The sequence below is a fragment of the Aquitalea sp. ASV15 genome (genome assembly GCF_016429115.1).
In the GTDB taxonomy this organism is placed as follows: domain Bacteria; phylum Pseudomonadota; class Gammaproteobacteria; order Burkholderiales; family Chromobacteriaceae; genus Aquitalea; species Aquitalea magnusonii.
The window spans coordinates 53,950-97,722 of sequence record NZ_JAELTZ010000014.1 but is presented as its reverse complement, the minus strand read 5'-3'; the positions used below and the strand labels follow the sequence as shown (position 1 = coordinate 97,722).

Genomic DNA, 43,773 nt, shown 5'->3' with positions numbered 1-43,773 from the left:
CCATGGCAGCGTTCCACTTGCATGGGGATGCCCAGGCACATCAGCCTTCTCCTTGCAGTACGCGGTCGTCGCCAATGCGGCAGGCGGCTTCGGCGGACGGGCGCTCGTTTTCATAGCGCTGCATGTCGAGGCTGGCATGGTTCAGCCGCTCGCCATCCAGCCGCGGCGCCAGCGGCACCCCCCATTCCTGCAATTGCGCCACCGCCAGCGCAATGGCCGGCTCCAGCCGGGCACGTACCGGCTCGGTCAGGCTGCCGCCATAGTCTTCCAGCTGCACCGGCTGCACGCCGATCAGCACGATGCTGGCCGGCAGATTGCCCTTGAGATCGGCCAGCGCCAGCACCTCGGAAAAACCGGTCTGGTGCAGGCTCATTTTCTTGGCGGTGAGGTAGGCCGGCACCGCGTCGTCGCGATACACCTTGAGCGTGCCCGGTTCCAGCCCGAAATCGATGGCGTCGAACAGGATCAGCCGGTCGGCGGCTTCGACATAGGGCAGCAGCAGCAGCCCCTGGGTGCCGCCGTCCACGACCTCGACCTTGGCCGGCAACTGATAGCGGGCATACAGCTGCTCGGCTGCACGGACGCCAAAGCCTTCGTCGGCCCAGAGCAGATTGCCCAGCCCCATGATGATGATGTTGTCGGTATGCATGCTGTGATGGCCTGTAACGGAGTGGGTTACAGATCAAGTTTCGTGCCAGTGCCGGACTTGCCGGGAATATGTGCCGGATCAGGGGTTTGCCGCTTATTCCATACGCAATACAAGGACATTGCCCTGGCAAATGGAAAGTAAAAGTGCAAACCATCTAACCGGTTGTGGTCAGGCAGGTGTGATGGATGGGTGTATTCCCGGAAATGGGCCTGGCTGATTCGGGAAGTGGCTGATGGTGTCATGCTGTACGACTTTTGACAATGAGTACCCAATGACAAAAAACTGATGCCGCGTGTCCCATTTGCCTTCTTGTTACCGCTTGCTTGCGCTGTGCCTGTGCCAGATGACCAGGGCATGGGCCAGCTCTCCGCTGGATACCGCTTCTTTGCCAAGCGCTGTGGATGGTAAAGCGTCTGTCGAACAGCACGCTGCAGCAACCCTGCCAAGTCATGAAGAACCGTGCTTTCTGATCAGCCACATCAAGCTTGTGGGCGAACAGTCCGCGCATTTCCAGTGGCTGCTAGATGCTGCCGCCTTGCCAGACAGTGCCAGTGGTCGCTGTCTGGGCAGCCAGGGTATCAGCCTGCTGCAACGGCGCATGCAGAATGCGCTGCTGACTGCCGGTTTTGTGACCAGTCGGGTGTTGGTAAGCCCGCAAAACCTGAGTGGCGGCCAGCTGCAATTCACCCTGCTACCGGGTTTCATTCATCAGATAAAACCCACCGCTGACAGTACGCCGGGGCTGCGGCTATGGAATGCCCTGCCAAGTCGACCGGGGGATGTGCTCAATCTGCGCGATATCGAACAAGGCCTGGAAAACCTGCAACGCCTGCCATCGGTGCAGGCTGATTTCCAGATTGCCCCGACCAGCACGGCCGATGCGCCGCCCAATAGCAGCGACGTACTGCTGAAATGGCAGCAACACCGGCCATACCGGCTGTTATTGCAGCTGGATGATGGTGGCAACCAGGCTACCGGGGTGCTGCAAGGCAGCGCCACGCTGGCGGTGGACCATCTGTTGACCCTCAATGACCTGCTCAATCTGTCCCGTAGCCAGGCGCTGGGCGGTGGCCAAGGGGGCGAGCGGGGGTCAGAGAACAATACCGTCGGCTACAGCCTGCCACTGGGCTATTGGCTGCTCGGTTTGACACTGAATGATGGCCGGTATCGCCAGTCGGTGGCCGGAGCCTACGAAAACTACCTCTATCACGGCAAGAACGAAAACGCCGCCCTGACGCTATCGCGCCTGCTGCTGCGCAATGCCGACAGCAAAACCGGTTTCAGCCTGCAACTGTGGCAGCGCAAGGCCAGCAGCTTCATCAATGATGCCGAAATCGACGTGCAACGCCGCCGCATGGCGGGCTGGGAGCTGGGCGTTTCCCACGAAACCCGTTTGGGAGAGGGGGCTTTGAGCGCCAGCCTGAATTACCGGCGGGGTACTGGTGCCCGCCGTGCTCAAGCGGCGCCGGAAGAGGCCTTCAACGAGGGCAGCGCCCGCTTGCAGCTATGGCGTGCCGAGGCACAGCTGGTGTTGCCCTTGCGCGCCCTGGGCCAAGCCTGGCAGTTCAGCTCGGTCTGGCGTGGCCAATACAACCAGACCCCCTTGATTCCGCTGGATCGTTTTGCCATTGGCAGCCGCAGCACCGTGCGCGGCTTTAATGGCGACAACCAGCTTAGTGCCGATCGTGGCTGGCTGGTACGCAATGAACTCGGCTGGCAGCACCAGGGCCGCGAAATCTACCTGGCTTACGACCATGGCGAAGTCGGCGGGCAGTCGGCGGTGATGCTACCGGGACGTCGCCTTGCTGGTGCCACCCTGGGCAGCCGCGGCCAGCTGTTTGGCTTCGACTACGAAGTGTTTATCAGCAAGCCCATGCAATACCCCACCCATTTTCGTACCCCCAGTAGCACCGGCGGTTTTTCGCTGGCCTATCGTTTTTGACTCCCGTCACCGGAGCGTAAAGCATGAACCGTCATTGTTACCGTCTGGTCTTCAACCCGCTGCGTAATCTATTGATGCCGGTGGCAGAACTGGCTTGTACGCATCAGCGCTCAGCCAGTGGCCCGCCAGCTGCTGGCCAGTCACTGCTGTATTGTGTCTGGCGGCCATTGCCGCTGGCTGTCATGCTGTCAAGCCTGTCCGCTGCGGCAGTGGCGCAAATTCTGGCCGATCCTGCCGCGCCTGCCGGGCAGCGTCCCACCATCCTCAATACCGCCAGCGGTGCGGTACAAATCAATATCCAGACCCCGACAGCTGGTGGGGTGTCGATGAACCAGTACCGCCAGTTTGACACCACCACACCCGTTACCATCTTCAATAACGGCCGTACTGCCAGCCAAACCCAAAGCGCCGGCTGGGTGGCAGGCAATCCGTGGCTGGCAGGCGGCAGCGCCAAAGTCATCGTCAACCAGATCAACAGCGCCAACCCCTCGCGCCTGAGCGGCACCATGGAAATTGCCGGTGCCCGTGCTGACCTGATCATTGCCAACCCCTCCGGTCTGCGCATTGCTGGCGTCACCGTGCTCAATGCCAACCGCAGCACTTTTGCCACGGCCACGCCGCAGCTTGTTCGCGGGGTAGTGCAAGGCTTTCAGACCGGCAACGGCCAGTTGCAGATAGAAGGCGCAGGGCTGAACGATAGTGGCAGCGACTACACCACCATCCTGGCGCGCGCCGTACAACTGAATGCCGGGCTGTGGGCACAGCAACTGCAACTGACTGCCGGGCAGAACCAGCTGGATGCCAGTGGCAAGGTGGTGGCCACTACCGCGCCCGTACCCGGCAGTGCCACGCCCGCTTACAGCCTGGATGTGGCCGCCGTGGGCGGCATGTACGCTGGCAAAATCACCCTGCTGGCTACCGAACACGGCCTGGGCGCGCGCAATGCGGGCGAGTTGATCGCCAGCCAGGGCGATTTGCAGCTGCAGCTGGACGGTCGCCTGGAAAACACCGGACGCATGCTGGCGCAGCAGGGGGGCAGCCTGCAACTGCAAAGCCAGCAGCTGGACAATGACGGTACCCTGTCTGCCAGCCAGAACCTGCACATTGCCAGCGGGCCAGTCAGCAATAGCGGGCTGATCAATGCCGGGCGCGAATTGGTGCTGAACGCCAGCGACATCCGCAACAGCGCCAGCGGTAACATCAGCGGCCAGCGCTTGCAGATCGATGCCGCCAGCCTGGATAACGCGGGCCAACTCAGCCAGACCGGCCAGCAAGGCTTAAGGGTGCAGGCCGATAACTTGCATAGCAGCGGGGTGGTAGGCCTGCCGCCCAAAGCCAGTACATCACCTGAATCACCAGCTACCCCGGTTGAGCCGGATGATGGCAGTGGCAGCCCCCCGGTGGCAGACAGCACGCCAGCACCAGGCGGGGATGCCCCGGTTTACAGCCAGCCCGCGCCAGCGCAGACATTGCCCGACGGCACCCTTCACGTGGCAGGCCTGCTGGATAACAGCGGCAGCCTGCTGGCCAATGGCGGTATCGACCTGAGCCTGCAACAAGGCTTGCAGAACCAAGGCAGCATGCAGCTGCGTACGCTGCAATTGTTCGGCCCCTTGCTGGATAACCGTCAAGGCCAGTTGTATGTCGATCAGGCACTCATCGACACCGGGGTCATCCACAATCAGGGCGGCACCCTGGTGGCCAAGCACGACCTGACCCTGCACACCGCCACCCTGAATAACCAGCAGGGCAAGCTCGCCGCCGGAGGCCAACTCAGCCTGATGGCCGGGCAGCTGGACAACCGCACCGGCTGGCTGGAAGCCGCCGGGCTGCTGTTCAATGGCGGCGACATTGACAATCGCCAGGGCGGTATCTTTGCCCGCGACATCCGCGCCAACAGTGGCATGGTGAACAATACGGGTGGCCTGCTGGCTGCCAGCCAAAGCCTGCAACTGGATACCGGCGGGCAAGCGCTGTGGAATGGCAACAGCGGCGACGCACGGGGCGTGCTCTCCAGTGGCAAGCTGGCCCTGAACAGCGGCGACCTGTTCAACCTGCAAGACGGGCGCATTCAGGCGTCCATGCTGGACATCAACAGCAGCACCCTGCGCAATCAAGGCGGCTTGATTGTGGGCGATACCCTTACCCTGCACAGCAATACGCTGGACAACCAAGCCGGGCTGATGGCCACCAAATCCAGCCTGACCCTGGCCATTACGCAATCCCTGCGCAACCAGGGCGAATTGCTCAGTCTGGGCGATGCCGCACTGCACGCGGACACGCTGCAACAACAGGGCGGACAAACCAGCGCCAACGGCAATCTGGCCATCCAGGCCAGGCAGCTGGACAGTACAGGCCAGTTTGTTGCCGGACAGGACCTTACGCTCAATAGCCAGCAAGACCTCACCGTACAAGCCGCCATCCAGGCCGGGAGAAACCTCGCGCTCAGCACTGCTGGCAAGCTGGATAACCAGTCCAGCCTGCGCGCCGGTGGCAGCGCCAGCATACAAGCGGACAGCATCAGCAATACCAGCCAGGCCGACATCACCGCCAGCACGCTTAACCTGCAAGCCACTACCACCCTGGACAACCAGGGCCTGATCGACGCCGGAGATGCCAGCCTGCAAGCCGGTGAAATCATCAGCAATCGCGGCAACGGGCGCATCTATGCCGACCGCCTGTTGCTGGCCGCCCCGCAGCTGGACAACGCCCCGCTGGCAGGGCAAGCACCGGTCATCGCCGCCCGGCAACAGCTGGGCATCGCCACCGACCAACTGCGCAATGGCGAAAACGCCCAGCTGATCAGCCTGGGTGACATGGTGATAGGTGGCGGCTTTGACCGCAGCGGCCATATCAGCCGCCCGGCCAGCCTGGTGGACAACCAGTCTGCCAGCATCGACGCTGCGGGCAATATGCAGATCAGCGCCGACACGGTACGCAACCAGCGCCTGCGGGTGGGCATTACCCAGCAAAGCAGCATTGACGAAACCGTTACCATGAACCTGGCCAGCTGGCAGGGGAATGGCCACAACGGCGGCAACCTGCGTAACTCCGCCAATTACCGCGCCTCGCAAATCTACTTTGTCGACCCGGCTGACATCATCAGCAACGAGCAGATCATCACCCCGGATGGCAAGGTGCTGGGTCGTGCGGTGGTCAAACTCAGCCCGCAAACCAGTACCTTCTTCTTTGCCAATGGCCGTGGCTGGGGCATGACAGGCGAGCGCTGGCGCATCTCCATCGATCAGCCGCAAACCCAAACCATTTACTACACTTACCGCCAGGATAGAGTGATCAATCCGGATCAAAGCCCGGACGGCTTCGACCCCTTCGCGCTACTGCACGGGCCGGGCGGGACCGGTGGTGCGCCGTATTTCTCCTACCAGACCGACGCAGTCCATTACGACGCGCAATACGGCAGTTGCAGCAGCAACTGTGTGCTATTGATTACCCCCTACCAGTTGACTGACCCTGTTCACACCATCGTCAATCGCAGCCAACACCCGGTTTCAGAGTCAGGCAATGAACGCTCCCGCACCGCACACCACACCGCGATGGACGATGTACTGACTGCAGATACGGGCGCCGCCCCCACCATACGTGCTGGCGGCAATATGCTGTTGCAGCCGGGCCAGCTGCTGGACAACCAGTATGGCCAGATCAGTGCCGCAGACCAGCTTCAAATCGACGGTGGAACAGGCAGTCAGGTCATCAATATCGCCGCCACCCTGTACCGCAATCACCATTTTGATGTCACCAGCCACACTTATGCGGGCGGTAGTTTTGCTAACCCCCAACCCGACATCCGCGAAACCATCGGCAGCGTCGATGCCAGCATCCAGGGCAAGACCAGCCTGATCATCAATGCCGACACCGTCGCCAATCTGGACCAGGGCCGACCGGGCCCCAGTCCCATTGCCCCGCCGGTTCCCGGTAGCGAAGTCGCCCGGCTCAGCCAAACCAGCAATGGCACGGTACAACTGCAACCCGGCAGCAATGGCATTCCCGGCAGCGTGCTCACCCGCCCGCCCAGCGTGCAATTGCCGCGCAGCAGCCTGTATCGCATTCAGCCGGATGGGCCGGCACCGTTGCTGGAAACCGACCCCAGCCTCACCAACCGGCAGGCCTGGCTGGGCAGCGACTACCTGCTGGCCGGACTGTCACCCGACCCCAACACCACCCTCAAGCGCCTGGGCGATGGCTACGTCGAGCAGCAGCTCATCCAGCAACAAATCAACCAGCTCACCGGCCAGAGCCGACTGGCGGGCTACGCCGACGACACCGCCCAGTTCCGCGCGCTGATGGACAAGGGTAAAACCTTTGCCGCCAGCCAGCAGCTGGTGCCCGGCGTGGCGCTCACCGCTGCGCAAATGGCCCAGCTCACCAGCGACATCGTCTGGCTGGTCAGCCAAACCGTTACCCTGCCGGATGGCCGCAGCCAGCAAGTACTGGTGCCGCAGGTCTACGTCAAGCTACAGCAAGGCGACCTGGCCCCTGGCGGTGCCATCCTGGCGGCAGACCGGCTGCAACTGCAACTGAATGGCGACCTCAGCAACCAGGGCAGTGTGGCCGGGCGACAACTGCTTACCATCAATGCTGACACCATCAACAACCTGGCCGGTCGCCTGCAGGGCGGCAGTGTGGCCGCCCACGCCAACACCGACCTCAACAATCAGGGTGGCAGCATCCAGGCCGACAACAGCCTCAGCCTGAGCGCCGGGCGCGACCTGAGCAGCACCAGCACCACCTATAGCCAGCAACAGGGCAGCGGTGGCAACACCCTGCAACAAACCGCACTCGACCGCATGGCCGGGCTGTACCTGGGGCAGGGCACCGGCCCCATGCTGCTGGCGGCAGGCCGCAATCTCACCCTCAGCGGCAGCCAGCTCATCAACCAATCCAGCGGCGGCACCGTGCTGCAAGCCGGGCAAGACCTCACGCTCGGCACCGTCGACACCGCCCAGCAACGCCGCATGACCTTCAACCAGAACAACTGGTCCGCCCAAGGCAGTACCGACCAAACCGGCAGCCGCCTTAACACCCAGGGCGACCTAGCCTTGCTGGCAGGCCGTAACCTTGCCGCCAGCGCCGCCACCATCGACAGCGCCCAAGGCCAGGTCCAGCTACAAGCCGGACAAGACCTCACCCTGGCCAGCGGCCAGCAAACCCAGCAACTGCAATGGCAAAGCCACAGCAGCAAAAAAGGCCTGCTCAGCAGCCGCAGCAGCGACGACAGCTACCAGGGCGAACAGACCTGGGCCAAGGGCAGCAGCGTCAGCGGCCACACCGTCAGCGCCATCGCTGGTGGCGACCTCAGCCTGATTGGCAGTCAAGTGGTCAGCGACCAGGGTAGCCAACTGCAAGCCGGTGGCAACCTCAGCCTGCAAGCCGCCAACAACACCGACCGCTATGCCAGCCAGCACACTGAAAAAAAATCCGGCCTGATGGGCAGCGGCGGCTTTGGCATCACCATCGGCAGCCGCGCCCAAGGCCAGGACGACAGCACCCGCACCACCCAGGCCGTTGGTAGCACCGTCGGCGCACTCAGCGGCAATGTCACCCTCAGCGCCGGGCAGCACTACACCCAAACCGGCAGCAATGTACTGGCCACCGGCGTGAATGGCGGCGGCGACATCACCATCCAGGCCAAAGACATCGCCATCACCGAAGCACGCGAAACCACACACAACGTCAGCTACAGCTGGTTCAAGCAAAGCGGCCTCACCCTGGCCCTCTCCAGCCCCGTCCTCAACGCCATCCAGACCGCCGACCAAATGGCCAAGGCCGCCAGCAAGACCAGCGATTCCTGGATGAAGGCGCTGGCCGCCGCCAGCAGCGGCCTGTCCGGCTACGCCGCCTACACCGCCATCCAGGACGGCCAGGGCAGCACCAGCAACGGCAAGGACAATCAAATCCTCACCCGCGAGATCGGCCCCGACGGCAAACCCGTCACCCGCGACGCCAACGCCGCCGACAAAGCCGGTGGCATCAACGTCAGCCTCTCGGTGGGCAGTAGCAGCAATAAATCACACAGAGAATCATCGTCCGACACCAGTGCCGCCAGCCGCGTCCAAGCCGCCGGCAACCTCAGCCTGGACGCCAGCGGCGCAGGCCAGGACAGCAACATCCTGATTCAAGGCAGCGACCTGGCCGCCGCCAAGGCCATCACCCTCAACACCGACAACCGCATCCAGCTGCAAGCCAGCCAGGACAGCGACCAACAACACAGCAGCAACAGCGGCCGCAGCGGCAGCCTGGGTATCAGCTTCGGCAGCGACGGGCTGCTATTCAGCGCCAGCGCCAGCAAAAACCGCGGCCATGCCGACGGCGACAGCACCCGCTACAACAATACCCACCTCAACGCCGGCGACAACATCAGCCTCAGCAGCGGCGGCGACACCACCCTCAAAGGCGCCGTGGTGGCCGCCCCCAGCGTACAAGCCAATATCGGCGGCAAGCTCGCCATCGAAAGCCTGCAAGACCAAGACCACTACGACAGCAAACAACACAGCCTGGGCGGCAGCCTCACCTTCGGTGCAGGCATGATGGGCGGCAGCCTCAGCGCCAGCCAAAGCAAAATCAACAGCGACTACCTGAGCGTAGGCGAACAAAGCGGCATTCTGGCCGGCGATGGCGGCTTCCAGGTCAAGGTTGGCGGCGACACCACCCTCACCGGCGGCGTCATCAGCAGCACCGAAACCGCCGTCCAGCAACAAAACAACCAGTTTGAAACGGGCGGCCAGCTCGCCATGACCGACCTGCACAACCAAGCCGACTACAACGCCAGCAGTAGCAGCCTCAACATGGGCACCGCCCAAAACCTGCAAGGCATGTGGAGCCGGTCCGGCTCCGGCATCGGCTTTGGCAATGACAGCGGCAGCGCATCCAGCGACACCCGCAGCGGCATCAGCGGCATCGCCGGCAACAGCGCCGCCCGCACCGGCGACCCACAAAGCGGCATCCAGCGCATCTTCGACGCCGACAAAGTGCAAGGAGAAATCGACGCACAAACGCTGATTACCCAAACCTTTGGGCAGCAGGCGAGCAGTGCAGTGGGGAAATACGCCGAAACCCAGATCAAACAAGCCAATGCACTGATCGAACAAGCCAAACAAGCCCACGCCGACGGCCAGGAGCAACAGGCCCAGCAACTGCTCGCCCAAGCCGAGCAAATCAATCAGGACTGGGGCGAACAAGGCAAACTGCGCATTGGCCTGCACACCGTCATCGGCGGCCTCACCGGCGGCGCGGCCGGTGCCGCAGGCAGCTTGACCGGCAGCCTGAGCGCAGTCGAAGCCAGCCGCCTGCTCAACGAAAACGGCATCACCCAGGAAAACAACCCGGCGCTCTACAACACCCTGGTTACGTTGGCCAGTACTGCTGCTGGTGGCGTCGTGGGAGGTACGGCAGGTGCTGGGACTGCATTTAATGAGGTGACGAATAATTGGCTATTCACCGAAAAGGAGAATGAAAAGTATAAAAAAGCCAAAGCCGAGTGTGGGCCAGCCAATAAAGCTGCATGCGATACCAAGAAAGCACTGGAAGATCTCAGCTTTAAACGGTTGGCTGCGTCAGAGCCGTTGAAAGAGTTTAATCCTGAAGCTGTATTATTTTTGCCGGCAGGGGGCGGTTTAACTGTTGCTGCGGAAGCTACGGCAGTAGGAAAGTCTATAAGTGCAATACTCGGTGCAGGTGTAAATTATAGTTATCAGGTTTTCAATTCGCAACCGGGACAGAGTATAGATTGGTCCAGCGTTGCATTGAGTGGTGCCGCTGGTTGGTGGACTACAGGAGCTACACTTAGCGGTACCGTTGGGTTTAATACACTTACCTCTTATGTTGGTTCTTCTATAAAAGGTGAAGCTCCAATGTCAGGTATGTTAGGTGCTGCTTTAGGTAGTACTATCGGTTACGCTGGAGGTAGTGTTATTACTAAGAATGGAAATGCTATTCTTAATCCGTGGTACAGGCCGGATTGGGTGACGGTCGGTCCATATGGCATCATGGGATGGAATCCAAAGAATCCAGCACCGGAAATTTTTGGGACAGGAATTGGCGGTATGTTACAGGAATACTCTGGTGATTGGGGTCAGTCGAAAATAAATGGAGGAAGATAAATGTTTAAGAAGTTTATTCTCTATGCATCTTCTTTTTATTTGTTGAGCAATATTGGTCTTATAGTTGCGTGGTTGTTAGGTCCGGTATTTTATTGGTTAGGTTCTGGCGTATTTTTGCCACAATGGAACTTTCCTGATTTGCTGCCGATGATTTGGCGAGAGATAGGGTTAATGGTGACTGCTGTGATTATTGGTATCGTTTTGTCTTGGAATGATGTAAAGAAATTTATGTGATAGAAAGATTGAGAGATCAGTATTCAGTAATCGGCAGTGGGTATGGCGTAAGTATGTATCGGTTAGCGTGGGTTCTAATGGATTTATCGTTAGAGCTAATCCTGTAAGTGAGTGGAAGTCATTAAAATGAAGACAATTCGGTTTGGTGTGACTTATGGTGCGTCGCCAGTTTTTTATCCCGATGTCGATCATGTAGGATATGTTGAGATTGAGGATCTTGGTTTGTCTTTTGAATTGAAAAAAGAGATTAATGAATGGAATGAAGTTTGTCAGGATGCTTTTTGTGAAGAATATCCGCCAGATTCCGGGTTTAAAAATATAGCCGATGCTATATTGCATAATAAAAGAGGAGAAACTCTTGCAAGCAAGATTGAAGAAGAGTCTGGTGGTAGATTAAGAGTTCAGTTTCTTGCTATTTAAAAAACAAGTACTAATAATATTTTCCCAAAAAAGCTAATCCCTGATCGACTTCCGCCAACTGACCACTGCCCAGAAAAGCGTAGTCGGCGACTTGCTGGGCAGCCAGAAAGTGCAGCAGCTGATTCCCGGCGCGCAAGAAATAGGCCGCAGTCCCGGCATCGGACAAAGCGGCATTGACGGGCTGTACAAGGTGAACAAGCCGGGCGTGGATTATGTGGTGATCGAATATAAGTTTGGTGCGTCCAAACAAGGCATGACGCTGGGCGGCTTGCAAGGCAGTGATAGCTGGCTGAGTGGGGCGAATACCAATTACAACCGGATATTGGAGTCGGTGGGGAATAATGAGCGAATGGCCGATAGTGTGTTGAAATCGATAGAGTCAAATCGTATTGAGAAGTGGTTGGTACATACGGATCCGTTTGGTCGAGTGACGGTAGGTGTGATGGGTAAGGATGGCAAGTTGGTTCCAAATCCTGAAGCAACTTCCAAACTGTTGGGAGTTAAAAAATGATTAGGGATAATAAGGGAAGTCTCGCTTATTGGAATGAATGGGTCCTGTACGGTACAGAGGCTATTTCAGAATTTGAAAAGATATGTGCCGCTCCATCTGGCAACCCTGATTATCGTCCTCAGTTTATATTTGAGATTGTAAAAAAGAATTGGCATCAAATTCTTCGTCGCTACTCCCGTGGCGATGACATCAAGGAACTGGCGCAATACTTCCCGCCCTTGCTGGATGCCTGGGAAGAGTCCGAGCGCTTGGGCAAAGACGTGTTTACCCCGCAACAGCAATACACCCGGCACGCCTGGAAGGTGAATCTGGACCATTACATCGTCTGCTTCTGGCTGGTGGGGCTGGCTTTGACTTTGGACCTGCCAGAGCAGCAATGGCAACGGCTGCTGGTATTGATCGGCAACGAAGGCGAAGACCACTTGCTGGACCGCATCATTGCCAGCCGCCAGATAGGGCGCAAGATTGGCGACACGCTGTGCCACCCCAAACCCTATCAGCGACTGCTCAAGGCCATTGACGCCCCAACGGCACAGCAAGCCCGGCTGCTGGCCGACTTTGTGCGCCACTGGTATCGCGAACTGGACCGCCCGGCCAAACCCGGCAATGCGCCGGCTACCGCCATGTATGAACGACCGTATTGGTACACCTATGGCGATGTCAATTTTGAAGGAGGGGCCTACTTTGGCCGCTGGTGCGTAGAGGCCGTAGCGGCGGTCAAAGCCTTCGGCCTTGATGACAGTCAGTGCCTGGGACTGGAACACTACCCCGGCGACCTGCTGCGGCCCAATGGCCCCAGCACCCACCCCGCCCGTCCGGATGACAGCGACGAACAAGCGCCGACTACCCCCAGCCCACCGGCCAAAAGCTGGTGGCAGCGTTTATTGGGGCGCTAACAGCCCGGCCATTCACAATGCCGGGCTGCTTCCACATGGTAGGACTACGCGGTTTTAAGCCAGCAATTGCTGCTGTTGCTGCTGCAAACCCAGCAAGCCCTGCATCAGGTGATTGCGATAGGCATCAGACGGGTGCAAGGCCAGCAAGGCCAGTACTGCCTCCAGCGTTTGGGCCTGCTCCCGCAATGCGGATTCCAGCTGATCAAAACTGCGTGCCAACTCCTGCACCGGGCTGCGCAGCGCGGCAAAGCTGTCCTGCTGAAGCATGGCTTGCAGCAGCACGATGTGTTGGCGCATCAGGGGGAGGACGGGTGTGGTGGTTTGGTGTGTCATGGGTGTTGCTCCTGAGATGGTATATAGAGCAACGACGGGGTCGTGGAAGACCTGCCTAAGGCGGTAAACAGTGCAATATAGGATAGGAAGATACGCATCAGAAGGCTCCAGAAAGCTGCTGGAATCTGCTCCCTACGACGCCAATCGCGGGTGGCAGGCGCATGGCGGGATTGGCGTTACCGGCTTCCTTCCCGGCGCCTCGTGAGAGGCTCCCACCATGGCCCGCCATAAAAAAGGCAAAGCAATGGTGTGCGGACTGGTACGCAAGCGCGTAGCAGTCCGGGAAGCTCGGGACGCCAATCCCGGTGCCGCTATTGAACAGCACGGAGGGGATTATCTAGTGCAGCGCCTGGGAAGGCAAGGAACATGGGGGTAAGGCGGGCGGTGGCAAGGCGGGTCATGGTGTACGGAGCGCGGGTCGTGGATGGCAACGCAGTACAAGGTTGCTCCAGCTGGTGAAGCAAGGCTTAAATGCGACGTGCTTGCCGCAGCTGGCGGCGGGCCTGGGCCAGGTCCCAGGCGGTTTGCAGTGCCATCCAGAATTGCGCATCCTGCCCGAACAAGCAGGCCAGCCGGATGGCAGTATCCGGACTGATGCCGCGCTTGCCGGCAATCAGCTCGTTCAGCCGCCGCCGCGAAATGCCCAGCCGGCGTGCTGCTTCGGTCTGGCTCAGTCCGGCCGGGGCCAGAAAGCGGCTGTCCAGAAAACGGCCGGGATGCAGCGGGGTGCGGGCACTGACGAGCGGGATGGTCATGGCGGTGGGCTGGGATGGCGTGTTGGGCTGCGCTGGTTTGCCGGCAGTATGTGCTGGCGGCAGTTCGACAAATCTCACGATCCTGTCAGGGCAATGAAAACGTCCGGGACAAGCTGATGTAACACCATCCCGGACGTTTTCCCTCTGCTTAATCCTTGAACATGCGGAAACCGCTGATCATGGTGGATACCATGCTCTGCTTGGACATGATGTCCTCGCGGATGGCGGCATACACGTGGATCATCACGAACAGGATGATGGACCACATGCCCAGCCGGTGCCAGTTGTGCACGGTGAGGCTATTGCCGCCAAAGGCGGAAATCACCCAGCCAAAAGCCTGGTAGGCCCAGCTCTTGGTGCCCAGGCCCTCGCCGTACAGGGCAAAGCCGGAGAAGCACATGAATACCGCCACCCACAGGAAGGTGGCCATGGCGATCTGGCCTACCGGGTTGTGGCCGATGTATTTCTTCGGGTAGCGCTCGATAAACAGATACCAGCGCACTTCAAAGAAAAATTCCTTCCACCAGGCTTTGTCCCACACCGGCACCAGAATGATCTCGCGCGCATGGTGATTGCCCACCAGTGCCCAGTACAGCCGGCCGATCAGGCCGATGGCCAGAATGTAGCCGGCGGTGAAATGGGCAAAGCGGATATAGCCCATGACGAAGTTGAAGGTGGCCTCACCGGGTACTGAAGGCAGGGGCTTGCCGATCAGGTAGCCGGTTACGGACAGGGTGATGATGCACAGCACCGTCACCCAGTGCCACAGGCGCACCGGCGCTTCATACACATAGACGGATGTGACCTTGCGGCCCAGGCCCTGCGGGGCGTTGCCGTCGAAGCCGTAGCTTTTCATGCCGAATCTCCTGTTTTCCCGCCGAACCACCACGCTGCCGGACATCCCGGAAGTGATGCGCACCCCGGCCAGCGTGGTGGTCGATCAGGAAGTTCGCCCGTATGGCCTGCGGGGGGAGCGAGGCCATGCGGACTGGTCAATCGTCGCCTTGCCAGCCGTTCCGGGGGAGTGGGCGGGCCGGCGTGGCGACGAACTCAACGTACTTTCACGCTTACCAGCTCGCCGCCGTCCTCGCCGATGACATGGGTGGAGCAGGCCAGGCAGGGGTCGAAGCTGTGCAGGGTGCGCAGGATTTCCAGCGGCTGATCCGGCACCGCCATCTTGGTACCCATCAGCGAGGCTTCGTAAGCGCCGATCTGGCCCTTGGCGTCGCGCGGGCCGGCATTCCAGGTGGTGGGTACCACGCACTGGTAGCTGTCGATGCGGGTGTCGGCGATTTTCAGCCAGTGGCCCAGCGCGCCGCGCGGGGCCTCGGTAAAGCCCACGCCCTTGGCGGCGGCCGGCCAGCTGGCCGGGTCCCACTTCTCCACATTGGCAGTCGCCGTGTCGCCGTTCTTGATGTTGCTGATGAGACGGTCGAAGAAGTAGCGCATCTTGTTGGCAGCCCAGGACGACTCCAGCGCACGGGCGGCAGTACGACCCAGGGTGGAGAACAAGGCTTCCTTGGGTGCGCCCAGCGCATGCAGCAGCTTGTCCACCGGTTCCTTGAACTCCGGCTTGTTCTGGTGGTAGCCAATCAGGTAGCGCGCCAGCGGGCCCACTTCCATGGCGTGGCCCTTCCAGCGCGGCGATTTGATCCAGGAATACTTGGCCGATTCGTCCAGCTGCTCGATGCGGGTTTTCGTTCCCTTGTGATTGGCACCCAGCTCGAATTTGGGCGCGGTGATGCCATCGAAGGGATGCAGGCCCTTGCTGTCGTCGCCATAGCTGTACCAGCTGTGGGTGACGAATTCCTGGATTTCATCCGGGGCGTACAGGTCGATCGGGTGGATTTCGTTGAACTTGCCGTTGATGATGGCACCACGCGGCAGCAGCAGGCTGCTTTCGCTGTAGTCGTTGGCATGGTCGGGGAAGTCGCCGTAGGACATCACGCTCTGGCTGGACAGGCCGCCACCGATGGAGGCCCAGTCCTTGTAGAAACCGCCGATGGCGATGACGTCCGGAATGTATACCTGCTCGCAGAAGGTGATGGTGCGGTCGATGATCTGCGATACCAGGTTCAGCCGTTCCATATTGATGGCACCGACTGCGCCCACATCGTCGATATTGATGGCGCAGGGCATGCCGCCCACCAGCCAGTTGGGGTGGGGGTTCTTGCCGCCAAAAATGGTATGGATCTTGACGATTTCCTTCTGGAAGTCTAGCGCTTCCAGATAGTGGGCCACCGCCATCAGGTTGGCTTCCGGCGGCAGTTTCATCGCCGGGTGGCCCCAGTAGCCATTGCGGAAGGGGCCCAGCTGGCCGGATTCGACAAAGCGTTTCAGCCGCGATTGCAGGTCACGGAAATAACCGGGGCTGGACAGCGGCCAGTCGGAAATGCTCTGGGCCAGCTCGCTGGTTTTTTTCGGGTCGGCCTTGAGGGCGGACACCACGTCCACCCAGTCCAGCGCATGCAGATGGTAGAAGTGCACCAGGTGGTCGTGCACATACAGCGCCGCCTGCATGATGTTGCGGATCAGGTTGGCGTTTTCGGGAATCTTGATCTTCAGCGCGTCTTCCACCGCACGCACCGAGGTCAGCGCATGGGTGCCGGTGCACACGCCGCAGATGCGCTCGACAAAGGCCCAGGCGTCACGCGGGTCACGGCCCTTGAGGATGACTTCCAGGCCGCGCCACATGGTGCCGGTGGACACGGCATTGGTGATGATGTTGTTGCTGTCGATGTTCACTTCGCAGCGCAGATGGCCTTCGATACGGGTGACTGGGTCCACCACCACGCGGCGGCCGCTATTGTCCAGGGTAAAACCTTGGGTCTGGTAGGACATCAGACTTTCTCCTCGTTCTTGTCTTTATTCTGCGCGGGGGCGGCGGCATCCAGCGGCTGCAGGTCCTGCTTCTTCAGCATGGTGCTCTTGATGGCGCTGACCGCGGCATGGGCGGCAATGGCGGCGCCAGCGGTGCCGGCCACGGTAAAGCCGATCTTGTCGGCATTGGCTTCCACGCCGAATTGCGGAATGGAGGTGACGCGGTCGTAGAAGGAGCCCTTGTCCCAGAAGCCTTCTTCCGAACAGCCGATGCAGCCGTGACCGGACTGGATGGGGAAGGACACACCGTCGTTCCAGCGCACGGTGGAGCAGGCGTTATAGGTGGTGGGGCCTTTGCAGCCCATCTTGTACAGGCAGTAGCCCTTGCGCGCGCCATCGTCGTCCCAGTTCTCGACAAACTGACCAGCATCAAAGTGCGGGCGGCGATAGCATTTATCATGGATGCGCTGGCCGTAGAACATCTTGGGCCGGCCCTGGCGGTCCAGTTCCGGAATCTTGTCGAAGGTCACCATATAGGTAATCACGGCAGCCATGACTTCCGGAATCGGCGGACAGCCCGGCACCTTGATCACCGGCTTGTCCAGAATCACCTGGTGTACCGGCGTGGCGCGGGTGGGGTTGGGCTTGGCGGCCTGCACGCAGCCCCAGCTGGCACAGGAACCCCAGGCGATCAGTGCCTTGGCGTCGGCCGACACGCGCTTGAGTTTTTCCACGAAGGGCTCGCCACCGGGGAAGCAGTACATGCCGTCCTCGTTCAGCGGCGGGTTGCCTTCCACGGCCACGATGTAATTGCCTTTGTGGTTCTTGATCAGGTCGTCGAGGATGGCTTCGGCCTGATGCCCGGCGGCAGCCATGATGGTGTCGTCGTAATCCAGCGAGATCAGCGACAGGATGGCGTCCTTGGCCAGCGGGTGGGCCGAGCGGATGAAGGACTCGGTACAGCAGGTGCACTCGAGGCCGTGCAGCCAGATGACCGGCACGCGCGGCTTGGTTTCCAGTGCGTAGGCAATGCGGGGGACAAAGGCTGAGCCCAGGCCCAGCGAGGTGGCGGTCAGGCTGCAGAACTTAAGAAAGCTGCGCCGAGTCACGCCCTGGCGACGCATGGCTTGATAGAAAGTCTCCATGTGTTTACGCTCCTCCCTGCCATGCTTATGGCATTCGATGTGTTTTCTTGTTGTGCCGGATCTGCGTTATTGGTCTGTCCGGACAGGCTGGCGGTGTTGCAACCTGACCAACGCTTTCAATATCCGTGCCAGCACGGCGGCATGAAAAAGTGTCGACAAAACAGCGCTTTGCCAGCAGGGTGTGGCAGGGGAGGTGTAAACTTGCTTTGCAGTTTGCCGGCAAAGTGGAAAACAGGCGTGGTACGCAAAATGCATCAAATGCGCGGGCTCGCCCTTTAGATGTTAAGTAATAAATGTATAATGTTGCCGTTGTGAACGCTAAATTGCTTACAGGTGTCCGATGATGTCCCCGCTGATGCAGCCCATAGAGCAGATTGCCTCGACTGATATTCTCAGTTGCACACCGGAGACGCTGATCCACGAGGCGGCCAGCCTGATGGTGCAGTCCGGTTGCGGCTCCATCGTGGTGTTTGCCGCACCTGGCCAGGCCGTGGGCATCTGGACCGAAACCGATGCGCTGGCCGTGGATCTGGAAGACGCGGCGGCGCGCTGCCGCCCCATCAGCGAGGTGATGAGCCAGCCGGTGGTGACGCTGGCCCACCATCTGAGCGTGCATGATGTGTTGGGACAATTCCGCAGCAAGGGCATCCGCCATGCCCTGGTTGAAAAAGAGGGGACGATAGTCGGCCTGGTGTCGCTGTCGGACGTGGTGCTGTGTCAGGGCACCGAAGCCTTTCTTGGGCTGAAGCGGCTGGATGGCATACTGGCGCCGCCGGCGGTCATCCTGCAGGCCAGCGACAATCTTTCCGCCGCACTCTCCAGCATGCGCGAACAGCAGCTGACGGCACTGGGGGTACAGTTTGCCGATGGCAGCTACGGCATCCTCACCCAGCGCGACGTGGTGGGCATGGTGGCTGCCGGGCAGGGCGATGTGGAGCTGGGCAGCATCTGCACCCGTCCGGTGATCGGTGTGGCCAGCAGCAGCAGCCTGTTACAGGCGCGACGGGTGATCCTGCAGCACCAGATCCGCCATCTGGCGGTATTCGATGCCGACCACAAGCTGGTGCATATCGTCGGTTTTCGCGAAATCATCCAGAGCATAGAACACGAATTCCTGCTGGAACTGCATGGCGCGCTGCGCGAGCGCGACGAAGCCTTGCTGCAATCGCGCCAGAGCCTGCTGCTGGCGGACAAGGTGTTCGAAGCCACCATGGAAGGCATTGTCATTACCGATGGCAATGGCTTCATCCAGTCGGTCAATCCCGCCTTCAGCCGCATCACCGGCTACGCACGCGAAGAAGCCATCGGCAAGACGCCGGCCTTGCTCAAGTCCGGCAAGCAATCCCCCGAATTCTACGAATACCTGTGGCGCTGCCTGCGGCACGATGGATTCTGGCAGGGCGAGGTGGTGAACCGGCGCAAGAACGGCCTGCTGTATACCGAACACCTGAGCATCACCGCCATCCGCGACGAGCGCGGCGAATGCCTGCACTACGTGGCGGTGTTTTCCGACATCACCCAGCGCAAGCAGGCCGAGGAACGGCTGCATTTTCTGGCCAACCATGATGCGCTGACCGGCCTGCCCAACCGCACGCTGTTTATCGAAAAGCTGCAGTCGGCGGTGGAGCAGGCACGGCAGTTTGATCGCCGTTTTGCCTTGCTGTTCATCGATCTTGACCGCTTCAAGATGGTGAACGACACCCTGGGCCACCATGCCGGCGACGAGCTGCTGATGCGGATTGCCAGCGAGTTGCAGCGCATCGTGCCCAATCTGTCCACCGTGTCGCGCCTGTCCGGCGACGAATTCACCGTGCTGCTGGAAAACGTGGTGACGGTACAGCAAGTGGCCAGCCGGGCGCAGAGCATTCTGGATGCCATTTCGGCCGAATCCACCGTAGCCGGGCAGGGCGTGTTCATTTCCGCCAGCATCGGCATCAGCATGTTTCCGGAAGATGGCGCCATGGCTGACGCCCTGCTGGTGAATGCCGACACCGCCATGTACCGCGCCAAGGAGCGCGGCAAGAACAATTTCCAGTTCTACACCGCCGACATGAATGCGCGCGCCATCGAGCGCCTGAAAATGGAATACAGCCTGCACCGCGCGCTGGCGCAGGACGAGCTGGAAGTGTGGTATCAGCCCAAGGTGGAGCTGGCTGGCGGCCGCATCATCGGGGCCGAAGCACTGCTGCGCTGGCAGCATCCGGACATGGGGCTGATTTCCCCGGCGCAGTTCATTCCGATTGCCGAGGAAAGCTCGCTGATCACCAGCATCGGTGAATGGGTGCTGGACACCACCTGTGGCGCCATCCGCCGCTGGCGCGATGCCGGCCTGCTGCAAGGGCGCATTGCGGTCAATGTGTCCGGCCGCCAGCTGAAGTATTCCAGCATCGTCGACAGCGTGGCGCAGGCGCTGGAGCGGCACAGCCTGCCCAGCAGCGCGCTGGAGCTGGAAATCACCGAAAGCGTGGCCATGGACGAAGACAGCGGCATGGTGGAGGTGCTGCACCGCTTGCAGGCGCTGGGCATTTATCTGTCCATCGACGATTTCGGCACCGGCTATTCCAGCCTGTCCTATCTCAAGCGCCTGCCGGTGCGCGGCCTGAAAATCGACCAGAGCTTCATCATGGACCTGCACCAGGACCGCGACGACGCCGCCATCACCCAGGCCATCATCTCGATTGCCCGCAGCCTGGGGCTGGAGCTGGTGGCCGAAGGGGTGGAGCTGGAAGAGCAGCGTCGCTTCCTGCTGGAGCAGGGCTGCGACTGCGGCCAGGGCTATCTGTTCAGCCGGGCGGTGCCAGCCGCCGAGTTCGAGACCTTGCTGCGGCAGCAGCACGGCTGAGTGATGGGTGGCAGTGCGACTTGTCGCTGCCGCCTGCACTGCATTATGCTGGGCGGATGCCCAGCTCCCTCTCCCCCAGTCCGGCATCCAGCCCCGCCGCGCCGCTGTTCTGGCGCGATCCGCAGCTGCCCTTCCTGGAAATCCGCAGCGTGCCCGATGGCCGGCAAGTGTGTTATGCCCGCCATGCGCACGAGCACTTTTCCATCGGCGCCATCACCAGCGGCAGCAGCACTTACCTGAGCCTGCAAGACCGTTACCGCGTGGGCCGCGGCAGCGTGGTGCTGATGAATCCGGGTGATGTCCACGCCTGCAATCCCATAGCCGACCAGCCCTGGTCGTATCACATGCTGTATGTCGACACGCCATGGCTGGCCGCCTTGCAAACCGAATCGGGGCTGAGTGCCAATCAGGATTTTCATGGTTTCCAGCTCAGGCTGAGCGAGGATGCCAGCCTGTATCACGGCCTGCTGCAACTGGTGGCCGCCTGCCATGCCGCTGCCGGCGGCCAGCTGGGCCGGCAGCAAACGGCCACGGCCTTTTTCACCGCCCTGCAACAGCCACGGCCAGCACCGCGCCGTACGCCGGCGCCGGTGCACCCGCGGCTGCAACTGGCGGCCGACTATATCAACGACCACTACGCCGACGACATCAGCCTGCAGGCGATCTGCAGCGCCTCCGCCTTGTCCGCCTCCTACCTGATCCGCGCCTTTCGCCAGCGCTATCACATGACACCGCACGAATACCTGCTAAACCGGCGCATCCAGCGCGGCAAAAGCCTGTTGCGCAGCGGCCAGCCGATTGCCCAGGTGGCGCAGGCGCTGGGCTTTGCCGACCAGGCGCACTTCCAGCGCACCTTCAAGCGGCTGGTGGCGGCCACGCCCGGTCAGTATTGCCGCAGCGTGGGCTGAATCATCCCTGCAGCAGGTAGAGCGCGCTGCCCGCCAGCAGTAGCGCCAGCAGGCGGTTGAACAGCCGCATGCGTGGCGGATGGCGCAGCAAGCCTTGCAGACGTGCACCGGCCCAGGCCCAGCAGGCAATCGACAGATAGCAGACGACAAAATAGATGGCGGCAAACTGCCACACCAACAGTGCTTCGCCATGGCTGACAAAGGCGCCCATGCCGGCCAGCGCAGCCAGCCAGGCCTTGGGGTTCAGCCATTGCATCATCGCGCCATGGCGAAACGAAGGCCGCCGCTGCTGCGCACCCAGTTCGCCACTGGCGCGGGCGAGCTGCCACGCCAGATACAGCAGAAAGCCCACCCCGGCGTACTGGATCAGCCGGCTTGCCGCCGGTAGCCCGGCCAGCAGTTCGGCCAGACCCAGGCCGGTGAGCAGGAATAACAAGGTAAAGCCGATGGTGGCGCCACTGACATGGCGCAAGCTGGGCCAGAAGCCATGGCTGGCACCGCAGCCGAAAGCCACGATATTGACCGGGCCGGGCGAAATGGAAGCCGCCAGCGCAAAAGCGGCCATGGACAGGAAGACTTGCATGGGAATCCTCAAGGGTGGAGTGGACCCTGAAGATAAAGTCGCCGCCGGCACGGGTATTGAACAAAATCACCCTGTCTGCCCGGAGAGGGGCGCAAGAGAACCGCAGGCAGCACCGGTCACCGCGCCGGCAGCAGCAGATGGCGGCAGGCTCAGTCTTGCGCCGGGGTGGCCGGCAGGGTTTTCTGTTTCAGTTGCAGCAGGGTGTCACGTATCAGGGTGCAGAACGCTTCCTTGTTCTCCAGATGCGGCAGGCTGCGGCCGATGGCGATATCGACAAAAAACGGCACCGGCAGCCACTGGCCACGCCCCATGGCCCGGCCCAGTCCATGCAGGTAGACCGGCACCACCGGGATGTCGGGGAAGTCACGCAGCAGATACCAGATGCCGGATTTGATATCGGACAGGGCCTCCGGCTCGCCGCGGGTGCCTTCCGGAAACAGCACCAGGATGTCGCCGTTGTGCAGGGCCTGGCGGCAGCCGGCCAGCGGATCGCGGCGCATGCCGCCGCGCACCACCGGGATGATGCCCACCACATGGGTGGCGAACCAGGCCAGCCAGCGGTTTTTCAGAAAGTAATCCGCCGCAGCCGCAGGGCGCACGCGGGGAATCAGCCCCAGCGGAAACAGGCTGTATAGCGCCAGGATGTCCAGATGGCTGTTGTGGTTGGCAATGACAATGGCTGGCCCGGTGCCGGGCAGCCGTTCCTGATGGCGCACCGTGACGCCCAGCCATAGCCGGACCACCGGCCGAGCCAGCAGCATGACAAAAAGTATCCGCAGCAGATTGTTCATGTCCAAGCTAGAAATACAGGTAATGCACGTAGTGGAAGAACAGCGGCGCGGTATAGGTGAGCGAATCCAGCCGGTCCAGAATGCCGCCGTGGCCCGGCAACAGCCGGCCCGAATCTTTCACGCCGATATCGCGTTTCACCGCCGAAATCACAATGTCACCGATGAAGCCCATGGTGCCAATCAGCAAGCCGGCCAGCGCGGCATACAGCGGGCTGAACGGCGTCAGCCAGGGGCCGAGCAGCCAGCCAAGAACGCTGGTGGTGAGCGCGCCGCCGACAAAACCCTCCAGTGTCTTGTTGGGCGATACCTTGGGGGCAATCTTGCGTTTGCCGCAGGACTTGCCCCACAGGTATTGCGCCACATCATTCAGCTGGGTGAGGGTTACCAGATAAAACAGCATCATCGCCCCCTGTGCCGGTACGCCGATGCCGGTGAGCTGCGGCAGGGTGAGCACGGCTGCCATGTGGCTCAGGCAGAACACGCTGATCATCAGCCCCCATTGCAGCGAAGCGGCCGCCTTGAGAAAGCCCTGTGTCTCGCCGATCAGCACCATGCGCATGGGCAGGAACAGAAAGATGTACACCGGGATGAAAATGATGAACATGCCGTACCAGTGGATGCCCAGCCAGTAATACTGCAGGGGGATGCTCAGATAGGCCCAGAACAGCACCACATGGTCGGCTGTGCGCGTGGCGCACAGCGTGAGGTATTCCTTGAGCGCCAGAAAGCTGATCAGGGCAAACACCACCAGTGCGACAGGAATATTGCCCAGGATGGTGAGCGAGAAACAGCCGACAATCCACCACCAGGTCTTGATGCGCAGCTTCAGCTCCAGCCAGTTCTTTTCCGGTTTGCGCGCCTCCAGCAGACGGATGCTGCTGCTTGCCAGCACCAGCAGCAGGAACACGCCGCCCAGTGCCCAGAGCAGCGGCGGCGGTAACAGCAGATTAAACATGGTGGCCTTCTTTCAGTATGGCGCGGGCACGATTGAACACGGTCAGCAGCATCAGCAAGGCGCTGCTGCCGAACAGCCAGTCGGCATAGCCGGCGCTGGCCGGTGCGATGACCAGCAGCAAAGCAAAACCACCGTAGCAGAAGGCGCGGTCGCTCTTGCCCATGGGCCCGTCGTAGCGTCGTGTACTGCCCAGGCTGGGGCCCAGTATGCCGACAAATTCGGTCAGCATCGCCAGCAGTACCGCCAGCACCACCAGTGCCGGATGGCTGCTCAGGCTGCAGAAGGGCAGATACAGCGCGGCATCGGATACCACGTCGCCCACTTCATTGAGGATGGCCCCCAGGCGCGATTGCTGGCCGAATTCGCGGGCCAGCATGCCATCGATGGCATTCAGGGCCATGCGCAGCAGCAGAAACAGCGGCAGCAGCAGCCAGGGCAGTGTGTGGCTTGCGGCCAGCCATAGCCAGGCGCCATAGGCCAGTGAGGCCAGCATGGCGGCGAGGGTGACCTGGTTGGCGCTGATGCCGGCAGCGGCCAGTGTATGCAGCAGCGGGCGTAGCAGGCGCTGAAAGCGGGACTTGAGAGCGTAGATGCTTGGCATGATGGTGAGGCTGCAGCCGTGGCGGGCGCAGCTTGTTTGACGTTGGAATAATAATGATCTGGCATTCTGCCTAGTGCGCTGGCGATGAGCAAATGATCGCGGTGGCTTGTGGTTATTACTTAAGTAAAAATAGTTAAACAGTTGCGGCAGCTACAGGCTGGTGCTCAGGCGCGGCGGTGGGCTGCCGGCGCATGCCGTGCGGTGTGGCGGCGTGGCCGGGCTGCATGGATAGCCATATTGGCTGGGGGGAGGCAGCAATGAAAAAGCCGTTCACTGCAAGAGTGAACGGCTTTTGTGGTCTGAGCGCTGCAATCGCGCGCGTCCTGCCCGGTTAAAGGGGCGGTGGCGCGGGCCGGTGGCGGCAGGCTTAGCCGCCGATTTTTTCCTTGCCGCCCATGTAGGGACGCAGCACGGCCGGAATGGTCACGCTGCCATCGGCGTTCTGGTAGTTTTCCAGCACCGCCACCAGGGTGCGGCCCACGGCCAGACCGGAACCATTCAGGGTGTGCAGCAGCTGGTTCTTGCCGTTTTCGTCCTTGAAGCGGGCCAGCATGCGGCGCGACTGGAAGGCTTCGCAGTTGGAGCAGCTGGAGATTTCGCGGTAGGTGTTCTGTGCCGGCAGCCATACTTCCAGGTCGTAGGTTTTGGCCGCGCCAAAGCCCATGTCACCGGTACACAGGGTAATCACGCGGTAGGGCAGTTCCAGTGCTTTGAGGATGTTCTCGGCGTGGCCGACCATTTCTTCCAGCGCGGCATAGGAGTGGTCCGGGTGCTCGATACGCACCATTTCCACCTTGTCGAACTGGTGCTGACGGATCATGCCGCGGGTGTCACGGCCATAGCTGCCCGCTTCGGAGCGGAAGCAGGGCGAGTGGGCGGTCAGCTTGAGCGGCAGCTCTTCCATTTTCAGGATGCTGTTGCTCACGGTATTGGTCAGGGTGATTTCCGAGGTGGAAATCAGGTACTGGTCCACCGTGCCTTCTTCGCCGCCCTTGGTCACCTTGAACATGTCTTCGGCAAACTTCGGCAGCTGGCCGGTGCCCAGCAAGGCGCTGTCGTTGACGATGTACGGGGTGTAGTGCTCGGTATAGCCGTGCTCGCCGGTGTGGGTGTTCAGCATGAACTGCGCCAGCGCGCGGTGCAGGCGGGCAATGTCACCCTTCAGCACGGTAAAGCGGGCGCCGGACAGCTTGGCACCGGTGTCGAAATCCAGGCCCAGCGGGCTGCCGATGTCGACGTGGTCTTTCACTTCGAAATCGAACTGGCGCGGTACGCCCACGCGGCGCACTTCCACATTGTCGTTTTCATCCTTGCCTACCGGTACCGATTCGTGCGGCAGGTTGGGGATGCTCATCAGCAGGGCGTCCAGCTTGGCTTGCACGGCCTCGAAGGCGGCTTCGGCGGCTTTCAGCTCATCACCCAGGTTGGCCACTTCGGCCATGATGGCGGACACATCCTCGCCCTTGCGCTTGGCTTCGCCAATTTGCTTGGAGGTGGCATTGCGGCGCGATTGCAGTTCCTGCATACGGGTTTGCAGCGCCTTGCGGTCGGCTTCCATTGCGGTGAAAGCGGCGGTGTCCAGGGTGTAGCCACGGCTGGCCAGGCGGGCAGCGACGGCGTCCAGGTCGTTACGGAGCGATTGAATGTCTAGCATGGAAAATCCTGATGGTATTGAAATGTCTTGCTGGTAGCGGGCTGTCTTAGCAGCAGCCCCTTACTGAATCCTGCATGCGGAGGGGAAGCAACCGCTGGTGCTGCTGCACGGTCTGCCGGTGGCTGGCAGCAGCAATTTGTTCGGTAAAACGCAAGTGTAACGGCAAGCGGCTGGCTTTGTCCTGCCCCTTGCCGGGAAAAACAGCATTATAAGCAATGCTGGCGGGCTTGTAGATGTTGGCAGGCGACGTCCTGCTGTGCTGTGGCCGACGTAGGTCTGGCATGGCTCAGCCCTTGGCTGCGGTGCCGGGTTTATTTTTTGCCGGCTTCTTCATCCCACTTTTTCAGTTGCGCCAGCTTCTCGCCTATCTTGATTTCCAGCCCGCGCGGCACCGGCTGATACCAGCCCGGTTCCGGCATGTCGTCCGGCAGATAGCTTTCCCCGGCGGCGTAGGCATTGGGCTCGTCATGGGCATAGCGGTATGCGTGGCCATAGCCCAGTTCTTTCATCAGCTTGGTGGGGGCGTTGCGCAGGTGTACCGGCACCGGGCGGCTCTTGTCCTGCTTGATGAAGGCGCGGGCCTGGTTGTACGCCATGTAGCCGGCATTGCTCTTTGCCGCCACCGCCAGGTAAATGGCGGCTTGTGCCAGTGCCAGTTCGCCTTCCGGGCTGCCCAGTCGTTCGTAGGTGGTGGCGGCATCATTGCAGATCTGCATGGCGCGCGGGTCGGCCAGACCGATGTCTTCCCAGGCCATGCGCACCAGGCGGCGTGCCAGATAGCGTGGATCGGCACCGCCATCCAGCATGCGGGTGAGCCAGTACAGTGCGGCATCCGGGTTGGAGCCGCGCACCGATTTGTGCAGGGCGGAAATCTGGTCGTAAAAGGCATCGCCGCCCTTGTCGAAGCGGCGGGCGTTGACGCTGAGTACCTCGGCCAGAAAGTCTTGCGTGATCTGGCCGGTTTTACGCGCCAGCGCGGCGGTGCGGGTTTGTTCCAGCAGATTGAGAAAGCGCCGGGCATCGCCATCGGCATAGCCGGTGAGGGCGGCGATGGCCTGTTCATCAAACTCCAGCCCGTCCAGTGCGCCCTTGTCGCAGGCGCGGCGGAACAGCTGTTGCAGCTCGGCTTCGTCCAGGCTGTTCAGCACATACACCTGCGCCCGCGACAGCAGGGCGGAGTTCACCTCGAAAGACGGGTTTTCGGTGGTGGCGCCAATAAAGGTGAGCAGGCCGGATTCGACAAAGGGTAAAAACGCATCCTGCTGGCTTTTGTTGAAGCGGTGGACTTCGTCGACGAACAGAATGGTATGGCGACCGGAGCGCTGCAGGGCGGCATGGGCCTGTTCCACCGCATCGCGGATGTCCTTCACCCCGGAAAACACGGCAGAGAGCGGAATGAATTCGGCGTCGAAGCTGCCGGCCAGGATGCGCGCCAGCGTGGTTTTACCCACGCCGGGCGGGCCCCACAGAATCATCGAGTGCAGGGTGCCGGATTCCACCGCCAGCCGCAGCGGCTTGCCGGGGCCGATCAGGTGCTGCTGGCCGATGACCTCGTCGAGTGTGGCCGGACGCAGTGCTTCAGCCAGCGGCTTTTTCGCTTCCTGGGCAAACAGATCATTCATGGCGGCTAATACGGCTGGAAAACGGCCTGCTAGTATATCAGCTGTGCTGCGGCCTCCGCAGTGTCTGGCAAAAGGAGTGGGGATGAAACTGCGGATGGCTTGGTTATTGCTGGCCTTGGCGCTACCGGCGGCGGGAGGGCCATTGCGCGACTGGCTGCAGCAAGGCGCGGCCAGTCACGATGGGCTGGGTGCCGACGAGACACTCAGCCAGGCTGCCTTGCCGCCCGGCGTGCGCAAGCTGGCTGACCTGGCGTATGGCCCTGATGTGCGCCAGCGGCTGGATGTCTACCTGCCGGCCAGCGCCGGGCAGGGGCGGCCGCTGCTGGTGATGGTGCATGGTGGGGCCTGGCGGCTGGGCAGCAAGCAGGCAGCCAGTGTGGTGGATAACAAGCTGGCACGCTGGTCGCCTGCCGGAGTGGTGCTGGTGTCACTGGATTACCGTCTGCTGCCGCAGGCTGCGGTGGAACAGCAGGCCGATGACGTGGCCAGTGCGCTGGCCTGGGTACAGGACCATGCCGCGGAGTGGGGGGCAAACAAGCGGCAGCTGGTGTTGATGGGCCATTCCGCCGGTGCACATCTGGTGGGCTTGCTGAGTACCGATCAGGCCTTGCGCCAGCGCCATGGCGTACAGCCCTGGCTGGCCACGGTATTGCTGGATAGTGCGGCGCTGGAGGTGGCTGCCATCATGCGCGCACCGCATCTGCCCTTGTACGACAAGGCTTTTAGCGGGGATGCCGCCCGCTGGGCGGCTTTGTCGCCCACACGGCTGCTGACGGCCGCCGCGCCACCCTTGCTGGCGGTGTGCTCCTCACGCCGCGCAACGTCCTGCACCCAGGCGCAGGGGCTGGCGGACAAGGGGCGGCAGGCCGGGGTGACGGTACAGGTATTGCCGCAGGAGCTGAGCCATGGCCAGATCAACCAGCAGCTGGGCTTGCCGGGCGACTATACCCGACAGGTAGAACGGTTCTTGCAGCAGGCGGGCTGGGCGGTGGCGCCATAAGACCGGGCAGCCGCCGCGGTGGTCGGCGCGGACTCAGTCTCCGCTGACCACATCCACGCCCTTGGGGGCGCTGAAGCTGAAATGACTGGCCGCCAATGCCGGGTTCTTCTGCTGGGCGCTGAAGCGGATGCGGGTGTTGTTGCCAAAGCTGTCGGTCAGCTCCATTTCCACCAGCATCTTGTTGCTGAAGCCCATGCGGATGGCGTTGAAGGTGTTGTCGGCCTTTTTCGGGCTGGCGCTCAGCCATTCCACCTCGCCCTGTTTGCCGGCTTCTTTCAAGACATAGTCACGCTCGATGGCATTGTTGCCGGCCAGCAGTGCCGCCGGGCTGCTGCCCAGTGCGCCGTCCAGGTTCTTGCGGGTGACCTGGGCCAGGTCCTTGTCGTAAATCCACAGTGTTTTGCCATCGCCGACGATCAGCTGCTCGTAGGGCTTGTTATAACTCCAGCGGAATTTACCGGGGCGCGAGATTTCCAGCGTACCGCTGGCTTCTTCGTGCTTGTTTTTGGAGCTGACCAGCTGGTTGAAGCTGGCCGACAGGGTCTTGGTGTCGCTGACAAAGGCCTTGAGCTGAGCGATGGCGCTGGCGTGGACGGGTAGGCTTAGCAGGGTGGCCAGTAAGGCCAGGGCGATTTTTTTCATTGGGAATCCTTGATACAGGCCGCCAGGGCTTGCTTGTGTGCGATGCAGCACAGTGTGACAGCAAGTGAGGCGGCGGGTTCTGCCTTTGCTGTTAAGGAATGTGGCGCAAGCGCTGGCCAGGCCAGTGATACAGCGCCGCTGGCGCAAGGCGCGCAGCGGCCGGTCCGGGGGTGACGGCGCTTATTGCTCCAGCCCTTTCAGCCATTGTGGCTTGGGCAGCTTGTCATAGTCGATGATGCTGGCGGCAGTGGGCTGGTAGGCAAACACCGGCTTGCCATGATTGCTGTAACGCAGCTGGATGTAAGCCTGGCCACGCAATTGCGGCGTATCCAGCTCCACGGTCTGGTTGACGCCCAGCAACTGGCCGCGCCGATTGGCATACAGGTGCGATACCGACTTGCTCAGCGGCTGTTTGGCGACCTTGCTCTGGGTGAGCTCGCGTACCAGTTGCAGCAGCTGTTCGGCTTGCTTGCCATCTTGCGGGCGACCATCGCGCTCGGCTTGCTGGCTCACCACCTTGGCCAGTCCTTCCAGCACATGCATCAGCACCTGGTTTTCCTGCTGCGGGCTCATGGCAATGCGCAGCTGATAGCTGGCGCCCAGTTCTTTGGCGGTGCCGTCCAGCGCTTCCAGCGCAAATGCCTGCGGCGCGACCTTGCCATAGCCTTCGTCCACCAGTCCCGGCAGGGCCTGCAATATGGCATCCAGCGGTATCTTGCCGGCGATGTCCGGCGGCAGCTGGAAGCGGACAAAGCGCGGCTGCTCGCTGTGCAGCTCCGGCACGAACAGGTCAAGGGCGGAGGGGTCGACCAGCAGCGAGAAATCCTGCAGGTTCAGCTCCAGCGGCAGGGTGACGCTGGCCTGCAGATTGCGCCGCTCAAAGCGAAAGGACGGGATCAGCTCCATGCGCTTGCTGGCCTGATCGACCGCACCGCTCACCGTCACCTTGGTGGAACGGGCGACTTCATCAATGGTGTAGCGCAGCTGCGGCTTGGCATCATCCTCGCGACTGCCGTGCAGGGTGTTGAAGCCCATCTCGCCACTGAAGTTGTAGCTGGCGTGTTGCAGGTTTTCGCGCAGTACCAGACGGGTGGCCTGATCCGCCGGTTTGCCGGCCAGCGGGCTGGCGCAGCCGCCGAGCAGGGCAAGGGCGGTGAGTAGGGGCAGGGTGGCCAGGGCAGGGCGGAGTTTCATGGGGCTTTCCGGTGATGACAATAGAATAGCGCGCAGCTTGGCATGCCTGAGGATGGCAGGCAAGCAGGCCCGGCAAGCCTGCTTGCCTAATCACTTAGCTGAACTTGTTGGTGATGGGGTAGCGCCAGTCCTTGCCAAAGCCACGCTGGGTGACGCGCGGGCCAACCGGTGCCTGGCGGCGCTTGTATTCGTTGATCTTCAGCAGGCGCACCACCTTGCGCACATCGGCTTCGGCAAAACCGTCGGCGATGATTTCTTCTGCCGACAGGTTTTCCTCCACATAGCGTGCCATGATGGCGTCCAGCACCTCGTAGGGCGGCAGGCTGTCCTGGTCTTTCTGGTCAGGGCGCAGCTCGGCGGAGGGCGGGCGGGTGATGATGCGCTCGGGGATGACTTCGCCCTGGGTATTGCGCCAGCGGCACAGGGCGAACACCAGGGTCTTGGCCACGTCTTTCAGCACGGCAAAGCCGCCAGCCATGTCACCGTACAGCGTGCAGTAGCCGGTGGTCATTTCCGACTTGTTGCCGGTGGTCAGTACCAGCTTGCCGGTTTTGTTGGACAGCGCCATCAGCAGGGTGCCGCGAATGCGCGCTTGCAGGTTTTCTTCGGTGGTGTCTTCCGCCAGACCGGTGAAATTGGCCGCCAGCGCATTCATGAAGCTCTCGTACATCGGCCAGATTTCGATTTCGTCATACTGCACACCCAGCCGGCCTATCATGTCGCGCGAGTCGATCACCGAGATGTCGGCGGTATAGCGCGAGGGCATCATCACCGCGTGCACCTTGTCCGTACCCAGTGCATCCACCGCTACCGCCAGCGTCAGTGCCGAGTCGATGCCGCCGGACAGACCCAGCAGCACGCCAGGGAAGCCGTTCTTGCTGATGTAGTCGCGCACGCCCACCACCAGTGCCTGGTAGACGCTTTCCAGCTCGCCCGGCAGTGCGGCCTTGGCCGGGGCGGCTTGCAAGTCGCCGGCGCTGAAATCGATCAGCAACAGCTCGTCGCCATAGGCGCGGGCCTGGGCCACCACCTCGCCCGCCTTGTTGGTGGCGAAGGACGCACCATCGAATACCAGCTCGTCCTGGCCGCCCACCAGATTGACATAGGCAAACGGCAGGCCGGTTTCCTCGGCGCGGTAGCGGACCACCTCATGGCGGGTTTCAATCTTGTTGCGGTGGAAGGGCGAGGCATTCAGCACCAGCACCACATCGGCACCGGCATCGGCGGCTTCTGCCGCCGGGTCTACCGACCACACATCCTCGCAGATCAGCACGCCCACCTTGTGCTCGCCCTGCTGGAACACCAGCGGCATGGCGCCGGGGGTAAAGTAGCGGCACTCATCGAATACTTCATCATTGGGCAGCAACATCTTGTGATACTGGCCCAGCCGGTTACCATCGCGTAGTACCGTGGCGGCGTTGAAGCGCTCATGGCCCAGCTTGACCGGATGGCCGATCACCAGCGTAATGCCATCCAGCTCCAGCAACTGGTCCATGGCGGCGGAGCAGGCGCGATAAAAGCTGTCGCGCAGCAACAGGTCTTCCGGGCTGTAGCCGGTGAGGGCCAGCTCCGGCGTCACCAGAATATCGGCGCCCTGCGCCATGGCGGCCTGGGCCAGATCGAGAATTTTTCGGGTATTGCCGGCAATATCGCCAACAATCGGGTTGAACTGAGCGAGCGCAATACGCATGTTGAACATAACCATGGGTTTGGATGTTGCGATTTTACCCCAAGAATGACGGCTTGCCCGAAAGGAAACCACGTGAATCTGCATCTGGCCGATAGCTATGGCGCTTTGCATGCTGCTGACTGGGACCAACTGGCGGCGGATGCCGGCCTCTTCATGCAGCGGCAATGGCTGAGTGCCCTGCAGGATAGCGGCTGTGCCACAGCGGCCAGCGGCTGGCAGCCACTGCCGCTGCAACTGCAGCAGGATGGCCGCCTGCAAGCCTTGGCCCCCGCCTGGCTGAAAAGCCATTCGCGTGGCGAATACGTGTTCGACTGGGCCTGGGCCGAAGCCTGGCAACGCGCCGGCCTGGATTACTACCCCAAGCTGCTGCTGGCCTCACCCTTTACCCCGGTGAGCGGTCCGCGGCTGCTGGGCGATGCCGCCGGGCAGCGGCTGCTCATCCAGGGGCTGCAACAAGTGGTCGCCGATTATCGCCTGTCCTCCGCCCATGTGCTGTTTCCCACTGCCGAGGAACTGGCGCTGTTGCAAGAAGCGGGCTGGCTGCTGCGCCATGGCGTGCAGTTTCACTGGCTTAACCAGGGCTATGCCGATTTCGATGCTTTTCTGGCGGCGCTGTCGCAAAGCAAACGCAAGAAAATCCGCCAGGAAAGGCGCAAGGTACGCGATGCCGGCATCAGCGTGCAGGTATTGGCTGGCGAGGAAATCAGCGCGGCCGACTGGGCATTCTTCGAACGCTGTTACCGGCAGACCTATCTGGAACACCGCTCGCCACCTTATCTCAACCTGGATTTCTTCCAGCGGGTAGGACGCAGCCTCAGCCCGCATTGCCTGATGTTTATCGCCCGGCGCGCTGGGCAGGCCATTGCCGCCAGCTGGTGTCTGCAAGACGGCAACACCCTGTATGGCCGCTACTGGGGCGCGCTGGACAGCGTGGATTGCCTGCATTTCGAGCTGTGCTATTACAGCGGTATCGAATACGCCATCCAGCATGGATTGCAGTGTTTCGAAGGGGGCGCACAGGGCGAACACAAACTGGCGCGCGGCTTTACCCCGGTGCAGACCAGCTCGGCCCACTGGATTGCCCACCCGCAATTTCGCCGCGCCATTGCCGACTGGCTGGAACGCGAACGCGCAGCCATCGGCGATTACCAGCAACAGCTTTTTTTGCATGCGGCCTACAAAACCCCTTGCGCCCAGCAATAAGGGCTTATATACTGCGCAGCCTCTGAGGCCGAAACGCAGTAAACACAGCCTTGGCAGCCATCTGGAGAGGTGGATGAGTGGTTTAAGTCGCACGCCTGGAAAGCGTGTTTAGGGTAATACCCTAACGGGGGTTCGAATCCCCCCCTCTCCGCCAAGCACCCCTAAAGTGTTGTTTTTACAGTAAATTCAGGTTCTGCAAGGCTTTTTTGCCCCTGAGTTCTACACAACACTCCTACACATTGGCGATAAGAGTTCAGTTTTTTTCTTGGCTTCCTATACTCTGGATCGGAACTCAATGAACGATGCCAATGTGTAACTTTGCGGCCGTTTTGGCACTCGTTTGCACTTTTATTGTCACCGCCGATTTGCAGGGTTTTTGGCACTATTTGCGCTTTAATTGTCACTCGGGTGCAAATTTCCCCTCGTTTTAACGCGCTATCCCACCTTCACCAATTGGTCTGCCCTTGTCGTATAGCAGGGCGATTTCTTTTCCTGTTTCATCCGCCAGTCATCTGTTAGCCCTTCCGCGCCCAGGCGGATGGTCCCGCGGCCGTGGTCGCGGTTGAGCTTGTCGATGGCGGCCATGAGCTTGGCGCGTTTGATGTCGGGCAGGGGGCTGAACAGGTCGTGTTGCTGGATGGTCTGGGTGCCGATGTCCATCATGATTACCCCTGCTTTGTGGTAGCTGAACTCCTTGCGCCAGATGGCGCGCAGCGCAGCCTGGGCGGCGTGGTTGAGCAGCAGGGTGTCAGCGCTGGGGTGGACCAGCGGCACGCAGGTGTAGCCGTGGTACTGGCCCAGGTCGCGGAAGGGGTTGGTGCGGATGCTGACGCCAATCAGCCCGGCGGTGCTGCCCTGGGCGCGCAGCTTTTCGGCGGCGCGGGCGACGTGGTGGCTGATGCTGGCAGAGAGTGAGGGCAGGTCGTGCACCAGGCGGCTAAAGCTGCGACTTGAGATGATTTGCTGCTTGGCCGGAGCTACGTCTTCCAATGCCAGACAGGCTACGCCATTGAGCTCGGCGACCGTGCGCTCCACCACCACGTTGAACTTGCGCTTGATATGGCGTGGATCGGCCAGTTTCAGATCCAAAGCACTGTGGATATTCATCAACTGCAGCTTTTCTGCAATGCGCCGGCCAATCCCCCACACTTCACCAACGGCAAATTCGGCCAGCAGCCGGTCGGCCTCGCGCGGGTTCAGCCAGCCCCATTCAAATACGCCGTTCCATTCAGGCCGCTTTTTGGCCACATGGTTGGCAAGCTTGGCCAGCGTCTTGCTGGCACCCATGCCCACGCATGTGGGTATGCCCAGCCCCTGCCATACGGCTTGGCGGATGCGGTGGCCGTGGCTGTCCAGGTCCGGGATGCCGGTGACGTCCAGAAAGCATTCGTCGATGCTGTAGATTTCCTGCAGCGGGGCGAAGCGGCTGAGTACATTCATCATCCGTCGCGACAGGTCACCATATAAGGTGTAGTTGCTGGAGAACACCACCACGCGGTGTTTGTAGCACAGCTGCTGGATCTGGAAAAAAGGCACAAAACCGGGAATGCCCAGCGCCTTGGCCTCGGCCGAACGCGCCACCACGCAGCCATCATTGTTGGACAGCACGATGATGGGCCGGCCGGCGAGGTCGGGGCGGAACACCCGCTCGCAGCTGGCGTAAAAGCTGTTGCCATCCACCAGCGCAAAGGTACTCATACCAGCCGCCGCACCACGGCAATCACTACCCCCCATATCTGCAAGGTGTAATCGCCTTCTGCCGGAATCATCGGATAGCCCGGTGCGTCAGCCAGCAGCGCCAGCATGCCTTGCTGCTTGTGCAGCCGGCGCAGCACAAAGCCGTCCTCATGTGCGGCCACCACCACATTGCCATGCACCGGCGTGCGGGCCTTGTCGATCAACACATAGTCGCCCTTGAAAATACCGTGGATGGCGTCGTTGCTGGCCATCATCAAAAAGGTACAGTCCGGGTCGTCCACCAGCAGGGTGTTGAGGTTGATATTGTCCTGCACGTAATCGTCCGCGGGGCTGGGAAAGCCGGCGCGCACCGTGCTGGCCACCAGTGGAATGCGCAGCGCACTGCTGCGCGACAGGGGGATGGGGTAGTGCATGGCAACTGCTCTTTTTGATTGTGTACGAAATCAAATATAGCAGAAAGTTTGTAGCTTGATGTGGCGATTTCGTGACGGCGAGGGTGGAGGGTAAGGCGCTTGGCAAGGGCGGGCTGGACGGCATACCATGCCGCCATGTGTATCAATTTCATGCCCCCAGGCCAGCGCCAGCTGCTGAGCCATTTCGACCTACAGCCCGGTGACCTGCTGTGGCCGGAGGAGTGCTGGCAGGACTACCTGGCTCCCATCATCACCAAAGGCCGACAGGGTGAGGCCGTGCTGCAGCTGGCCAGCTACGGCATGGTACCAAAGCGCCACCAGCCTGCTGGCGTGCGGATCAGCACCATGAATGCGCGGGCGGAAACCGTGGGCGAGCTGTTCAGCTATCGCCGTGCCTGGCAGCAGCAGAGCCTGTGCCTGGTACCGATGCAGCACTTTTACGAGCCTTGCTACGAATCCGGCCGGGCAGAGCGCTGGCAGATTGGCATGGCCGACGGCAACCCGTTTGCCGTGGCCGGCCTGTGGCGTGCCTGGTCCGAACCGGACGGCAGCATCAGCCACGCCTTTACCCAGATCACCATCAATGCCGACGACCATCCGCTGATGAAGCGCATGCACAGGCCGGGCGATGAAAAGCGCTCGCTGGTGATTGTGCCGCCAGAACACTACGCGCACTGGCTGAACAGCCCCAGCCCGGAGCAGGCGCGCAGCTTTCTCACCCATTACCCAGCCGAGCTGATGACAGCCGCCCCCGCGCCGCTCAAGCCGAAAGAGGCTGCACCGGTGCAGGGTGGGTTGTTTGATTAATTGTCAGGGAGAGGGGAGGGCGGGATGGGCTGCTTTCGACCTAAAGCGGCCTCCCCTCAAGGCAGATAGTTGAGGGCGAATGACAAAAGGCCGCACGGCAGATGGCTTTCAATGGGGTGGGTTGTCGGCCAGCTTCTTGAGGCCGCTGAGGTATATCCGTTCGACCGCCTTATCGAGTTCTTCCGAGAAAACGGCCTCGTCGGCTACCGTCCGGTAGATAGAGACTCCGTCCGCCATCACTACTAATTCGTCTCCCAATATCTTTATTACGAATTGGGGGACGAACCTATGGGCGTGAGTTGCGAAATGCGTGAAACCGAGGTCGTTACGAAGGCCGTCAACATGGTCGATATACCCGGTCTGGTACGAAATATAGACGGGCTGGACCTTCTGGAGGATACCGTAGTGAACAAGTTTAATCCGAGCCATCGCACAATCGTATAGCTCTTTGTTCTTTGCTAGGTCCCGACCCACTTTAGTGTTTATCGCGGCAAGCACGTCGTCGATGCTCGGTTCTTGGTCGTCAGGCTCGTGGCTTTCATGCATATCAATTAACCTGCTTAATGAAACATTCATTTCTTTTGCGCTGACGAATCGTTCAGACAGTTTATGCGAAAACGCATGGTCAAAAAAATCCAACAGCACCGGAGGCGGCCCACGAAATACACTCCTTAACCGTTCCGCGCTCACCACGCGCTGGTGCGGCATTCGCCCCTCGTGGTCGGTGAGGACGGAAGGCGTTATTGTCGTCATGAGGTAGTAAAAAATGCCGCCCAAGAAGGAGATGTCCGTCCTACTGTCCTGCTTTGCGGTACTGCCAGTGCTCATTTCCGGCAGGCGGAGAAAGCGGTTCCCGAGCTCCTGCGCGTAGTCGGTTGCGAAATCATCCACTACACCATCTTTATACGCGATGCCAAAGTCAAGCAGAATTGGCGCATCGAACTTCGAATCCCTTAGGATGATGTTGTCGGGCTTAATATCGCGATGGATCCACTCGTTCTCGTGGCAGTACTGCACAGTATCGGCAAGTGCCTTCAGGGTAGTAGCGGCGTCGGCGAAGCTGAGCGCCCCGTTACAATCAAGGTATTTCGTGAGCGTGGGCCCGGGAACGAATTCCGTTAGCAAATAGACCTTGTAGCTCAAATCCTCGTGGTGGTGGGCGTTGCTCTCGACAAGCTTCGGAATTCCGTCATGATTTGCCGTCGCATACACGCTTGCCTCCCGGAAGAATCTAGCACGCCGCTCTACGTCGTTTTGCCGACTGAGTATCTTGAGGAACGCAAGCGTTCCGTTTGTCTTGTGTTTTACGAGTTTGGCAGTCGCTTGTCCGCCGCCGACGATTTCATGTTCGACGATCCAATTGTCATCCCATTTCTTTGAGTCTGACCACTTTTGAAGTATTGACATAACAGTGATGGTTGATTGAGTCAGCGTAATTTTACTTTAAGATGCGATATGTCGGTCTCGCATGGCGCATGCTGAGACCAGCTTTCCCTCGTGGGCATTGCAATATTTGGTACGATCAAAGTCGATAGGAAACTGTGTCGCCGATCGGACCGTTGATTGCCCCCCTCGACTTCAATAGGGTCTGCTGATGGCCGAATCCAGCCACCTTACTCCTAATCCACAATGCATAAAAGGGGGCCTCCGCCCCCTTTGTCTCGACTACCTTACACCCTTACACGTATGTCCCCCTCAGCTTCCTGGCGATCCATTCCACGACTTGCGGCACAACGGCGTTGCCGGCAGCTTGAGCCTCTGCAAAGTTGGTCGCATCCAGTCCGAGGCAAAGCCCATGATGCTTAGACGCTCGGGCCCGCTCAGCCATCGAATCCCATCCGTTGGCTTGAGCGACGAGGCCTGCGCCATGGATAGGGATCTGGCTGGGGGCTTGTCCGGCAAGTAAAGTAGCGAAAGGCTTGAGCCCAGGTTGTTGCGCTGGCGGCGTGCCAGGAACAGCTGCCACTGGGCAGGCGTCAGCCAGCAGCTCGATGGGGGGATGCTCGTGAAGACCGGCAACAATGAATACCCGACGACGTTTTGTGGGGACTCCGAAGCATGAAGCATCCAGCACCCGCCAGCATCCCACATACCCGCATTCGGCAAGCGTGGAAATGACTGTCTGGAAATCCTGGCCATCTCGGCAAGAGAGCAGCCCCGTGACGTTTTCAAGGACCAGCCAGCGAGGTTGTAGCTCGCGGGCGAGGCGGCAGACTTCAAAGAACAGGCCAGAGCGCTGGCCGGCCAGGCCTTGCCGGGCGCCCATGGTAGAGAGGTCCTGGCAGGGAAAGCCGCCGACCAGGACGTCAACGGCGCTGAGGTTGTGGGCTCCGACGGTGCGCACGTCGTCGAACTGGCGGGCGTGGGGGAAGCGGTCGGCGAGGACGGCGCGGCAGACAGGGTTGATTTCGACTTGCCAGGCGGTGGTGAAACCGGCGTTTTCAAAGCCGATGTCGAAGCCGCCGATGCCGGCGAACAGGCTACCGATGGTGGGGTGTGGGCCATGCATGTGCTTCCTTTGCAGTGGCGTGCGATGACGCGCTGGCAGGAGGCTCGGCGGCCTTCAAATGATTGTGTGCCCGGCAGCGCGGGCATTTGATGCTGAGGACCAGCACGTGGCCCTCGGCGAGTTTGCGGCCGCAATGGCCGCAGCGGATTTCGGGTAGTGACATCGGCAAGGTGGTCGGTGACCGTTTAACCGTTAGACTGTCGGTGCTTTCTGCGCAGAAAGTGGCAGCCTTGGGGTGACTTGCAGCTGGTGTCTGCGGGTCAGCTGGCCGGGTGGGTGTTAGTCGCACCTGTCCGGTCGCTGTCTCTCACTCTATTCAGATTCGGGCAGGGTGTTTGTGACTGCTTCCTCCTCTCCGCCTAGCGTTAGCGCTGGCCACGCAACATCAGGCCAGTCCGGTGCATTGCTCAAATCCCGCAGTTGCTGGCGGTAGGCTTTCACCGCGTCCAGGTCGGCCGTGCTGATGGGGTAGTCCGGCATCAGAAGATAGTCGGTGGCCAGCAGGCGGCGGTCGCGTTCGGCGCGGGTCAGGCGTTCCTGTTCATCTGGCGGTAACGGCGCTGGCCAGGCCATGGCATTGGCCGGGTCGAAGTCGGCAATGAAGGTGTCCAGCTCGGCGCATTGTTCGGCATTCAGCTGCCAGGTGTAGTCGGCGTCATCCAGCTCCAGCACCGACTTGTCGGCCGGTTCGGCCGGCAGGTAGCGGATGCGCAGCGGTGTACCTTGCTGCGTCCCCTCCTCGCTGGCCGGGCGTGGGGTAAGGATTGGAATAAGCCGGGTGTGGAAGGTGCCGTCAGCGCGCTGCAGGCGGGTGATGCTGCCGTCAAAGATCAGGCTGTTCATGGTGCATTTCCTCGGATGTCGCCGCGATTGATCCAGCCAAAGGCAGCGTTATTACAGATGATGGCGGAGCCGGCCACGCCGCCAGCTACCGGGTAACGGGCACCTCCAGCCTGTTTGAGCAGGCCGTCGCCGCCTTTTTCACCCCAATTGCCACCTGGAACATTGCCCCCCGGCCCTCCACCGCTGCGGCCTGGCGTGTCCAAGCTGGCGGCCGATCCCCACCATTTGTTGTTGGAACCATTATTGGTGGGGCCTCCCAGACCAAACGGAGCGCCGCCGCCGCCGGTGGAGTTGTAGTTGCCGCTGCCGCCGTCGTACCAGCCGGTGGCACCCGAGCCTCCTCCACCGCCGCCAATCACGCCGTAATTGGCCACCAGCAGTGGCACGCCATGACTGACGATGCCATTGCCGCCTGGCAACCCGGCCTCCTGCCACCCTGGGCCGGTATTGCCGCCCTGGCCACCCCGGCCCAGGATAAAACCGTGGTTTTCGATGATGAGCTGGCAACTGGCGAATACGCCATTCCACCAGCTGCCATCCAGGCGCAAGCATTCGCTCACATTGATTGCCACCAGCTGGATGCCGGATTCAACGACCAAGCGGATACTGGCTCCGGCAGGCGGTGCGCCGCCATACGCGCCCTGGATGCGGTCCACCATCCATTGGGCCGTGATGCCGTGATGGTGGTCGCTGATGCGGATGACGGTTTCTTTCTGGAATACCAGCCGGCCATCCAGATAGCCGCGGCTGACTTCGCGGCCATCCAGCCACCAGCGCTTGAGTTCGCGGCCGTCGATAAAGGTCTTGGGCATGGCGTGGCCTCAGTACTGGAAAGTCATGCGCTGATTGAGCCGCAAATCCCAGTGACTGGGAAATTCGACAGGGCTGATGATCATGCGCCAGCCCGTCCAGACATCGGCATAGTAAGAGCGGAAATAAGCGTTTCCTACATAGGTCTGGTAATACTGGAAAATCATATTCCCTTGATATGCAGAGTGAACGGTCAGCATTCCTGAAAATGTGGATGGCCAGTTTTTACCGCTGGGAATCCATCTATCTGTGGTCTGCTGATAAATCCCGCTGATGTCTATTGTGTTCAAGTCGACATTGCTGCCCAAGGAACCGCGAAAGCGGTATAAGTGTTCGCTATTGCCATTGTGGAAAATCTGCTGCCACTCATTCCACGCACCATTGATCAGGGCACGCCAGCTAAAGCCGGCCCCCGCCGTCGTCGGAACCCGTCCCCACTGACCAAACATGATCTGTACGGCGTAGTTGGTGGAGCCGGCATGCTGTATATGCAGCACATGGCCATCGGCATTGGCATTGAAAACGGTATAAAAGCCGTTGGCGCGCAGCGCATCCAGTTCCGCGGCAGAGCCCACCACGCGTGAAGCAGCAGGCAGCATGCCGGCAGTGGAAATCATCTTGCCAATGGCCAGCTTGAGCTGGTCGGATTTATCTGCCTCCAGCTTGATACCCGCCGCCTCGATCACTGTTGCCAGCTCACCCTGCAGGGCATTCAGCCAGGCGGCGGTGACGATGGTGCCCAGCGCGCCGGTTGACGGGTCGCCATCGTGAAACAGGCTGTCCGGGGTGTTGATCTTGTGCATTCAGCCCTCCTGATAGGCGAAGTAAACAAAGGTATGAGCCGGTTTCAGCTCGCGGAACACGGTCTCAAGCACCGGGTCGCCAAAGCTGGTCAGTGCCTCGCTGGCAGCGGCCTGGCCAGCACGAAAACGCCAGGCATGCACCTGGGCCGCGTGGATGACCACCTGCCATACCCAGATAATGTCGGCCACCTGCAGCCTGTCGCCGGCGCGGTTGATGCCGGCACGGAAAGGCTGTGGTTCGACGATGTCGATGCGGTAACCCAGGCTGCTGGCCAGACGCTTGAAGTAAGGCATGCTCAGTCCGCCGGTGGCCGCCAGCTTGGCCAGCACCGCCTGCAGCCGCTGCTGGTAGCCGGCACCGCTGGGCGGGGTGAGTGCACAGACCCGCTCCCAGTCCGGCAGGGTGTATTCGGCAAAGAAGGGCGAGATGGCGGCAGCAAGCTGCAGGCCATCGCGCTCGGCCACATCCAGCGCCCGGCCCTCGGCCTGCAGCTCGATCTGCAAGGGCTGGGCGTTGCGGGCATAGGCTTGCGGCGGCAGCAGCAGTGTCAATAGCGTGGCGTGGCTCATGGCATGGCCTTGATGTCGAGACGGCCCAGTCGCAGCCACTCCACCCGCTGCTCATTCACCAAGGGCTGCACATTGGCGGCCGGTAGCACGATGCGCCGGTCCACCACGCCGGGCAGGCTGGAGGCCAGTGTTTCCAGCTGGCTGCGGATAAGCAGCTGCCCCGGAGCCAGCTGCGCAAAACGCGCTTGCAACTGCGGAGTCAGCTGCAGCCGGGCTTGCTCCAGCGTCAGGCCGGACAGCGCCAGCAGCAGCTCCACATCCACCAGTCGCACCGTCGGTGCCGCCACCAGGCTGTGTTTGGCGGTGACCGGGCGTAGCGCATCGATATACGCCTGAGTGGCCGCCAATGTCGCCGCCGACGGCAGGCCACCGGCCGCCGTGATGATGATGTCCACGGTGCCCAGCCCACGGCGCAGCGGGTAGACATAGGCGGCCGACACGCCCGGCACTTCCAGCGCCCAGCGCCGGTAGTCGTGCACATTGCCGCCAGCCGGAGGGCGGCGGATCAAGTCCAGTAAGCGCGCCAGCAGTTCGACATCGCTTTCTTCCTCCACCCCGCCGCGCATCTCCAGCAGAGTAGCGGCCGACTGCACTCCAGGCGGCGGAGCCAGCAGCTCCAGCCGGGCATCGTCCGGCGCATTGCCGGCCAGTCCTGCTAGTGCCGCACTGGCGGCCAGGGTCGCCGTACCATCGGCTGCGATCACGCCGGCCGCGCTGCTGATATACAGCTGGTCCGCCCACTTGCCCTGTATTCCGGCAGTAATGGGGCTGCCAGGATTGCCACGCAACAGCATGCGGCCGCTGGCGGCTACGGCTGGTTTGGGTTCCAGGCCACGCAAGCGGGCATGCAGCAGCAGATAATCATGGTCGGCGGTGTCGGGGAAAATCTGCCGCACCATCCACGCCTGGTGCTGGTACAAGCCTTCCACCGCGCTGGCCACGCTGCTAGCGCGGATGAAGTAGTCCGAATCCGGGCCGGTATCGGCCTCCGGCAGCAGGTTGCGGATATCGCGCAGCATGTCGGCGCGAATCTGCGCCATGGTGAGCAAGGGATAAGCCATCAGCCGGCCACCCGCACTGGATAGCGGAAGGTCTGCAGCGTGCCGCTGGCGGCGGTGACGGCAATCAGCAGCACCAACCAGCCGGGGCGGGGCCGCTGGCTTTCGACCGTAATGCGGCTGGCGCGGCCATCCTGCAGCAGCGGCGCTAATGCCTGCTCGGCATACTGCCGCGCCAGCGCGTCGATACGGCTGAGGTCCTTGGCCCGTTGCAGCTCATGCAGGCGTGAGCCGAGCGACGTATCTGCCCACCAGCTGCCCAGCGGCGTGGCCAGCCGCAGATAAACGGCATTGGTCAGGGTGCTGGTGCGGCTGCCGGCATAGCTGGCGGTGTGGGGGTCGAGTAAAGCGTCCATGCCCCGATTGTCGGGGCATGGTGAGGGACGGGATTAGCTGAGGGGGTTCAGTTACTTGTCTTTGGCTATTTGCTTGGCTAGCAAATCAACAACCGATTTCATGACATCCACTTCAGAACTGGTAGGTTTTGTGTAACCGGTATCTTGAATGCTGAAAACAACATTGGCCACTTGCAGCAAAACAGCATCCTTCTGATTTGGCTCCTCAATCAGATCAATCAGCGCACTGGCCGCGCTGAGGGCATTTTCACGATGACTGTTAAGAATTTCATTATGCTTGTGTGCCTGATAATTTTTAATACAAACGCCGAGCGTGTAAATGGAGATGGCTATCAGAATAATTTTGCCAGTCACTATTTGAATGAGTTGATATGTGTCTTTTGGGTGTAGCTGAGGGCA

At 61.0% G+C, this 43,773-nt stretch carries 38 protein-coding genes and 1 tRNA gene (1 of these 39 only partly in view); 12 read left to right on the top strand and 27 right to left on the bottom strand.

Translation table 11 applies throughout. The annotated features are described in order from the left end of the window. Window positions 1-40: 40 nt before the first annotated feature. Window positions 41-649 (bottom strand): HyaD/HybD family hydrogenase maturation endopeptidase, encoded by a 609-nt coding sequence (hybD, locus tag JHD64_RS08590; protein ID WP_059287484.1) that lies wholly within the window; start codon window positions 647-649, stop codon window positions 41-43. A gap of 343 nt (window positions 650-992) precedes the next feature. Between hybD and JHD64_RS08585 the strand changes: the two genes are divergently transcribed. The 6 genes from JHD64_RS08585 to JHD64_RS08560 all read left to right on the top strand — a co-directional run bounded on the left by JHD64_RS08585 (window position 993) and on the right by JHD64_RS08560 (window position 12,769). Continuing rightward, window positions 993-2,591 carry a ShlB/FhaC/HecB family hemolysin secretion/activation protein gene (locus JHD64_RS08585; RefSeq protein ID WP_233170408.1) on the top strand — a complete coding sequence of 533 codons (1,599 nt, stop codon included), beginning with the start codon at window positions 993-995 and terminating at the stop codon, window positions 2,589-2,591. Window positions 2,592-2,614: 23 nt separating this feature from the next. Further along, entirely contained in the window at window positions 2,615-10,708 is an 8,094-nt protein-coding gene (locus JHD64_RS08580; protein ID WP_199052979.1) for a hemagglutinin repeat-containing protein, read from the top strand. Then, window positions 10,709-10,942 carry a hypothetical protein gene (locus tag JHD64_RS08575; RefSeq protein WP_199052978.1) on the top strand — a complete coding sequence of 78 codons (234 nt, stop codon included), beginning with the start codon at window positions 10,709-10,711 and terminating at the stop codon, window positions 10,940-10,942. Between the two features lie 126 nt (window positions 10,943-11,068). Beyond that, window positions 11,069-11,362 carry a hypothetical protein gene (locus JHD64_RS08570; protein WP_199052977.1) on the top strand — a complete coding sequence of 98 codons (294 nt, stop codon included), beginning with the start codon at window positions 11,069-11,071 and terminating at the stop codon, window positions 11,360-11,362. Window positions 11,363-11,471: 109 nt separating this feature from the next. Further along, window positions 11,472-11,873, top strand: coding sequence for a hypothetical protein (locus JHD64_RS08565; RefSeq protein WP_199052976.1), 402 nt, complete (start codon window positions 11,472-11,474; stop codon window positions 11,871-11,873). Further along, window positions 11,870-12,769 carry a PoNi-like cognate immunity protein gene (locus JHD64_RS08560; protein WP_199052975.1) on the top strand — a complete coding sequence of 300 codons (900 nt, stop codon included), beginning with the start codon at window positions 11,870-11,872 and terminating at the stop codon, window positions 12,767-12,769. Before JHD64_RS08565 ends, JHD64_RS08560 begins: the two co-directional genes overlap by 4 nt. Window positions 12,770-12,823: 54 nt before the next feature. Here the strand turns inward: JHD64_RS08560 and JHD64_RS08555 are convergent, their stop codons facing one another. From JHD64_RS08555 to JHD64_RS08535, 5 genes are all read right to left on the bottom strand, one after another. Beyond that, window positions 12,824-13,102: a hypothetical protein gene (locus JHD64_RS08555; RefSeq protein ID WP_199052974.1), complete on the bottom strand. Its 279-nt coding sequence runs from the start codon at window positions 13,100-13,102 to the stop codon at window positions 12,824-12,826. Between the two features lie 467 nt (window positions 13,103-13,569). Continuing rightward, the gene (locus tag JHD64_RS08550; RefSeq protein WP_199052973.1) at window positions 13,570-13,935 is read right to left on the bottom strand and encodes a HigA family addiction module antitoxin; all 366 of its coding nucleotides are present in this window, start codon (window positions 13,933-13,935) and stop codon (window positions 13,570-13,572) included. 70 nt (window positions 13,936-14,005) lie between these two features. Continuing rightward, a complete protein-coding gene (gene cybH, locus JHD64_RS08545) occupies window positions 14,006-14,713 on the bottom strand; it encodes a Ni/Fe-hydrogenase, b-type cytochrome subunit (protein ID WP_110313513.1) in 708 nt (235 codons plus the stop codon). Window positions 14,714-14,907: 194 nt separating this feature from the next. Then, the gene (locus JHD64_RS08540; RefSeq protein ID WP_199052972.1) at window positions 14,908-16,698 is read right to left on the bottom strand and encodes a nickel-dependent hydrogenase large subunit; all 1,791 of its coding nucleotides are present in this window, start codon (window positions 16,696-16,698) and stop codon (window positions 14,908-14,910) included. Further along, window positions 16,698-17,822: a hydrogenase small subunit gene (locus JHD64_RS08535; RefSeq protein ID WP_059287302.1), complete on the bottom strand. Its 1,125-nt coding sequence runs from the start codon at window positions 17,820-17,822 to the stop codon at window positions 16,698-16,700. The genes JHD64_RS08540 and JHD64_RS08535 overlap by 1 nt, the downstream gene beginning before the upstream one ends. A 340-nt stretch (window positions 17,823-18,162) precedes the next feature. Here JHD64_RS08535 and JHD64_RS08530 point away from each other — a divergent pair, with 340 nt between their 5' ends. Together JHD64_RS08530 and JHD64_RS08525 are read left to right on the top strand one after the other, a co-directional pair. Continuing rightward, complete coding sequence (locus tag JHD64_RS08530) at window positions 18,163-20,664, top strand: EAL domain-containing protein (RefSeq protein WP_233170407.1); 2,502 nt, start codon at window positions 18,163-18,165, stop codon at window positions 20,662-20,664. 56 nt (window positions 20,665-20,720) lie between these two features. Then, window positions 20,721-21,572, top strand: a complete 852-nt coding sequence (locus JHD64_RS08525; RefSeq protein WP_199052971.1) for an AraC family transcriptional regulator — start codon at window positions 20,721-20,723, stop codon at window positions 21,570-21,572. A gap of 1 nt (window position 21,573) precedes the next feature. Here the strand turns inward: JHD64_RS08525 and JHD64_RS08520 are convergent, their stop codons facing one another. From JHD64_RS08520 to JHD64_RS08495, 6 genes are all read right to left on the bottom strand, one after another. After that, on the bottom strand, window positions 21,574-22,155 hold the full coding sequence (locus JHD64_RS08520) for a LysE family translocator (RefSeq protein WP_199052970.1): 582 nt from the start codon (window positions 22,153-22,155) through the stop codon (window positions 21,574-21,576). Window positions 22,156-22,304: 149 nt separating this feature from the next. Then, the gene (locus JHD64_RS08515) at window positions 22,305-22,916 is read right to left on the bottom strand and encodes a 1-acyl-sn-glycerol-3-phosphate acyltransferase (protein WP_233170406.1); all 612 of its coding nucleotides are present in this window, start codon (window positions 22,914-22,916) and stop codon (window positions 22,305-22,307) included. A gap of 37 nt (window positions 22,917-22,953) precedes the next feature. Then, the gene (locus tag JHD64_RS08510; RefSeq protein ID WP_059287280.1) at window positions 22,954-23,901 is read right to left on the bottom strand and encodes a phosphatidate cytidylyltransferase; all 948 of its coding nucleotides are present in this window, start codon (window positions 23,899-23,901) and stop codon (window positions 22,954-22,956) included. Beyond that, on the bottom strand, window positions 23,894-24,502 hold the full coding sequence (locus JHD64_RS08505) for a CDP-alcohol phosphatidyltransferase family protein (protein WP_199052968.1): 609 nt from the start codon (window positions 24,500-24,502) through the stop codon (window positions 23,894-23,896). The genes JHD64_RS08510 and JHD64_RS08505 overlap by 8 nt, the downstream gene beginning before the upstream one ends. Window positions 24,503-24,869: 367 nt before the next feature. Continuing rightward, complete coding sequence (gene serS / locus JHD64_RS08500) at window positions 24,870-26,156, bottom strand: serine--tRNA ligase (protein WP_199052967.1); 1,287 nt, start codon at window positions 26,154-26,156, stop codon at window positions 24,870-24,872. 311 nt (window positions 26,157-26,467) lie between these two features. Further along, window positions 26,468-27,778 carry a replication-associated recombination protein A gene (locus JHD64_RS08495; RefSeq protein ID WP_199052966.1) on the bottom strand — a complete coding sequence of 437 codons (1,311 nt, stop codon included), beginning with the start codon at window positions 27,776-27,778 and terminating at the stop codon, window positions 26,468-26,470. Between the two features lie 82 nt (window positions 27,779-27,860). On the opposite strand from JHD64_RS08495, the gene JHD64_RS08490 reads away from it, so the two are divergent. Then, window positions 27,861-28,778 carry an alpha/beta hydrolase gene (locus JHD64_RS08490; protein WP_199052965.1) on the top strand — a complete coding sequence of 306 codons (918 nt, stop codon included), beginning with the start codon at window positions 27,861-27,863 and terminating at the stop codon, window positions 28,776-28,778. 33 nt (window positions 28,779-28,811) lie between these two features. Here JHD64_RS08490 and lolA read toward each other — a convergent pair whose 3' ends face one another. The 3 genes from lolA to JHD64_RS08475 form a co-directional block, all read right to left on the bottom strand. After that, entirely contained in the window at window positions 28,812-29,420 is a 609-nt protein-coding gene (gene lolA / locus JHD64_RS08485; RefSeq protein WP_059285831.1) for an outer membrane lipoprotein chaperone LolA, read from the bottom strand. A 180-nt stretch (window positions 29,421-29,600) separates the two neighbouring features. Further along, on the bottom strand, window positions 29,601-30,614 hold the full coding sequence (locus tag JHD64_RS08480; RefSeq protein WP_199052964.1) for a hypothetical protein: 1,014 nt from the start codon (window positions 30,612-30,614) through the stop codon (window positions 29,601-29,603). Between the two features lie 94 nt (window positions 30,615-30,708). Beyond that, window positions 30,709-32,304, bottom strand: coding sequence for an NAD+ synthase (locus tag JHD64_RS08475; protein ID WP_199052963.1), 1,596 nt, complete (start codon window positions 32,302-32,304; stop codon window positions 30,709-30,711). Between the two features lie 72 nt (window positions 32,305-32,376). On the opposite strand from JHD64_RS08475, the gene JHD64_RS08470 reads away from it, so the two are divergent. Together JHD64_RS08470 and JHD64_RS08465 are read left to right on the top strand one after the other, a co-directional pair. Continuing rightward, window positions 32,377-33,507 carry a GNAT family N-acetyltransferase gene (locus JHD64_RS08470; protein ID WP_370540943.1) on the top strand — a complete coding sequence of 377 codons (1,131 nt, stop codon included), beginning with the start codon at window positions 32,377-32,379 and terminating at the stop codon, window positions 33,505-33,507. Window positions 33,508-33,570: 63 nt separating this feature from the next. Continuing rightward, a tRNA-Ser gene (locus tag JHD64_RS08465) sits at window positions 33,571-33,661 on the top strand. A gap of 281 nt (window positions 33,662-33,942) precedes the next feature. Here JHD64_RS08465 and JHD64_RS08460 read toward each other — a convergent pair. Together JHD64_RS08460 and JHD64_RS08455 are read right to left on the bottom strand one after the other, a co-directional pair. After that, window positions 33,943-35,205, bottom strand: a complete 1,263-nt coding sequence (locus tag JHD64_RS08460; RefSeq protein ID WP_199052961.1) for a Y-family DNA polymerase — start codon at window positions 35,203-35,205, stop codon at window positions 33,943-33,945. After that, window positions 35,202-35,618, bottom strand: coding sequence for a LexA family transcriptional regulator (locus tag JHD64_RS08455; RefSeq protein ID WP_199052960.1), 417 nt, complete (start codon window positions 35,616-35,618; stop codon window positions 35,202-35,204). Before JHD64_RS08455 ends, JHD64_RS08460 begins: the two co-directional genes overlap by 4 nt. Before the next feature lie 150 nt (window positions 35,619-35,768). Between JHD64_RS08455 and JHD64_RS08450 the strand changes: the two genes are divergently transcribed. Continuing rightward, a complete protein-coding gene (locus tag JHD64_RS08450; RefSeq protein WP_233170405.1) occupies window positions 35,769-36,425 on the top strand; it encodes an SOS response-associated peptidase in 657 nt (218 codons plus the stop codon). A gap of 108 nt (window positions 36,426-36,533) precedes the next feature. On the opposite strand, the gene JHD64_RS08445 is transcribed toward JHD64_RS08450, so the two are convergent. The 10 genes from JHD64_RS08445 to JHD64_RS08400 form a co-directional block, all read right to left on the bottom strand. Then, window positions 36,534-37,832 carry a protein kinase gene (locus tag JHD64_RS08445; protein ID WP_199052958.1) on the bottom strand — a complete coding sequence of 433 codons (1,299 nt, stop codon included), beginning with the start codon at window positions 37,830-37,832 and terminating at the stop codon, window positions 36,534-36,536. Window positions 37,833-38,103: 271 nt separating this feature from the next. Beyond that, the gene (locus tag JHD64_RS08440; RefSeq protein WP_199052957.1) at window positions 38,104-38,934 is read right to left on the bottom strand and encodes a DNA cytosine methyltransferase; all 831 of its coding nucleotides are present in this window, start codon (window positions 38,932-38,934) and stop codon (window positions 38,104-38,106) included. Then, the gene (locus JHD64_RS08435; RefSeq protein WP_131361102.1) at window positions 38,906-39,097 is read right to left on the bottom strand and encodes a Com family DNA-binding transcriptional regulator; all 192 of its coding nucleotides are present in this window, start codon (window positions 39,095-39,097) and stop codon (window positions 38,906-38,908) included. Before JHD64_RS08435 ends, JHD64_RS08440 begins: the two co-directional genes overlap by 29 nt. Window positions 39,098-39,246: 149 nt before the next feature. Continuing rightward, window positions 39,247-39,777 carry a phage tail assembly chaperone gene (locus JHD64_RS08430; RefSeq protein ID WP_199052956.1) on the bottom strand — a complete coding sequence of 177 codons (531 nt, stop codon included), beginning with the start codon at window positions 39,775-39,777 and terminating at the stop codon, window positions 39,247-39,249. Next, complete coding sequence (locus JHD64_RS08425; RefSeq protein WP_199052955.1) at window positions 39,774-40,589, bottom strand: hypothetical protein; 816 nt, start codon at window positions 40,587-40,589, stop codon at window positions 39,774-39,776. Before JHD64_RS08425 ends, JHD64_RS08430 begins: the two co-directional genes overlap by 4 nt. 9 nt (window positions 40,590-40,598) lie before the next feature. After that, entirely contained in the window at window positions 40,599-41,390 is a 792-nt protein-coding gene (locus tag JHD64_RS08420; RefSeq protein ID WP_199052954.1) for a pyocin knob domain-containing protein, read from the bottom strand. Next, a complete protein-coding gene (locus tag JHD64_RS08415; protein ID WP_199052953.1) occupies window positions 41,391-41,960 on the bottom strand; it encodes a YmfQ family protein in 570 nt (189 codons plus the stop codon). Next, window positions 41,957-43,021: a baseplate J/gp47 family protein gene (locus JHD64_RS08410; RefSeq protein ID WP_233170404.1), complete on the bottom strand. Its 1,065-nt coding sequence runs from the start codon at window positions 43,019-43,021 to the stop codon at window positions 41,957-41,959. Before JHD64_RS08410 ends, JHD64_RS08415 begins: the two co-directional genes overlap by 4 nt. Continuing rightward, window positions 43,021-43,374, bottom strand: a complete 354-nt coding sequence (locus JHD64_RS08405; protein WP_199052952.1) for a phage GP46 family protein — start codon at window positions 43,372-43,374, stop codon at window positions 43,021-43,023. The genes JHD64_RS08410 and JHD64_RS08405 overlap by 1 nt, the downstream gene beginning before the upstream one ends. A gap of 51 nt (window positions 43,375-43,425) precedes the next feature. Next, window positions 43,426-43,773, bottom strand: the final stretch of a protein-coding gene (locus tag JHD64_RS08400) for a hypothetical protein (protein ID WP_199052951.1). The gene runs 594 nt beyond the window's last position; 348 of the gene's 942 nt are visible here — the last part of the coding sequence; the start codon falls outside the window, past its right edge — the gene reads right to left on this strand; its stop codon occupies window positions 43,426-43,428.

What these genes read in the sequence shown, in the direction of transcription:
- hybD (WP_059287484.1), bottom strand. Translation starts at nt 649, where the DNA reads ATGCATACCGACAACATCATCATCATGGGGCTGGGCAATCTGCTCTGG.
- JHD64_RS08585 (WP_233170408.1), top strand. Translation starts at nt 993, where the DNA reads ATGACCAGGGCATGGGCCAGCTCTCCGCTGGATACCGCTTCTTTGCCA.
- JHD64_RS08580 (WP_199052979.1), top strand. Translation starts at nt 2,615, where the DNA reads ATGAACCGTCATTGTTACCGTCTGGTCTTCAACCCGCTGCGTAATCTA.
- JHD64_RS08575 (WP_199052978.1), top strand. Translation starts at nt 10,709, where the DNA reads ATGTTTAAGAAGTTTATTCTCTATGCATCTTCTTTTTATTTGTTGAGC.
- JHD64_RS08570 (WP_199052977.1), top strand. Translation starts at nt 11,069, where the DNA reads ATGAAGACAATTCGGTTTGGTGTGACTTATGGTGCGTCGCCAGTTTTT.
- JHD64_RS08560 (WP_199052975.1), top strand. Translation starts at nt 11,870, where the DNA reads ATGATTAGGGATAATAAGGGAAGTCTCGCTTATTGGAATGAATGGGTC.
- JHD64_RS08555 (WP_199052974.1), bottom strand. Translation starts at nt 13,102, where the DNA reads ATGACACACCAAACCACCACACCCGTCCTCCCCCTGATGCGCCAACAC.
- cybH (WP_110313513.1), bottom strand. Translation starts at nt 14,713, where the DNA reads ATGAAAAGCTACGGCTTCGACGGCAACGCCCCGCAGGGCCTGGGCCGC.
- JHD64_RS08540 (WP_199052972.1), bottom strand. Translation starts at nt 16,698, where the DNA reads ATGTCCTACCAGACCCAAGGTTTTACCCTGGACAATAGCGGCCGCCGC.
- JHD64_RS08535 (WP_059287302.1), bottom strand. Translation starts at nt 17,822, where the DNA reads ATGGAGACTTTCTATCAAGCCATGCGTCGCCAGGGCGTGACTCGGCGC.
- JHD64_RS08530 (WP_233170407.1), top strand. Translation starts at nt 18,163, where the DNA reads ATGATGTCCCCGCTGATGCAGCCCATAGAGCAGATTGCCTCGACTGAT.
- JHD64_RS08525 (WP_199052971.1), top strand. Translation starts at nt 20,721, where the DNA reads ATGCCCAGCTCCCTCTCCCCCAGTCCGGCATCCAGCCCCGCCGCGCCG.
- JHD64_RS08520 (WP_199052970.1), bottom strand. Translation starts at nt 22,155, where the DNA reads ATGCAAGTCTTCCTGTCCATGGCCGCTTTTGCGCTGGCGGCTTCCATT.
- JHD64_RS08515 (WP_233170406.1), bottom strand. Translation starts at nt 22,916, where the DNA reads ATGCTGCTGGCTCGGCCGGTGGTCCGGCTATGGCTGGGCGTCACGGTG.
- JHD64_RS08510 (WP_059287280.1), bottom strand. Translation starts at nt 23,901, where the DNA reads ATGTTTAATCTGCTGTTACCGCCGCCGCTGCTCTGGGCACTGGGCGGC.
- JHD64_RS08505 (WP_199052968.1), bottom strand. Translation starts at nt 24,502, where the DNA reads ATGCCAAGCATCTACGCTCTCAAGTCCCGCTTTCAGCGCCTGCTACGC.
- serS (WP_199052967.1), bottom strand. Translation starts at nt 26,156, where the DNA reads ATGCTAGACATTCAATCGCTCCGTAACGACCTGGACGCCGTCGCTGCC.
- JHD64_RS08495 (WP_199052966.1), bottom strand. Translation starts at nt 27,778, where the DNA reads ATGAATGATCTGTTTGCCCAGGAAGCGAAAAAGCCGCTGGCTGAAGCA.
- JHD64_RS08490 (WP_199052965.1), top strand. Translation starts at nt 27,861, where the DNA reads ATGAAACTGCGGATGGCTTGGTTATTGCTGGCCTTGGCGCTACCGGCG.
- lolA (WP_059285831.1), bottom strand. Translation starts at nt 29,420, where the DNA reads ATGAAAAAAATCGCCCTGGCCTTACTGGCCACCCTGCTAAGCCTACCC.
- JHD64_RS08480 (WP_199052964.1), bottom strand. Translation starts at nt 30,614, where the DNA reads ATGAAACTCCGCCCTGCCCTGGCCACCCTGCCCCTACTCACCGCCCTT.
- JHD64_RS08475 (WP_199052963.1), bottom strand. Translation starts at nt 32,304, where the DNA reads ATGCGTATTGCGCTCGCTCAGTTCAACCCGATTGTTGGCGATATTGCC.
- JHD64_RS08460 (WP_199052961.1), bottom strand. Translation starts at nt 35,205, where the DNA reads ATGAGTACCTTTGCGCTGGTGGATGGCAACAGCTTTTACGCCAGCTGC.
- JHD64_RS08455 (WP_199052960.1), bottom strand. Translation starts at nt 35,618, where the DNA reads ATGCACTACCCCATCCCCCTGTCGCGCAGCAGTGCGCTGCGCATTCCA.
- JHD64_RS08450 (WP_233170405.1), top strand. Translation starts at nt 35,769, where the DNA reads ATGCCCCCAGGCCAGCGCCAGCTGCTGAGCCATTTCGACCTACAGCCC.
- JHD64_RS08445 (WP_199052958.1), bottom strand. Translation starts at nt 37,832, where the DNA reads ATGTCAATACTTCAAAAGTGGTCAGACTCAAAGAAATGGGATGACAAT.
- JHD64_RS08440 (WP_199052957.1), bottom strand. Translation starts at nt 38,934, where the DNA reads ATGCATGGCCCACACCCCACCATCGGTAGCCTGTTCGCCGGCATCGGC.
- JHD64_RS08435 (WP_131361102.1), bottom strand. Translation starts at nt 39,097, where the DNA reads ATGTCACTACCCGAAATCCGCTGCGGCCATTGCGGCCGCAAACTCGCC.
- JHD64_RS08430 (WP_199052956.1), bottom strand. Translation starts at nt 39,777, where the DNA reads ATGAACAGCCTGATCTTTGACGGCAGCATCACCCGCCTGCAGCGCGCT.
- JHD64_RS08425 (WP_199052955.1), bottom strand. Translation starts at nt 40,589, where the DNA reads ATGCCCAAGACCTTTATCGACGGCCGCGAACTCAAGCGCTGGTGGCTG.
- JHD64_RS08420 (WP_199052954.1), bottom strand. Translation starts at nt 41,390, where the DNA reads ATGCACAAGATCAACACCCCGGACAGCCTGTTTCACGATGGCGACCCG.
- JHD64_RS08415 (WP_199052953.1), bottom strand. Translation starts at nt 41,960, where the DNA reads ATGAGCCACGCCACGCTATTGACACTGCTGCTGCCGCCGCAAGCCTAT.
- JHD64_RS08410 (WP_233170404.1), bottom strand. Translation starts at nt 43,021, where the DNA reads ATGGCTTATCCCTTGCTCACCATGGCGCAGATTCGCGCCGACATGCTG.
- JHD64_RS08405 (WP_199052952.1), bottom strand. Translation starts at nt 43,374, where the DNA reads ATGGACGCTTTACTCGACCCCCACACCGCCAGCTATGCCGGCAGCCGC.